Source organism: Streptomyces sp. CB02366 (assembly GCF_001905905.1).
Classification (GTDB): domain Bacteria; phylum Actinomycetota; class Actinomycetes; order Streptomycetales; family Streptomycetaceae; genus Streptomyces.
The window spans coordinates 55,356-113,026 of the sequence record NZ_LIVT01000006.1; the positions used below are offsets into that span (position 1 = coordinate 55,356).

The window sequence follows — 57,671 nt, forward strand, 5'->3', positions numbered from 1 at the left end:
AGACCGCGTACGACATCGTCGAAGAGGGCCTCGCGGAGCTGGACGCCGCCCAGGCGGACCGCGCCCAGGCCCCTCCCGCGCCCCCGGAACCGGCCGGACCCCCCGTCGACTACGCCCGGCTCGACCCGTACGCCTTCGAGGAGGCCGTCGCCGCACTCTGCCGCCGCGACGGCTGCGCCGACGCCGAAGTGGTGGGCGGCGCGGGCGACCTGGGCGCCGATGTGCTGGGCACCACCCCGGACGGCCGCCGCCTCGTCGTCCAGTGCAAGCGCTACGGGGAGGAGAACCGGGCCGGCTCGCAGGACCTCCAGCGCTTCGGCGGCACCTGCTACGCCGTGCACGCGGCGGACGTCGCGCTCGTCGTCTCCACCGGCGGCTTCACCGACCCCGCCCTCGACTACGCGGAGCAGTGCGCCATCCTCTGCTACGGCCCCGAGGAACTCGCCGCCTGGAGCGAGGGCGCCGCACCCCCGCCCTGGGAGGCGGTGGCCCCCGTCGAGCGGCGGGAGGCCAAGGTCAGCGGTCCTTGAGCGCCTGCTGGATGGTCCTCATGACCTCCTCCAGCGGGGCGTCGGTACGCGCCACCGCCACGAGCACCTCGCCGTCCGCGGCCACCGACGCCGCGGGCCGCTCCGGCTCGTTCCCCGCGGTGCGGCCCGCCCCGATGCCGGTGCCGAAGGTGTCGCGGACGATGGCGAAGGCGCGGTCGAGCTGCGCCTCCACATCGCCCTGCCCGCCCGCCCGCAGCCAGCGGCGCAGCACGTGGTTGTGCGCGGTGACCACGGCGGACGCGGCGACCTCCGCGAGCAGCGGGTCGTCGTTGCCCACATGGTGGTCGCGCTCGTCGAAGTGGCCCAGGAGATAGCGGGTGAACAGCCGCTCGTAGCGGGCCACCGACGCGATCTCGGCCTCCCGGAGGGTAGGTACCTCACGGGTCAGTTTGTAGCGGGCCACGGAGACGGCGGGCTTGGCCGCGTACATCTTCATGACTTCCTTGATGCCCCGGCAGACGGTGTCGAGCGGATGCTCGTGCGCGGGGGCGGCGTTGAGGACCGCCTCGGCCCTGACGAGGGTGTCGTCGTGGTCCGGGAAGATGGCCTCTTCCTTGGAGCGGAAGTGCCGGAAGAAGGTCCTGCGGGCGACGCCCGCGGCGCCCGCGATCTCGTCGACGGTGGTCGCCTCGTACCCCTTCGTGGCGAAGAGCTCCATCGCGGCGGCGGCCAGTTCGCGGCGCATCTTGAGCCGTTGGGCGGCCGCCCGCGTCCCCGCGGTGGTCTCCGGGGCGTCGGTCGCGGCGGTGGCACGGGGTGACTTGGCGGGCTGGGACATGGCATGAACGTAACCCATCGGTGCAGGAGAGCGCGCCTGCGGGGGCGGGCCGCCGGAGGGCCCCAGCAACCCGCCCCACCCGGCTCCCGGGTCAGCGACGGGCATATTCGCGGAAGCCGCGCCCCGTCTTGCGGCCGAGGCAGCCCGCCGCGACCAGGTGCTCCAGCAGGGGGGCGGGCGCCAGGCCCGGGTCGCGGAACTCCTGGTGCAGCACCTTCTCGATGGCCAGCGAGACGTCCAGGCCGACCACGTCGAGCAGTTCGAACGGGCCCATCGGGTACCCGCCGCCCAGCTTCATCGCCGCGTCGATGTCGTCCAGCGAGGCGTAGTGCTGCTCCACCATCTTGATCGCGTTGTTGAGGTACGGGAACAGCAGCGCGTTCACGATGAACCCGGCCCGGTCCCCGCAGTCCACCGGGTGCTTGCGGATCGTCGCGCAGACCGCGCGGACCGTGGCGTGCACGTCGTCGGCGGTCAGGACCGTACGGACCACCTCGACCAGCTTCATCGCCGGGGCCGGATTGAAGAAGTGCATCCCGACGACGTCCTCGGGACGTGTCGTGGCCCGCGCGATGGCGACGACCGGCAGCGAGGAGGTGGTGGTGGCGAGCACCGCGCCCGGGCGGCAGACCTTGTCCAGCGCGGCGAACAGCTGCTGCTTGACCTCCAGGTCCTCCGCGACCGCCTCCACGGCGAGATCGACCTCCGCGAACGCGTCCAGCGAACCGGCCGCCGTGATCCGGCCCAGCGTCTCGTCCCGGGCCCCGGCGGTCAGCCGCCCCCTGGCCACCGACCGCTCCAGCGACTTCGCGATCCGCCCCTTGGCGAGATCCGCCTTCTCCTGGCTCCGGGCCGCCAGCACCACGCCGTACCCGGCCTTCGCGAAGACCTCCGCGATGCCCGACGCCATGGTGCCGGAGCCCGCGACGCCCACCGACGCCACCGCGCGCCCCGCGCCCGCCTCCGCGTCGGCCGCCGGGGTCAGCGCGTCCGGCACCACGACCTGGCCGCCCGGCGCGTCGTACGTGTAGAAGCCGCGCCCGGCCTTCCGCCCGGTCAGACCGGCGCCGCTGAGCTGGCCGAGGACGGGGGCCGGCGCGTGCAGCCGGTCGTGGGACTCGGCGTACATGGCCTCCAGGACCGTGCGGGCGGTGTCGATCCCGATCAGGTCGAGCAGGGCGAGGGGGCCCATGGGCAGCCCGCAGCCCAGCTTCATCGCCGCGTCGATGTCCTCACGGGAGGCGTAGTTCGCCTCGTACATCGCGGCGGCCTGGTTGAGGTAGCCGAAGAGCAGCCCGTCCGCGACGAACCCGGGCCGGTCGCCGACCGCGACCGGCTCCTTGCCCAGCTCCCGGGCGAGCGCGGTGACGGCCTCCACGGCGGGCGGGGCGGTCAGCACCGAGGAGACCACCTCGACCAGCTTCATCGCGGGCGCCGGGTTGAAGAAGTGCAGGCCGAGCACGCGCTCGGGGCGCTGCGACTCGGCGGCCAGCCGGGTCACCGACAGGGCGTTGGTGCCGGTGGCCAGGATCGCGGTGGGGGAGACGATCGCGTCGAGCTCCCGGAACACCTGCTGCTTGATCTCGTACGTTTCGGGCACCACCTCGATGACCAGTTCGGCGCCGGCGGCGGCCCGGAGGGTGTCCGACGTACGGAACCGGGCGAGCACGGCGGTCCGCTCCTGCTCGGTGATCCTCCCGCGGCCCACGGCACGCGCGGTGGACGCTTCGAGGGAGGCGACGGCCCCGCGTGCGGCCGTCTCGCTGATGTCGATGCCGATGACCTCGCGGCCCGCGCGGGCCAGGACCTCGGCGATGCCGGCGCCCATGGTGCCGAGGCCGACGACGGCGATGGTGGAGAGAGGGGTGTCCATCACGGGACTCCAGGGTGAGTGACGACTGGGGGAGCACGGCGCGCGCGGCGATGAGGGAGCGGCGCGTGGCGTACGGAGCTGCGTGTCGTGGAGCACGGCGCGCGTGGCGTACGGAAGCTGCGCGTCGCGTGGAGCACGGGGCCGAGGCGTGAAGAGCGCACGCCCGGCCGTGAGGGGTGACGGACTCTGTCCCGGAGTCGCGTCGTACGTGGAGCCGAACCGACGAGCACTCCGGGTGGCTGCGTCACCAGGCCACCGGAGCCCGCGGGGAGTGTGCCCCGCTCAGATGAGATTAACCGGCGGGTAACGAGCGCGCCACCCCTGGATCCGTGTGCCCTGGACCACACCGCCTCCGCCGTCCCGCCCCGTACGGAACGTGTCCGTGGATACGCTGAGCGTCATGGATGAGGAGTTCCGTTCACTCATGGACCGGCTGGAACCCGAGGCTGCGGGGTCTCCGGCGTACCCCCGGCTCGTCGCCGCCGAGGATCCGGAAGAGCTGGCCCGGGTCCTGGTCGAGCCGCGCCAACCCCTGTGGGCGCGCGAGATAGCCGCCTTCCGGCTCGGTTGCGCGGGCGACCGGAGGGCCTTCGAGACGCTGGTGCTCCTGCTCAACCACCGCGACCCCGAACGCTGCGTCTCCGCCGCCCACGCCCTGTACCTCCTGGGCGACCCGCGTACCCCGCGCGCGGCCGCCGCCCTCGCCACCAACACCCTGCGCACCGCCTACGCCCTGCACCCGGTGCGGTTGCTGACCGACCTGCGCGCCCCGGAGTCGGTCCCCGCCCTCGTCGAGACCCTCGGCAGGCTGCTGGCCCCCGGCGAACCCCACTGGCGCGTCGCCCTCGCCTGCGTGGAGGGGCTCGGCCGGCTCGCCGACGAACAGGCCCGCCCGGTCCTCACGGCGGCTCTCCCGCACCCCCGCGTCGGCGCGGCGGCCGCGGCGGCGCTCAGCCGGCTGCCCGGCCCGTGAGCGGGTCCGTCGCGTCCGCGCCCTCCGGCGGAACGCGCTCGCGGCCCTTCCAGGCCGGACCGCCCCCGCACCCGGGGAGGAAGCCGGGTACGGGGGCGGCCGGGCCGGGTCAGCGGCGGAAGCCGAGCAGGCCGTGCAGCCGGCTGCCCTCGCTGTTGTCCACCGACTGGGCCGCCGCCTTCTCGGCCGGCAGCGGCCTCGGCTCCGGGAGGGCTGCGCACACCGCGTCCGCCTCGCCCCGGCCGCGCGGGACGGTGCCGTCGGCCAGATAGGCCGTCAGGTGCCTGTCCAGGCAGTCGTTTCCGCTCAGCGTGATGCCGTGGTTGCCGCCGCCCTCCTCCACGACGAGGCTGGAGCCCTTGAGCTTGCGGTGCATGCTGAGCGCGCCGCCGTACGGGGTCGCCGCGTCGTCGGTGGCCTGAAGGATGAGCGCCGGGGGCAGCTGCCGGTTGTCCACCGGGACCGGGCGCAGCGGAGGCACCGGCCAGTCCGCGCACGGCGCGTTGTACCAGGTGTTGTTCCACGTCATGAACGGCGCTTTCCCGTGGATGCGCCGGCTGTCGTTGCGCCAGGTGCTCCAGTGCTCGGGCCAGGCGGCGTCGCGGCACTGGACGGCGGTGTAGACCGAGTAGCCGTTGTCGCCGCTCGCGTCGACCGCGCCGAAGTTCTCGTACACCTCGACCAGCGCCTCGGCGTCCCGGTTCTTCACGTACGCGGCGAACGCCTCGGCGAGGTAGGGCCAGTAGCCGTTGTAGTACCCGCCGGGCAGGAAGGCGTCCTCCAGCTCGCTCGCGCCGACCGTGCCGCCGGCGGGCTTTCGCGCCACGTCCGCCCGCATCCGGTACCAGGCGGCCTCGACGCGGGCCGGGTCGGCGCCCAGGCCGTACGCCGCGTCGTTCTTCGCGACCCAGGCGGCGAACGCCTTGTGCCGGTCGTCGAAGGCGTAGTCCTGGCCCAGGTTGCCCTCGTACCAGACGTCGTCCGGGTCGACGACCGAGTCCAGGACCAGGCGGCGCACCCGCTCCGGGTACAGCTTGGCGTAGACCGCGCCGAGGTAGGTGCCGTAGGAGTAGCCGAAGTAGTTGATCTGCCGGGAGCCCAGCGCCCGGCGGATCACGTCGAGGTCCTTGGCCGCGCTGACCGTGTCCATGTACGGCAGCACGTCGCCGTGCTTCTCGCCGCAGGCACGGGCGAACGACTCCGCCCGGTCGCGGTTGATCCGCTCCGCGCGGTAGGAGGCGGGCACCGTGTCCGGGCGCACCGGGTCGAAGTGGCCCGGTACGCAGTTCAGCGCGGGGGTGCTCCTGCCGACCCCGCGCGGGTCGAAACCGATCACGTCGTACTGCGCCGCCACCTTCTTCGGCAGCGAGGAGGCCACGAAGCCGGCCATCGACAGACCGCTGCCGCCCGGGCCGCCCGGGTTGACCAGCAGCGGGCCCTGGAAGGTCTTCGCGGTGTGCGGGACGCGGGACAGGGCGAGCGTGATCTGACGGCCCGTGGGGCGGCGGTGGTCCAGCGGGGCGCGCACCTTCGCGCACTGGAGCGTGGGGTAGCTCTCGGTGGGGCAGTCGGTCCACTTCGGCTTCGGGGCGGGCGGCGCGCTCGCGGCGGTGGCGGCGGCCGGCCCGGGCGCGGCGGACAGCAGACCGGCGACGGTCGCGCCGACGGCGACCAGAATTCCTGCACGTTTCGTCATGGGGCCTCCCGGGGTGGCGGGACGCGGCGCCGGATCACCGGTCCCCGCCGCATGCTCCCCGAATCGCGCGGCGGAAGGGCCCCTTCCGTGCGATTCGGCCCGTACGGTCACGCCATCGGCGCACGCGGCGGTCCGGCCCGCGGCCGCCCCGGCGCTCTCCCGCCGCCCTCAGAGCAGGGTCAGCCGGGTCGGGCCGGGCTCCGGGGCGGGCGGGACCGGAGCGGCGGGACGGGACTCGACGCGGCGGCCCGGCCCGATCCCGTACGCGTCCGCCAGCTCGTGCACCTGACGGGTGATCCGGCGCTGGTACCAGGTGGGGGCGTACGCCCCGTCCCCGTACATCCGCTCGTAGCGCTCCACCAGATGCGGATGGCGCCGCCCCAGCCAGTGCAGGTACCACTCCCGCGCGCCGGGGCGCAGATGCAGCACCAGCGGGGTCACCGAGGTCGCCCCCGCGGCCGCGACGGCCGCCACGGTGGCGCGCAACTGCTCGGGGCGGTCGCCGAGGAAGGGGATGACGGGGGCCATCAGGACCGAGCAGCCGATGCCGGCGTCGGTGAGGGCGCGCACCGCGTCCAGCCGGCGATCGGGGGAGGGGGCGCCCGGCTCGACCGCGCGCCACAGCTCCCGGTCGCCGAAGCCCACGGAGACCGAGACGCCGACCTCGGCCACCTCGGCGGCCCGGCGCAGCAACTCCAGGTCCCGCAGGATCAACGTGCCCTTGGTGAGGATCGAGAACGGGTTCGCCCGGTCGCGCAGGGCGGAGATGACGCCCGGCATGAGCCGGTACCGGCCCTCCGCCCGCTGGTAGCAGTCGACGTCGGTCCCGATGGCGACGTGCTCCCCCTGCCAGTGCCGCGCCCCCAGTTCGCGCTGGAGCAGCTCGGCGGCGTTGGTCTTGACGACGATCTGCGAGTCGAACCCGGTGCCGGTGTCCAGGCCCAGACGGCTGTGGGCCTTGCGGGCGAAGCAGTACACGCAGGCGTGTGTGCAGCCCCGGTAGGGGTTCACCGTCCATTCGAACGGCATTCGCGAAGCCCCGGGCACCCGGTTCAGGATCGAACGGGCCCGGATCTCGTGGAAGGTGACGCCCCGGAACCCGGGGGCGTCGAACGTGCGCGTGGTCACCGCGTCCGCGGCGAAGAGCGCGCTGTTCCCGGGCGTCGGGTTCTTCTCGACCGGATGGTCCCAGCGCATGGACGCCTCCTCGGTAGCACTCCTCGCAGAATAGAACACTTGTTCCCTTGATCGTGCGAGGCGGGCCGCGCGGCTCGCGGACCACGTCCTCGCCGACCCCGGGGGAAGCGAATTCCGCGTCCTCGTCACCCGCCGCCCCTGAGCCGGACCCACCCCGATTTTGAGCGGCCGTACCCGAGGTGGTTGGCTCAGCACACCCCCCGAACCACGGAGAGCCGGAGGAACAGCCATGGCGCAGGTCGAGGCGACGACGGAGCGGATCATCGCGGCGGACGCGGACACGGTGTTCGACGCCCTGGCCGACTACAAGGACGTCCGCGGCAAGGTGTTGACCGGGCACTTCAGCGAGTACGAGGTCCGGGAGGGCGGGGACGGCGAGGGCACCCTCGTCCACTGGAAGCTCCAGGCGACCAGCAAGCGGGTCCGCGACTGCCTGCTGGAGGTCAGCGAGCCGACCGACGGGCAGCTCGTCGAGAAGGACCGCAACTCCTCCATGGTCACCACCTGGACCGTCACCCCGGCCGGCGAGGGCCGGTCCAAGGCCGTCGTGACCACGGTCTGGGAGGGCGCCGGCGGCATCGGCGGCTTCTTCGAGCGCACCTTCGCGCCCAAGGGCCTCGGCCGGATCTACGACGAGCTCCTCCAGAACCTCGCCGCCGAGGTCGAGAAGTAACTCCCGCTCCCCGCACCGGAGGCCGGTCGTCGGCGGTCTCCGGTGCGCGGTCGCCCCGGCTCCCGGGCGGGCCGGCCGCACCCTCCGGGCAGGGCTCCGCCTCACCGGAACGGGTGGTTTTCCGCCGCGCCCGGTTGTGCGCCGTAGCGGCTCCCACCGGGGCTTAAGCCCACCGCGTGCTCCTCGTGCGCCCCCTGTCACGTTTGCCCCGCCTCGCCGCGCGATGCGAGAAATGGGCGGCGCAGATGCGACGAGGGGAGCGTTACGTGGTGGGTGGGATCACGCTGGAGAAGGACGAACCGGACGGGCCGGGAGCGGACCGCCCGGCTCCGGGGGTCTCGGCCCCGGACGGCTCGACGGCGACCGTCGACACCCCCGTCGCACCGCCCCCTGTGCCCGGCCCCGGCCCCGAAGCCGCCGAGATCAGCCCCCGCAAGGTCCGCATGGTCTTCCTCGGACTGATGCTCACCCTGCTGCTCGCGGCGCTCGACCAGATGATCGTCGCCACCGCCCTGCCGAAGATCGTCGGTGAGCTGCACGGCCTGGAGAAGATGTCCTGGGCGGTCACCGCCTACCTCCTCGCCTCCACCATCGTCCTGCCGCTCTACGGAAAGCTCGGCGACCTCTTCGGCCGCAAGGGCGTCTTCCAGTTCGCCATCGTCGTCTTCGTCATCGGCTCCGCCCTGGCGGGCTGGTCGCGCACCATGGACGAGCTGATCGCCTTCCGGGCCCTCCAGGGCGTCGGCGGCGGCGGGCTGATGATCGGCGTCCAGGCGATCATCGCGGACATCGTCCCGGCCCGGGAGCGCGGCCGTTACATGGGCCTCATCGGCGCGGTCTTCGGCCTCGCCTCGGTCGCCGGGCCCCTCCTCGGCGGTTTCTTCACCGACCACGCCTCCTGGCGCTGGTGCTTCTACATCAACGTCCCGTTCGGCCTGGTCACCCTCGCCGTCATCGCGGTCGTCCTCAAACTGCCCCGGCCCGCCGCCCGGCCCCGCCTCGACGTCCTGGGTGCGGCGCTCCTCGCCGTCGCCTCCACCTGCCTGGTGCTGGTCACCAGCTGGGGCGGGACCGAGTACGCCTGGGACTCGGGCGCCATCCTGGGCCTCTCGGCGGGCGCGGTCGCCTCCACCGTCCTCTTCGTCGCCGCCGAACGCCGGGCCGCAGAACCGATCATTCCGCTACGGCTGTTCCGCGACTCCGTCTTCAACGTCTCCGGCCTGGTCGGCGCGGTCGTCGGCATCGCCCTCTTCGGGGCCGCCAGCTACCTGCCCACCTACCTCCAGATGGTCGACGGGGTCAGCGCCACCGAGTCCGGGCTCCTGATGCTTCCGATGATGATGGGCATCGTCGGCGGTTCCATCGTCTCGGGCCAGCTCATCACCCGCACCGGCCGCTACCGGATCCACCCGATCGTCGGCAGCGCCGTCTCCGTCGTCGGCATGGGGCTGCTCTCGTTGTTGGAGGCGGACACCTCCGTCCTGGCGTACAGCTTCTACCAGGCGGTTCTCGGCACCGGCATCGGCCTGGTCATGTCCGTCCTGGTGCTCGCCGTCCAGAACTCCGTACGCCCTTCGGACCTCGGCACCGCCACCAGCGCCCACAACTACTTCCGGCAGATCGGCGGCAGCGTCGGTGCGGCCGTCTTCGGCACGCTGTTCGCCGGACGGCTCTCCGACGCGCTCGGCGTACGGCTGCCCACCGGCGCCGAGCTGCCGGACCCCGCGTCGATCACCCCGCAGATCGTCCACGCGATGGAACCCGCGCTGCGCGACGCCTACATCCAGGCGTACGTGGACGCGATGCCGCGCATCTTCCTCTACCTCGTGCCGGTGCTCGTGCTCGGCCTGATCCTCGCCTTCTTCCTCAAGGAGAAACCGCTGGTGTCCCACCACAGCCCCGAAGCCGCCGCCGAGACCACGATGCCGATCCCCGCGGCCCGCGCCGACTCCGCGCGGCCCGCCGCCGACCGCCTCTCCGGGATCCCGGTCCACGGGTGCGTCCAGCACTCCGACGGCACCACCGTCCCCCGGGCCGCCCTCACCCTCATCGACGTCCAGGGGCGGCAGATCGGGCGCGGGGCCGGCGGGGACGACGGGCGGTACGCGCTCAGCGTCCCCGGCGCCGGTTCGTACGTCCTGATCGCCGCCGCCGGGGGCCACCAGCCGCAGGCCGTCAGCGTCACCGTGGGGGAGCGCCCCGTCGAGCTGGACGTGGTCCTCGGCGGCGCCGGACGGCTCGCCGGGTCCGTCCTCACCCCCGACGGGGCCCCGGTCCAGGGCGCGGCCGTCACCCTCACCGACGTGCACGGCGAGGTCGTCGCCTCCACCCGCGCCGGGCGCGAGGGCGGCTACGTCATCGGCGAGCTGGTCGCGGGGGAGTACACCCTGGCCGCCAGCGCCCCCGCCTTCCGCCCCACCGCCCTCCCGGTCAGCGTGCAGGCCGCCCGCGAGACCCGGCAGGACATCGAGCTGGCGGGCGGGGCCGTCCTGCGCGGCGTCGTCCGCGCCACCGGCGGACGGCCCGTCGAGGACGCCCGGGTCACCCTGCTCGACGCGGCGGGCAACGTGGTGGACACCCTCACCACCGGGGCGGACGGATCGTTCCGGTTCGTCGACCTCTCGTCGGGCGAGTACACGGTGATCGCCGCCGGATACCCGCCGGTCGCCACCGTCCTCCAGGTCGCGGGCGGCGGCCGCACCGAACGGGACCTCCAGCTGGGCCACGAGGACTGAGGCGCACGGGGACCGAGACGTACGGAGGGCGGGCGACCGGGACGGGGACGTACGGCGGGCGGGTGCAGGGGGGGCAGAAGCGCGCATGGGGGTGCGGGGCGCCGGGTACGCGCCGCCCCCGGTTGAACCCGCCCCCGCCTCACTCCGCCTCACCCCGCCTCTGCGTTCTCGCGCAGCAGCCGCATCAGCGCCCGCGCCCCCGGGCCCGTGTGCCGGGCCGCCGGCAGCACCGCCACGCTCTCGTACACCGGCCGGGCCCCGCCCGCCAGTTCCACCGTGACCAGCCGGGCCGCCTCCGGCTTGCGGGAGAAGTGGTGCGGCACCACCGCGATCCCCAGCCCCTCCTGGACCAACTCCAGCAGGCTGTGCACGTCGTTGACCTCCAGGCCCACCGTCCGCCGCACCCCCGCCGCCGCGAACGCCTCGTCCGCCGCCCGCCGGGGGCCCCAGCCCGGGTGGAAGTCGATGAACGACGCCCCCGCCAGCTCCTGCCATCCCACCTCGGGCCGCCCGGCGTACGGATGCCCCGCCGCGCACAGCAGCACCAACCGCTCCCGGGCCAGCGGCACCAGCTCCCCGCGCCACTTCGCCGGGTCGACCGCCGCCGCGAACGCCAGGTCCAGCCTGCCGCCCGCCACCCCCTCCAGCAGGCTGCCGGCGCCCTCCTGCCGCAGCCGCAGCTCCATCTGCGGATGGTCCCGGTGGAACGCCGCCAGCAGCCGCGCCGGGTTCACCCCCGCCACGCACTGCTCGACCCCCACCGTCAACGTGCCGCGCAGCAGCCCCCGTACGGCGTCGACCGCCTCCCGCGCGGCCCGCGCGCCCGCCAGCGTGCGCTCCGCCTCCACCAGCAGCGCCCGCCCCGCCTCGGTGAGCCGGACCGTGCGCGTGGTCCGGCTGAACAACGGCGTCCGCAGCTCCTGCTCCAGCGCCCGTACGGAGGCGGAGAGCCCGGACTGCGAGACGGCGAGGCGCTCGGCGGCCCGGGTGAAGTGCTGCTCCTCCGCCACGGCGACGAAGTGCTCCAGCTGACGCAGTTCCATGATTGAGCAATCTAGGCGATGAATCCGAGCGGAATCCCCTGTTGGACTGCTGGATCCATCTGCGGAAGCCTGGAGCCCGCACCCGAACCGCGCCGGCCCCGGCGCGCCACCCCCGTAACCCCTCCCGCGGAGCCCCCATGTACCTGCCGTCCGCCGACCGCTACTCCGCCATGCCCTACCGGCGCACCGGCCGCAGCGGGCTGCTGCTGCCCGCGCTCTCCCTCGGCCTCTGGCACAACTTCGGGGGAGACCGGACCCCCGGGACGCAGGCCGCCATCCTGCGCCGCGCCTTCGACCTCGGCATCACCCACTTCGACCTCGCGAACAACTACGGTCCGCCGCCGGGCTCCGCCGAACTCACCATGGGCCGCGCCCTGGCCACCGACTTCGCCCACCTCCGCGACGAACTGGTCGTCTCCACCAAGGCCGGTTACCACATGGGGGAGGGGCCGTACGGGGAGTGGGGCTCGCGCAAACACCTGCGCTCCTCGCTCGACCAGAGCCTGAAGCGCCTCGGCCTGGAGTACGTGGACGTCTTCTACTCCCACCGGCCCGACCCGGACACCCCGCTCGAAGAGACGATGGGCGCCCTCGACTCCGCCGTACGGCAGGGCAAGGCCCTCTACGTCGGCCTCTCCAACTACTCCGCCGCGCAGACCCGCGAGGCCGCCGCGATCCTGGAGGGCCTCGGCACTCCGCTCCTCATCCACCAGCCCCGCTACTCGATGCTCGACCGCCGCATCGAGGACGACGGGCTGCCGGACGCCCTGGACGCGCTGGGCGTCGGCTCCATCGCGTACTCCCCGCTGGAGCAGGGCATCCTCACCGACCGCTACCTGAACGGCATCCCGGCCGGTTCCCGGGCGGCGGGCGACAGCCCGTTCCTGACCGCCGACGCCGTCACCCCGCAGCTGGTGGAACGGCTGCGCGCGCTGGACGCCCTGGCGAAGGAGCGCGGCCAGTCGCTCGCCCAGCTGGCCCTGGCGTGGGTGCTGCGCGGCGGCCGGCTCACCTCCGCCGTCGTCGGCGCGAGCAGCGTGACCCAGCTGGAGAACAGCGTCGCGGCCGTCGCGAACCTCGACTTCACCGAGGACGAGCTGTCCCGCATCGAGGAGCTGCTGCGGGACGCGAAGGCCGGCTGACGCGGGTCGCGCCCCCGCACGCCGCGCCCGCCGCCGAGCCCTTCCCGTCGGCCGGGCCCCCGCCGGGCAGACCCGGTCCGACCGACCGGCCCCGGTGCGGCGGGAGACCGCGGAACGTCCGATCGGCATCAGACGCCGCCTCCGGGGCACACGCCGAACATGCGGATTCCTCCAGCACCGCCGCTTTCCTCCCGGGCAAGCGGCATGAGCCCCCACCCCGGCCCGGACGGCGTTCGGCGGACCGGGCCAGGGCCCGCCCGCCGGCGCCGCCGCCCCGGGGCCCTCCGGCGCCACTGGGCCCGGACGAGGCGGCGGGCGCGGACGCTCGCCGCCCTGGAGTGGGCCTCGTGCCCCCCGCGAGACGGCGCCGACGAGCACCGACTGCTCCTGGTCCACCACCGCAAGGTCGTCGGGGAGGTCTCCTACCGGTTGTGCACCCGCTGCCCGGCCGGCCAGTGGACGACGACCCGGCTCGCCACGCCGCTGCCGGAGCGGCCCGTGGCCCGCAGGGTCCTGTCGCACCTGCGCTTCCGCCACCCGGACCGGACCTGGCTGCCGCCGACGTCCCCGCCCCGGGCGGGAAGGGGCCGCCGGGCCCGCTCCCTCGGCCGCCCGGCCCTCTGCCCCGACCACGCCGACGCCAGGCCCTCCTTCCCCGGGGAGGGTCCGGCCGCCCCGGCGGACGGACTCCTCGCGGCCCGCCGCTGAGCGGCCGAGCCCGGCGGGCGGCGCGGGGCCCGGCACTTCCCGCCCGTCTTGCCCGTGCGGCGGAAGCCGGTCCGCACGGGCGGCTCAGCCCGCGGCCGACACCGCCGTCCTCACCAGTTCCCCCACCTGGCGCACGATGTCCGAGCGGTCGCGCTCGAAATCCGGGTCGGTGACCGCGCCCGCCTGCGGATCGGTGTTCTCCGCGCCGAACCGCAGGACCGGGGTGTGCAGGTGGCCGCCCGGCAGGTGCGGCAGCCGGAGCCGGTCGCGCAGCAGGGTGGCCCGGTAGGCGATCTCGTTGGAGAGGTAGTCGCCGCCGCCTCCGGCCCGCGCCGACGAGCCGGGGGTGGGGCCTTCCGGCCTGGTCACCGGCCGGTCGCCGCCTGCCGGGACCTCGGTGACCTCCGTGTTGTCGTACACCGGGAAGGGGCCCGTGTCCGCTTCGGCGAGCCGCCGGTACGGGAGGGTGGTGGAGGTCCACTGCGGCTGGGTTCCGGGGTCGGCGACGGGGACGAGCCCGGTGCTCGACGCGTTCTCGTTGTCGGGGAAGCCGCCGCGCCAGGCGGCGTTCGTGCGCTCCACGTCGAAGCGGCCGGGCCTGCCCTGACTGACCGTGGTGAACAGGTCCAGGTGGGGCAGGTGCCGCGCCAGGGCCCGTTCGACGACGCCCTCGGTGAAGTCCGACCAGCGCACCGGGAAGACGGCGGTCTCGATCCGGGCCGGTCCGGCGGCCGTCCGCACCACGACGCCGTCCAGGGCGAGGGCGCTCGCGCCCGAGGGATTGCCGATCCGCACGTCGCGGTCCAGGGTGAACGGGTCGAAACCGGTGACGAGCACCCGCTTCACCCGGGGGTCGGGGAAGCGGATCTCCTGTTGGCCGCGAGAAGCGCTCTCCAGGGCGGTGTGCAGGGCCGCGCGCTGTTCGGCGCCGACCGCGAACGGAGGCGTCCACGCGCGCAGCTCCCGGCTGAGCGCGAGCCGGGCCCAGTACAGCGGCCGGTCGTCGCCCCGGCTCAGGTCGCCCGCGGCGGGATCGCGGCCCTGGGCGCGGTCCACGGCGCGCCGCCAGAGCGCCGAAGCGTGGCGGGTGACCGCCCGCTCGGCCTGCGCGTAACCGCGGGAGCGTTCCAGGGCCCGCGCGAAACGCGGGGCGAGAGCGTCGAATCCGCTGCGCCGGAGGATCTCCCGCGGCGCGGCACGGTCGAGGCGCCGCTCCTCGACGGTCGCCGCCCCCGGCGCGCGGGCGGCGTCCGCCGGGGCGGCGGACGCGGGCAGGGCGGAGCCCGCCAGGACGAGGAGGAGCGCCGTGCCGCCGAGACCGAGCCGGGCCGTGACGGGGAAGGGGTGGGTCACGCGGGTCCTTTCGTTCGAACGGTGGTGCGCAGTATCGCGGCACGGTCCGGCGCGGTGCCAGAGGGCGGGGCAGCCGCGCGCGATCTCCTGAGCCGGGGCCGGTCGGAACACCGGCGCACGTCCCCGGCGAAGGGCGGCGCCCCCTCCACCGCACGGGGCCGGACACGGCCGCCCCGCCGCACCGGCCCTGCGCCCCTCCCTGGCCCGCGCCGCCCACGAGGCGTACGGTGTGGCGGCATGAAGATCCTCATCAGCGCCGACATGGAAGGCGCCACCGGAGTCACCTGGCCGGCCGACGTGCTGCCGGGGACGCCGCAGTGGGAGCGCTGCCGGTCGATGTTCACGTCCGACGTGAACGCGGCGGTCCTCGGCTTCTACGACGGCGGCGCCGACGAGGTCCTGGTGAACGAGGCCCACTGGTCGATGCGCAACCTCCTCCTGGAGCACATGGACGAGCGGGTCCGGATGCTCACCGGCAAGCACAAGTCGCTGTCCATGGTGGAGGGCATCCAGCACGGCGACGTGGACGCGGTGGCCTTCGTCGGCTACCACACCGGGGCCGGCGCGGAGGGCGTCCTCGCCCACACCTACCTGGCCAACTCCATCACCGGCGTCTGGCTCAACGGCGTCCGTGCCAGCGAGGGTCTGCTCAACGCGCACGTCGCCGCCGAGTACGGGGTGCCCGTCGTCCTCGTCACCGGCGACGACCTGACCTGCGTGGACGCCGACGGGTACGCGCCGGACGCCCGGAAGGTCGCCGTCAAGGACTACGTGTCGCGGTACGCGGCCGTCTGCCGCACCCCCGCCCGCACCGCCGCCGACATCCGGGCCGCGGCGAAGAGCGCCACCGCGCTGGCGGGCCGCCGGGCCCCCGTCACCGGCACGGCGTTCACCGTGGAGCTGGAGTTCGACGCCGAACACCTGGCGGCGGCGGCCACCGTCGTCCCCGGGGTCGCGCCGAGCGGCGAGAGGCGCGTGGCGTACACCAGCGCGACGATGTACGAAGGAATCCGCACGTTCAAGGCGGTGACGACGATCGTGTCGGCCGCCGTGGAGGAACAGTATGGCTGAGGCCCCCGACCCGCTCGGACCCGTGGACCGGCAGGCGCTCGACGAAGTGGTGGCGTTCACCTCCGAGTTGATCCGGATCGACACCACCAACCGGGGCGGTGGCGACTGCCGGGAGCGCCCCGCCGCCGAATACGTCGCCGAGCGGCTCGCGGACGCCGGGATCGAGCCGACGCTGCTGGAGCGCACCCCCGGCCGGACCAACGTGGTCGCCCGGATCCCCGGCGGCGACCCCACGGCCGACGCGCTGCTCGTCCACGGCCACCTCGACGTCGTCCCCGCCGAACCCGCCGACTGGAGTGTGCACCCCTTCTCCGGCGAGGTCCGCGACGGGGTCGTGTGGGGGAGGGGCGCCGTCGACATGAAGAACATGGACGCGATGGTCCTCTCCGTCGTACGGGGCTGGGCCCGCGAAGGGTTCCGCCCGGCGCGCGACATCGTCATCGCCTACACCGCCGACGAGGAGGACAGCGCCGCGGACGGCTCCGGCTTCCTCACCGAGGAGCACGCCGACCTCTTCGAGGGCTGCACCGAGGGCATCAGCGAGTCGGGGGCCTTCACCTTCCACGCCGGCGAGGGCCTGTCGCTCTACCCGATCGCGGCGGGCGAGCGCGGCACCGGCTGGCTGAAGCTGACCGCCGAGGGCCGGGCCGGGCACGGCTCCAAGGTCAACCGGGAGAACGCGGTGAGTGCGCTGGCCGCGGCCGTCGCCCGGATCGGCGAGCACGAATGGCCCATCCGCCTCACCCCGACCGTCCGCGCCGCGATCACCGAGATCGCCGCGCTGCACGGCATCAACGCCGACCTCGACGCCCCCGGTTTCGACGTCGCCCAACTCCTCGGCAAGCTCGGCCCGGCCGCCTCCCTCGTCGAGAACACCATCCGCAACAGCAGCAACCCGACGATGCTGGACGCCGGTTACAAGGTCAACGTCATCCCCGGCCACGCCACCGCGTACGTCGACGGGCGGATGGTCCCCGGCGGCGACGACGAGTTCCACGCCACCCTGGACCGGCTGACCGGCCCCTCGGTCTCCTGGGAGTTCTACCACCGCGAGCAGGCCCTCACCGCGCCGGTCGACTCCCCGACGTACGCCAAACTGCGCGCCGCCGTCGAGCGGTTCGACCCGGGCGCGCACACCGTGCCCTACTGCATGTCGGGCGGCACCGACGCCAAGCAGTTCTCCCGCCTCGGCATCACCGGCTACGGCTTCACCCCGCTGAAGCTGCCCGTCGGCTTCGACTACCAGCGGCTCTTCCACGGCGTCGACGAGCGTGTCCCCGTCGACGCCCTCCACTTCGGCGTCCGCGTCCTCGACCACTACCTGCGCACCGCCTGACCTACTCGCCCCGGGGGACCGACCCACGTGAACACCGTGCCCGCAGCAGCCCCGTACGGGGCCTGGCCGTCACCGATCGACGCGGCGCTCGCCGCCTCCCACGACGGCCGCCCCGACCACCTCGGCACCGTCGGGGACGAGGTCTGGTGGACCGAGCCGCGTCCCGCCGAGGGCGGCCGGCGCGCCCTGGTCCGCCGCCGCGCCGACGGCTCCACCGCACCCGTGCTCCCCGCCCCCTGGAACGTCCGCAGCAGGGTCGTCGAATACGGCGGCCAGCCCTGGGCGGCCACCGTGCGCGAGGACGGCGAACCCCTCGTCGTCTTCGTCCACTTCACCGATCAGCGGCTGTACGCCCACACCCCCGGCAGCCCCGGGGCCCCCCGCCCGCTCACCCCCGTCTCCGACGTCGGCGGCGGACTGCGCTGGGTGGACCCGCAGGTGCGCCCCGAACACGGCGCCGAGGGGGAGGTATGGTGCGTCCTGGAGGAGTTCACCGGCCCGGAGCCCACCGACGTACGGCGGGTCCTCGCCGCCGTGCCGCTGGACGGCTCGGCGGCCGAAGACCGCTCGAAGGTCCGCGAACTCTCCGACGGACGCCACCGGTTCGTCACCGGCCCCAAGGTCTCCCACGACGGGCGGCGGGCGGCCTGGATCGCCTGGGACCACCCGGAGATGCCCTGGAACGGGACCGTGGTCATGCTGGCCGACCTCACCGAGGAGGGCCGGTTCACCGGTGCCCGGCCCCTCGTCGGGGACCTCGACGAATCGGTCTGCCAGGTGGAGTGGGACCGCGACGGCAGCCTCCTGTTCGTCTCCGACCTCTCCGGATGGTGGGAGCTCCAGCGCATCCGCCCCGACGCCGTCGCGGGCGGCGCGGTCCCCAGCAGCCGGCTCCTGCCGCCCCGGGGCGAGGAGTTCGGCGGGCCGCTCTGGAAGATCGGGCTGCGCTGGTTCCACCCCCTGGACAACGGCCTGATCGCCGTCCTGCACGGCAAGGGCGACCACCGCCTCGGCATCCTCGACCCCGAGACCGGCGAACTCGCGGACGCCCCGGGCCCCTGGACGGCCTGGTCCGACACGCTCACCGTGCACGGCAGCCGCGTCGTCGGCGTCGCGGCGAGCCCCCGCAGCGCCCCCGAGGTCGTCGAACTGGACACCGCGACCGGACGCGCCCGCCCCATCGGCGCGCCCCACCGGGACGCGGTCGACCCCGCCTACTACCCACGGCCCGAGAACCGGACCTTCACCGGCCCCGACGGCCGGGAGATCCACGCCCACGTCTACCCGCCGCGCCACCCCGAACGCACCGGCCCCGAGGGCGAGAAGCCCCCCTACGTCATCTGGGCGCACGGTGGGCCCACCGGCCGCGCCCCGCTCGTCCTCGACCTGGAGATCGCCTACTTCACCTCGCGCGGCATCGGCGTCGCCGAGGTGAACTACGGCGGCTCCACCGGTTACGGACGCGCCTACCGCGAACGCCTGCGCGGCGAGTGGGGCGTCGTCGACGTGGCGGACTGCGCGGCCGTCGCCTCGGCCCTGGTCGACGAGGGCGCGGCGGACCCGGGCAAGCTGGCGATCCGGGGCGGCAGCGCGGGCGGCTGGACCACCGCCGCCTCGCTGACCAGCACCGACCTGTACGCCTGCGGGACGATGCTCTACCCGGTGCTGGACCTGGAAAGGTGGGCCGCCGGCGGAACCCACGACTTCGAGTCCCAGTACCTGGAGACGCTCGTCGGCCCGCTCGCCGAGGTGCCCGAGCGCTACCGGGAACGCTCCCCGCTCCACCGCGCCGACCGGCTGAACACCCCGTTCCTGCTGCTCCAGGGCCTGGACGACGTGATCTGCCCGCCCGCCCAGAGCGAGCGGTTCCTCGCCGCCGCGGCCGACCGGGGGGTCGCCCACGCCTCCATCGCCTTCGAGGGCGAGAGCCACGGGTTCCGCCGCATGGAGACCCTGGTCCGCGCCCTGGAGGCCGAACTGTCGCTCTACGTCCGCACGTTCGGCATCGACCGGCCCGACGTGCCGCCGCTGGAGCTGACCACGTGAGCGGCCGGAGCCCCGCACGGGCCACCCCGCTCGCCCGGCCGGCACGGTTGCGCCCCGGCTCCCGGGTCGCCGTCGTCGCCCCCAGCGGCCCCGTCCCCGCCGACCGGCTGGAGGAGGGGGTCGCCTTCCTGCGCGACTGGGGCCTCGACCCGGTCGTCGGCCCCCATGTCCTTTCCGTTCACCCGGAGTTGGACCACCTCGCCGGCAGGGACGCGGACCGCGCGGCGGATCTCCAGGCCGCCTGGTGCGATCCCGCTGTCGAGGCCGTCTTCTGCGCCCGCGGCGGATACGGAGCCCACCGTATGGTCGATCTGCTCGACTGGGCGGCGATCCGGGCCGCCGGGCCCAAGGTCTTCGTCGGCTACAGCGACATCACCGTGCTGCACGAGGCGTTCGCCCTGCGCGCCGGTTTCGCGACCCTGCACGGGCCGATGGTCGCCACCGAGACCTTTCTGAAGGACGAGCCCACCCGCGAGCACCTGCGGGCCACCCTCTTCGCGCCCGAGAGCGTGCTCGTCCTGGGGCGGGACACGGCCCGCCCCCTGGTCCCCGGGCGGGCCGAAGGCGTCCTGTACGGCGGCTGCGCCGGCCTGCTCGCCGCCGATGCCTGCGCCCCCGGCGGGCGGACCCACGCCCGGGGCGGGCTGCTGGCGATCGAGGACACCGGGGAGGAGCCCTACCGGCTCGACGGCATCCTCACCCGGCTCCTGCGGTCCGGAGGGCTGGCCGGTGTGGCCGGGGTCGCCTGCGGATCCTGGCAGCTCTGCGGACCGTACGAGAAGATCCGGCCCGTGCTCGCCGACCGGCTCGGCACGCTGGGCATACCCGTGGTCGAGGAGGTGGGGTTCGGACACGGCCCGACATCGCTGACGGTCCCCCTGGGCGTCGCGGCGGTGCTCGACGCACCGGCGGACGGCGGGCGTTGCACGCTGACCGTACGGGCCCCCGCCCTGCGCTGACCTCCTCGGCCCCCGCCGCCCCGTCCGCGCCCGCGCGGACGCCGTTCGCGCCCGCGCGTGGAGAGGCGCTTTCGCGTGCGACGTGAACACCCGTCAAAAGCCGCTGCCCGATGCGCTGACACGCGGTGAGCCGTGTCACGGCATGGGCGCGCCCCAATGCCTACCGGCCGGTAAGGCCCTCGGTGTGGAGGTCTTCGTGTCAGGTGCTGTTTCCCGCGTGCGCGGCCCGCTCGCGGCGGTCGCCGGGGCGGCCCTCGCCGCCCCCCTCGTCCTCGCCGGCCCGGCCCACGCCGAGGCCGGCCCGTACACCGTCACGCCGCTTACGTTCACCGTCGAGGCGGGCGACCGCACCTGCACGGTGGACGCCGATCTCTACCGGCCCGCGGGGGCCGACGCGGACAGCCCCGCCCCCGCCGTCCTCGCCACCAACGGTTTCGGCGGCAGCAAGTCCGACGGCACCACCGACGCGATCGGCAGGACGTTCGCCGAGCGCGGCTATGTCAGCCTCGTCTACTCGGGCCTCGGCTTCGGCAGGTCCGGCTGCCTGATCACCCTCGACGACCCCGCCGTGGACGGGGAGGCGGCGAGCGGGCTCCTCGACTTCCTCGCAGGAGTCCGCGCCGCCGACGACGGCACGAAGGCCGACTACGTCACCCGGGACGCCGAGGGCGATCCGCGCGTCGGCATGATCGGCGGCTCCTACGGCGGCGCGATCCAACTGGCCGCCGCCGCCGTGGACCCGCGCGTCGACGCCCTCGTCCCCCTGATCACCTGGAACGACCTCGGCTACGCACTCGCCCCCAACAACACCGGCGCGCGCACCGGGGTCACCTCCGACACCCCCGGCGTCTTCAAGTGGCAGTGGACCAACGGCTTCTACCTGATCGGCGAAGGCCGGCCGCTGCTCACCCCGAGGCCGGACCCGTCCCGGATCAACCGGGTGGACTGCCTGCACTTCGCCACCCGCGTCTGCGAGACCGTCCGGCTGCTCAACTCCGGCCGCTACCCCGCCGCGCAGACCGAGCGGATGCTCGCGTACGTACGCAGCGTCTCACCGGTCTCCTACCTCGACCGGGTCCAGGCCCCCACTCTCCTCGTCCAGGGCCAGGCCGACAGCCTCTTCAACCTCAACGAGGCGACCGCCACCTACCGGACGCTCAAGGCGCAGGGCACCGAGACCAAGATGATCTGGCAGTCCTGGGGGCACGGCGGCGGCCAGGTCCCCGGTGAACTCGACCTCGACCGGGGCAACCTGGAGACCAGCCACGTCGGACGGCGAGTGCTGGCCTGGTTCGACCGCTACCTCCGCGAGAACACGGCCGCCGACACCGGACCCGCCCTCTCCTACTACCGCCACTGGCAGAGCGGCTACGGTACGGCCGCCGACGTCCCCGCCCTCTCGCGCTCCCTCTACCTCTCCGGCGACGGCAAGCTCGTCGACGACCGCTCCGAGGTCGTGCGCGGCAGCCGCCAGTACACCAACCGGCCCGTGCCCACCAGCCACTCCGAGAGTTCCCTCGCCCCGCTGATCGGGCTGCCCGACATCGAGCCGTACGACACGAAGGGCACCTACCTCGGGTGGCGCAGCGAGCCCCTCACCGCCCCCCTCGACGTCGTCGGCGCGCCGAAGGCCACCCTCCAGGTCGTCTCACCGGAGGCGGAACGGGTCCAGCACAGCGGTGACGCCTCCGAAAAGCTCGTCCTGTTCGCCAAGGTCTACGACGTCGCCCCCGGCGGCGGCCGCACGCTGGTGAACCGGCTCGTCTCCCCGGTCCGGGTTCCCGACGTCACCCGGCCCTTCACGGTCGAACTGCCCGGCATCGTCCACCGGTACGCCCGGGGGCACCGCCTGGAGTTCGTCATCGCCGCCAGCGACACCGCGTACTTCGGCAACCGGGGCATCAAGCCCGTCACCGTCGTGAGCGCTCCCGAGGAGACCGGCGTGCTGGAGCTGCCGGTGGTCCCGGCCGGCTGACGTCCGCGCCTCCCCGCCCGGCCGGGCGGCTCCCTCGTCCGCCGCCCGGCCGACCGCGGCGAAGGAGGCGTGCGGGCGGGGGAGGGTCAGACGGCGGCCTTGCGGTCCACGTACTCGAAGACCGAGCCGTCCGGGTGCAGGGCGATGAGGTTGCGGCCCGCCGGGGTCGGCACCGGGCCCGCGACGACCCGCGCGCCCGCCCGGGTGAGCGCCTCGTGCGCCTCGTCCACGTCCTTGACGGCGATGGTCGCCCCCACCTTGCGCAGCACCTCCAACTCCGACTCCGGCCCGCTCATCAGCAGGAAGCAGCCGATCGCGGCGACCGAGACCCCGCCGCGCTCGAAACGCAGGGCCGAAGTGCCCGTCAGCCCCTCGTAGAAGGCCACCGACGACTCCAGGTCGTCGACGCAGATACGCAGCGTGGTTCCCAGGATCTCCATGGAACGAGGGTAGACGGCGGCCGCCACCGGTGTGATCGGTTCCGGCCGGACCGGGCGGCCGTCCGGTACGCGGGGGCCGCCGACCGTGCGACGGTCACCCCGCGTCCCGGACGCGCCCGGCTCTCACGCCCGGCAGAGCACCTCGCCGTGCGGGACCATGAACCAGCCGTCGTCCTCCGCGCCCCAGGAGCGCCACGCTCCGGCGATCTCCGTGAGCCGCCCGGCGCTCGCGTGGCCGCCCGCCACCGCCAGTCCGGCGTAGACCGAGTCCGTCGTGCGGTCCGCCCACAGGCCGCTCCACCACGCGCGGCTCTCCGGGGTGGCGAAACACCAGGCGGCCGCGGTGGGGACGATGTCGGTGAAGCCGGCCTGCCGCGCCCAGGACAACAGCCTGCGGCCGGCGTCGGGTTCGCCGCCGTTGCCCCGCGCCACGCGTCCGTACACGTCCAGCCAGGTGTCGAGCCCCGGAGCTTCCGGATACCACGTCATCGCCGCGTAGTCGCTGTCGCGGGCCGCGACCACGCCGCCGGGGCGGCAGACCCGCCGCATCTCGCGCAGCGCCCCGACCGGATCGCCCACGTGCTGGAGCACCTGGTGGGCGTGGACCACGTCGAAGGAGTCGTCGGGGAAATCCAGGGCGTGGACGTCGGCCACCGCGAACTCGACGTTCCCGAGACCTCGTTCCTCCGCCACCGCCGCTGCGGACCCGAGGATGTCGCCGCTGGTGTCCACCGCCGTGACCCGGCCCGGAGCGACCAGCGCGGCCAGGTCGGCGGTGATGGTCCCGGGGCCGCAGCCGACATCCAGCACGGCCTGCCCGGGACGGAGTTCGCCGAGGAGGTACGCGGCCGAGTTGGCCGCGGTCCGCCAGCGGTGCGAGCGCAGGACCGACTCGTGGTGCCCGTGCGTGTACACGGCGGTCTCCTTCGGCATGGCGGCGCGTCCTCTCCCGGAAGTCCCGCGCCTGGAGGCGCGGCGGCAGGACCCACCGTACGCCGGGATGCCGCATGCTGAGATGCGTGTCTTGCCATGCGGACGCGAGAGCGGGGCGGAAGAGGGGGGCGGCCCCGGCGGTCAGACCGGCATCGGGCAGTACACCGTCAGGGCCTCCGGCAGCTTGTCGATCGTCAGTTCCGTTCCCGAGCGGCCCACTTCCCCGTCGTACGCGTACGGGGTTCCCGGCGCCAGGCCGCCGATCCGCACCCGGCGCCGTCGCACCGCCGCATGGGCCGGGGAGCGGGTCAGCGGCCCGGCCACCGCCGCGGCCAGCAGCCGCAGCGCGGGCCCGCGCCCCCCGTGCACCACCCGCACGTCCAGCAGCCCGTCCGCCAGGTTGTGGCGGCGGCCCGGAGCGGGGCCCACGCGCTGGAACAGGCCGTTGCCGACGAAGAGGAGCCACAACGGGCGTCGGCGGCCCTGGAGTTCGGCCTCCAGCGGCCGTCGGTCGCGCAACACGCGGAAGGCCGCCAGCACGCCCGCCGGCCAGCCGCCGATCCGGGGCGACCAGTGCTCCCGGGTGCGTACCAGCTCCGGATAGACGCCCAGCGAGAAGGCGTTGAGGAAATAACCGTCCGCCCCGTCCGGGCCGTTCGGCCCCGGTCGGAAACGGCCGAGGTCCACCCGGATGGCATCCCCGGCGTTGAGGGCGGCGGCGGTGTCGTGGACCGTCTCGATGCCCAGGTCGTACGCGAAGTGGTTGAGCGTTCCGCCCGGGAAGACGGCCAGCGGCACCCCGTGCGTCGCCGCGACGGAGGCCGCCAGATTCACCGTGCCGTCGCCCCCGCAGACACCGAGCGCCTTGCCCCGGCCCGCCGCCCCGTCCAACACGGCCGACAGCTCCCGGGGCGGCACCTCCACCACCTCCGCGGCGGGCAGCGCCTCACGCACCAGGGACGCGGTCGAGGCGGCGGAGCCCGACTTCCGGTTCACCACCACGACGAGCCCCTTCCCCGCCGGGAGCGCCGGGGCCTCGCCGGGCGGGCGGCCGGGCGCGGGGAGCTGGCCCCGGGTGGGCACCAGCCCGCGCAGCGCGAACGCGGCCCCCACCCCGAGCGCCGCCCCCGCCAGCACATCGCTCGGATAGTGGACGCCCGTGTAGACCCGGGAGACCGCGACGGCCGCCGCGACCGGGGCCACCGCCGCACCCCAGCCCTTGGACTCCAGGGCCACGCCGGCGGCGAACGCGGCGGCGGACGCCGCGTGCCCGGAGGGGAACGACGTGGTGACCGGCTGCCGCTTGAGCTGCCGCACGGACGGCACCAGATCCAGTATCGGGCGCTTCCGGCGCACCGCGCCCTTGCCCACGGTGTTGATCGCCACCGACGCCACGGCGAGCGAGGCCACCCCGCGCAGCGCGGCACGCCGCGACCGCGCGCTGCTGCCGAGGGCCGCGATCCCGGCCGCCGTCCCGAACCAGAGCAGCCCGTGGTTGGCGCTCCGGCTCAGCTTGGGCAGCAGCGGGTCCGCCCCCGGCCAGTGCCGGTCCGCGACACTCCGGAAGACGGCCAGGTCCCGGCTCTGCAACCAGTCCCGCCAACGGGCGGTGGCGGTCGAGGCGACGGCGGGCGTGGTTCTCGGTGTGGACATGCACCAGCGAATACCCGGCAGCGCCCCGCTGAACCAGGAGGCGCGCTGGGACGCCGGCCTCGTACCGTTCCGGGCGGTGGCGGCGCGTGCGCGCGGGAGCCGGCCCGGCCCGGGCGGCCCGGCCGGACGGGCGGGCCGCCCGGAACCTCCGTATAAAGAAATGCACAGGGCGCCGCGTGCGCGCGTCCGGCGGCCGGCCGGCCGTGGCGGGCGGGCCCGGGACGCGGCGCCGAGCGGGCGACGAGCGGCGGAGGAGGGCCGGATGCACGGGAACGAGGACCACGGGCCCGTCCGCTACGGGCCGCTCGCCCCCGACCCGGGGCTTCCGGTCCTCCCCGAGCTGGCCGCCGTACTCGCCGCCGCCTCCGGCAGAACCCGGCCGGAGCCTCCCGGCGGGGGACCGGCGCTGCGTGAGGCGGCCCGCGGGTACTGGGAGCGCCGAGGGCTGCACGGCACGGCCGCGGGGGTCGCCGCCGCTCCCGGCGCCCAGCCGCTCCTCCTGGCCCTGCTCGGCGCGCACGGCGGGGACGTCCTCGTGCCCCGCCCCTGTCCGGCCGCCTGGATGCCGCAGGCCCGGCTGCTGGGCCGTCCCGCCTACCACGTGCCGAGCCCGGCCGAATGCGGCGGCGTCCCCGACCCGTACGCCCTGCTGGAGACCGTGCGCCGGGTCCGGGCGGAGGGCGGCCGGCCGACCCTGCTGCTCCTGTCCGTCGCCGACGACCCCACGGCCACCGTCGCCCCGCCCGAACTGGTCCGCGAGGCGTGCGAGGCGGCGGTCGGGGAAGGGCTGCACATCATCAGCGACGAGACCTGGCGCGACACCGTGCACCGCTCCCGGGACGCCGTCCTGATCAGCCCCGCCGAGATGTGCCCGGACGACGTCACGGTCCTGGCCGACCTCTCCGGGGCCCTCACGCCCGCCGCCTGGCCGGCCGCCGTCGCCCGCTTCCCCGACACGGCCCCGGCCGCCGCCCGGCACGCCCGCGCCCTGGACATCCTCACCGCGCTCGGGGCCCTCGTCGCCGGTCCGGTCGCCCACGCCGCCGCGCACGCCCTGGAGGAGCCGCAGGCCGTACGCGACCGGACCGCGCGGGCCGCCGCGCTCCACGCCGAGGTCGCCGCCGCCGCCCACCGCGCGGTCCTCGGCGCCGGTGCGCTGGCCCGGCCGCCCCAGGCGGGCCGCCACCTCTACGCCGACCTGGGCCCGCTGCGCTCCCGGCTGGCGGAGGTGGGCGTCACGGACTCGCTGGAGTTGGAGGAGTACCTCACCGACCGGCTCGGCGCGCCCGCCCCGGGGGGCCACCGCTTCGGGGACGAGCTGGGCGCGCTGCGCGTACGCCTGGGCACCGGACCGCTGCTGGGGACCACGGCGCGGCAGCGCACGGAGTCCCTCGCCGCCGCCGAGCCCCTGAAGCTCCCCCATGTGGCGCGGGCCCTGGACGGCTTCGCGGCGGTCCTCGGCGCACTGCGCTGAGAGGGCCGGGGGGCTTGGGCGCCGATCGCCGAACCGTGCCGCTGCTCACCGCCGGGGCCCGCCGCCCGGGGCGCCGGGGCCGTGCGGGACCGCCCGGGCGGTCACCCCGCCGCGTCGCCCGTCCCCGGGCCGAACCGGGTCCGCAGCCTGCGCCACACCGCCGGAGCCCCGCTGACCAGCAGGGTCAGGGCGATCGCCGCGACCACCCCCTGCCACGGCTCCGGGAACAGCGAGCCGCCCAGGATGCCGATCAACTGGTACGTCGCCGCCCAGGCCAGACACGCCGGAACGTCCCCCCGCGCGAACCGCCGCAGCGGCATCCGGCTCAGCAGGCACGCCAGCATGACCGGAATCCGCCCCGCCGGTATCAGCCGGGACAGCACCAGCACCGTCCCGCCGTGGTCCGTCAGCTTCTCCTGCGCCTGGGCCAGCCGCTCCGGCGCGGCCCGGCGGGTGATCGCCGAGAGCCACTTCGAGCCGTTCTTCGAACGCACCCCGCGCTGTCCCAGCCAGTACAGGCAGACGTCCCCGACGAACGCCGCCGCCGACGCCGCCAGGAAGACGAAGAGCAGGGAGAGCGGCGCCGTCCGGTGGAAGGCCACCACCGCCGCCGAACTCACCAGCGCCCCCGTCGGCACCACCGGTACCAGCGATCCCAGCGCCACCAGCGTGAACAGCGTCGGATAGCCGACCGCCTGCTGGGTCGACTCGGTCGGCAGGTCCCGCACCAGCTGCTGGATCTCCTGGATCACCGGCCGGCCACCGGCGCGACCCGTTCGCCGTGCCCCAGCAGGTGCACTCTCACCCCGGGGGCCCGCTTCGCCGCCTGCCGGACGAACTCGTCTCCCGGCGCGTGGAACTCGTGCGGGCGCACCCCGTCGAGCCCGATCGGCCAGTACGTGCCGTAGTGCACGGGGATCGCGGACGCCGGTGCGAGGCGGGTCAGCGCCTCGGCGGCGCGGACCGGGTCCAGGTGGCCGTGGCCCAGGTAGGGGCCCCACCCGCCCACCGGCAGCAGCGCCGTGTCCACCGGCCCCACCGCGTCCGCCATCCCCTCGAAGAGGCCGGTGTCCCCGGCGAAGTACGTCCGGACCTCGCCCTCGACGACATAGCCGAGGGCGGGGACGCGGTGCGGTCCGACCGGCAGCCGCCGCCCGTCGTGCAGCGCGGGGACCGCCCGCACCCGCACCTCGCCGACCCGCACCGTGTCGCCCGGCCGCACCTCGCTGATGTGCAGCCCGAGCCTCCGCCGCAGCGTCCGCAGACCCGGCACCGCCGCCACCGCGCCCCACGGCACGACCAGCCGGCTGCCCGGAGCCAGCCGGGCCAGCGACGGCGGATGCAGATGGTCGGAGTGCAGATGGGAGACCAGCACCACATCGGCGACCGCCGCCCCCGGCGGCGGGAGCTCGCCCCGACGGCGGCGCAGATGCGCGAAGCGCCGTACGAACAGGGGATCGGTCAGCACCCGGACCCCTGAATCCTCGATCGTGCAGGTGGCATGACCCCACCAGGTGACCTCCACCGGCGCCCCGCCTCCTCGCTCGCTCATCGACCCACCCTGACCCCTGCCCCGCCGCGGCCCCGGTACCCCGCCGGCCGTGACCGGTGACCTCCGACACGTCGCGTCGGTCCCCGGGGCGACCGGTCCGCGCCGCCCGGACACGGGTGCGCCGCCGGTACGAGAGCCTATGCGCCCCCGTACCGGCGCGTCGGTCCCCGGGGCGCCCGCCGCGGAGCCGCCGGACCGGGACGGGCGCTGTGCCAAGCTGAGGGGCGGGCCCCGACGACCGGGTCCGAGGACGAGAGGGCGCGGGTGGAACGGCGTGGCCGACAGGAGATGGCGCAGGGCGGGCGGCGCCGTGATACGCGTGATCGCGGTCTGGGCCGTGTCCACCCTCACCATGCTCGCCCTCGCCGGAATCCTGCCCGACTTCCGGCTCCAGTCCGAGGACGGTGACACCACCACCAGGACGGCCTTCACCGCCGCCTGGGGCGCGGGCGCCTTCGGTCTGCTCTCCGCCCTGGTCTGGCCCGTCCTCGTGCGGGCCCTGCTCATCGTGCCCGCCCTCGTCCTGGGCGCGCTGGTCTTCTTCCTCAACGGCTCCCTGCTGCTGATAGCGCTGAGCCTCATCCCGGACGGGCGCGGCGACGCCGCGCCCGAGACGGCGGTCGTCGTCGCCGCCGTGATGTCCGCCGTCGCCTCCGCCACCTCGACCGCCTTCGCCGTCCGCGACGACGAGGCGTACCGCCGCCGGCTGTCCCGGCTCGCCTACCGGCGCAGGCGCGGCGGATCGGCGGCCCCGGGCGGACCCGGCCGCGAGGGGCCGCCCGGCATCGTCTTCCTCCAGCTCGACGGCGTCGGCCACGACGTGCTGGTCGAGGCGGCCGCCGCCGGGCTCATGCCGACCGTCGCCGACCGGCTCGCGGACTCCGCCGGCCACCGGCTCACCCCGTGGCGCACCGACTGGTCCAGCCAGACCGGCGCCAGCCAGCTCGCCATCCTGCACGGCAGCAACCACGACGTGCCCGCGTTCCGCTGGTACGAGAAGGAGACCCGCACCGTCATGGTCTCCAGCCGCCCGGCGAGCGCCCTCGAAATGCAGCGCCGCGCCATCGAGCGCACCCGCGACGGCGGCCTGCTCACCGTCGACGGCGCGAGCCGCGGCAACCTCTTCAGCGGCGGGGCCGGTGAGCTGGCCCTGGTGCTCTCCATGGCCGCCCGGCGCGGCAGGGGCCGCCGCTCCCGCGCCGGATACTTCGCCTACTTCTCCGACCCGGCCAACGCCACCCGTACCGCCCTCTCCTTCGTGGCCGAGGTGGCCCGCGAGATCGGCCAGTCCACCCGGGCCCGCGCCCGCAGGACCGCACCGCGGATCAAGCGCGGCGGTCTCTACCCCTTCATCCGCGCCTTCGCCACCGTCGTGGAGCGCGACGTGGTCGTCGCCGCCGTCCTCGGCGACATGTTCGCCGGACGCACCGCCGTCTACGCCGACCTCGTCGCCTACGACGAGGTCGCCCACCACTCCGGGCCGCACAGCCGCGACGCGGAGAAGGTCCTCGAACGCCTCGACCGCTCCCTCGCCCTGATCGCCAGGATCGCCGACCACACCCCGCGCGCCTACCGGATCGTGCTCCTCTCCGACCACGGCCAGAGCCCCGGGGAGACCTTCGCGGGGGCGTACGGGCTGACCCTGGAGGACCTGGTCCGGGCGGGCTGCGGGCTGCCCGTGCCCCGCCGGGCCCAGCGCACCCGCAGCGCCTCCGAGGCCCGCGACGCGGTACGGATCGCGCTGCACCGGCCGGTCGAGGAGCAGGAGGGCGAGCACGCCGCGAAGCCCTCCGACCCGATCGTCCTGGCCTCGGGGAACCTCGGGCTGATCTCCTTCCCCGACATCGAGGGCCGCGCCTCCCGGGAGCAGATCGACCGCCGCCACCCGGCGCTGCTCTCCACGCTCGCCAACCACCCGGGGATCGGCTTCCTCCTCGTCCGCAGCGAGGAGCACGGCTCCGTGGTGCTCGGACCGGGCGGGGCCGAGGTCCCCGTCGCGGAGCTGACGGACGGGGAGGGGCCGCTCGCCGTGTTCGGCGCCGGCGCGGCCGGCGCCGTACGCCGCACCGACACCTTCCCGCACGTCGCGGACGTGATGGTCAACTCCATGTACGACCCCGGCACCGGCGCCGTGCACGCCTTCGAGGAGCAGATCGGCTCGCACGGCGGCCTCGGCGGCGAACAGTCCCGGCCCTTCCTGCTCTGGCCGCGCGGGCTGTCGGATCCGCTCGACATCATGGCCGCGGAGGCCGCGGAAAAGGGCGGGACCGAGGGCGCGCCCGCCCCGGCGGGCGGCGGGCTGGTCGGCGCGGAGGCCGTGCACCGGGTGCTGACCCGCTGGCTCCAGGAGTCCTCCGGCCCCCAGGTGCCGGTAGGCGCCGAGGACTTCGCGGGGACCGACCCGGTGGACGAGCCCTTCCCGCCGCGCCCTCCCACCGAAAGCCTTCCGGTCGCGGACGCCTCGGACGCGACCGGGACGCCGCCTCCCGGAAGGCCGCGGGCCCCGGCGCCGGACGCCACGGAAACGACGGCCTGACCCGACGTCCCGCACGTCCGCACGGGCCGCCCGCCGGAGTACGGGCGCCGGCGGGGCCGGAGCGTTGTCAGTGGCGGGCGGAAGAATGACGGCCATGACGAACTCAGTTGCCGTTCTCGCCGACGCCTCCGCCTACGCCGCCGCGGTGGAGGAGGCGTCCCTCGCCGCCGCCGCGTACTACGCCACGGGCGAGAGCGCGCTGGACGACGACGCCTACGACCGGTTGGCGCGCGGGATAGCCGCGTACGAGGCGGACCACCCCGACGAGGTGCTCGCCGCCTCGCCGACGGGCAAGGTCGCGGGCGGGGCGGCGATCGGGGACGTGCCGCACACGGCGCCCATGCTGTCGCTGGACAACGTGTTCTCGGCCGAGCAGTTCACGACCTGGACCGCGTCGCTGGAGCGGCGCATCGGCAGACCGGTGGCCGCGTGGAGCGTCGAGCCGAAGCTCGACGGCCTGGCCGTCGCCGCGCGCTACCGCGACGGCCGGTTCGAACGCCTCGTCACCCGCGGCGACGGCCAGGCGGGCGAGGACGTCTCGCACGCGGCCGCCGCCGTCGTCGGACTGCCCGAGCGGCTGTCCGCCCCGGTCAGCATCGAGGTGCGCGGCGAGATCCTGATGACGAACGAGCAGTTCGAGCGGGGCAACGCGATCCGCACGGAGCACGGCGGCGCCCCTTTCGCCAACCCGCGCAGCGGGGCGGCCGGCACCCTGCGCGCCAAGGACCGCGCCTACCGGGTGGAGACGACCTTCTTCGCCTACGGCGCGCTGCCGCTCCCCGATTCCGGCGCGTTGGCGCGGACGCTCCCCGAACTGCCCCACAGCGAGGTCCTGTCGTACGTCGCGGAGCTCGGCGTGCACACGGCGGCGGGCACCGACGTGGCTCCGGTCCTGGCCACCACCGTGGAAGAGGTCCAGGCGCGGGTGGACGCGATAGCCTCCCTGCGCGCGGCGCTGCCCTTCGGCATCGACGGGATCGTGGTCAAGGCCGACCTGGCGGCCGACCAGCGGGAGGCCGGCTCCGGCAGCCGCGCCCCACGCTGGGCCATCGCCTACAAGCTGCCCGCCGTGGAGAAGATCACCCGGTTGCTGGCCGTCGAGTGGAACGTCGGGCGCACGGGCGTCATCGCGCCGCGCGCCGTCCTGGAGCCCGTGGAGATCGACGGCTCCACCGTCGGCTACGCCACCCTGCACAACCCCGCCGACATCACCCGCCGCGACCTGCGGCTCGGGGACCGGGTCATGGTCCACAAGGCCGGCGACGTCATCCCGCGCATCGAGGCCCCCGTCGTGCATCTGCGCACCGGGGAGGAGACGCCCGTCGAGTTCCCCGCGAGCTGCCCGCAGTGCGGTTCCGACATCGACGCGAGCGAGCAGCGCTGGCGCTGCGTCCGGGGCCGCGGCTGCCGACTGGTCGCCTCCGTCTCGTACGCGGCGGGGCGTGATCAGCTCGACATCGAGGGCCTCGGCTCCACCCGGGTCGTCCAGCTCGTCGAGGCCGGTCTCGTCGCGGACTTCGCGGACCTGTTCACCCTGGAGCGCGCGCAGTTGCTCGCCCTGGACCGGATGGGCGAGACCTCCACGGACAACCTCCTGGCGGCCATCGAAACGGCCCGCACCCGGCCGCTCTCGCGGGTGTTCTGCGCCCTGGGCGTACGGGGCACGGGGCGGTCCATGTCGCGTCGTGTGGCGCGGTACTTCGCCACCATGGACCGGATCGTCGCCGCCGACGTCGAAACCCTCCAGCGGGTCGAGGGCATCGGCAAGGAGAAGGCCGCCATGGTGGTCGCCGAGCTGGCGGAGCTTGCCCCGCTGATCGACAAGCTCGTCGCCGCCGGTGTGAACATGACCGAGCCGGGCGCCACCCCGCCCCCGGAGCCCGGAACGGAGACCGGCACGGAGACCCGCACGGACGCCGAGGCCGGAGCGGAAGCCGCCGCGACCGGCGCGTCCGGCGCCGAGCTGCCCCTGGCGGGCATGACCGTGGTGGTCACGGGCGCGATGTCCGGAGCGCTGGAGAAGCTGACGCGCAACCAGATGAACGAGCTGATCGAGCGGGCGGGCGGCCGGTCCTCCTCCAGCGTCTCCCGCCGCACCAGCCTGCTGGTCGCCGGGGAGAAGGCGGGGTCCAAGCGCACCAAGGCGGAGGAGCTGGGCGTGCGGATCGCGGTGCCGGAGGAGTTCGCGGAGCTGGTGGGCGCCTTCCTGACGGCGGACGGGGAGGGCTGAGCCGCGTCTGCCGCGCACGCGGCGCGGGTGTGCCTGTGAATCACCCGGGAAGTGGCGTTCCACCACCCCGTATTGCATAGTGAGGGCTCGGTCGTGCCTCACTATCTGTGGCCCGACGGATGCGTGGGCGGCCAGGACGGGCCGACCGGGGGTGAGGGACGATGCGTTCTGTGCACGACGGACGGCGACCTGGTCGCGCCGTCTCCTCGTCGTCCTCCGGTACCGCCGCGGACCGGAGTGCTCCCGTCGCCGCCGTTCTCCCGGCCCTTCGCGTCCCGACGACCTCCGTGCCCGGCGAGCGGCGAGGGCCGCTCCGCCCGGGTGCGGGCCCCTGGGGGAAGAGCCCCGGGCCGCTTCGTGACGGAAGCGGCGCCGGGGTGTTCGGGGCGGGCCGCACGCCCGGCGGTCTGCGGGCGCGCCATCAGCGCCAGGGCACGTGGAGCGACGCTCCGGCCGCCCGGGGCCTGGCCCTCGACCTCGGCAGCTCCCGCACCCGGGCCTGGGTGCCCGGGCGGGGGCTGGTGCTCGACCCGTACGCCGGGACGGGCGCCCACGGGGGCGGCGAACGGCCGGTCCGGCGCGGGCGCATCGTCGACCCCGAGTCCTGCGGCCGGCTGCTCGGCCGGATCGCCGACGCGGCCCTGGGCCCCGACCGCAGCGACAGCGTCATCGTCCTCAGCCACCCGGTGCTCGCCGGGGCCGAACACCGCTCCGCCGCGCGCGCCCTGCTCGCCGGGCTGGGGACGACGCGGGTCGTGGTCCTCAGCAGCGCCCGGGCCGCCGCCGCGTACGCCGGACCGAGGGAGGCGGGCCCCCTCCTCGTCATCGACATGGGCGCCCAGCTGACCGAGGTCACGCTCCTCGTCAACGGCCTGGTCGCCGACGCCCGGCAGGCCGAGAGCGGCCTCGACGACCTCGACGGCCTGGACCCGGCGGCGCTGCCCGCCGCCCTCGTCCGTACCGTGCTCGACATGATCACGTCCATGTGGCGGCACGACCGGCACGGTGCGATCCGCGGCGCCCTGCGCAAGGGCCCGGTGCTCGCGGGCGGCGGCGCGTTGAGCCCCGAGGTCACCGAGTGCATCGCCCGTCGCCTCGGCACCCGGGTGCGGCTGGCCGACGACCCCTCGACCACGGTCGTGCGGGGCGCCGGGCAGATCCTCAGTTCCGTGCTGCGCCGTCGGACGGCACCGCCCGAGCACACCGGCCGACCGAGGTGACGCCGCACCCGGGGCCGCCCCGGGCCGACGCGTCCCGGCTGCGGTGCCTGCTGGCCGCGCTGCTCCTCACCGTCCTCACCCTGCTCGGCGGCGCCGCCACGGCGAGCGGCGCGCCCCCCGCAGCCCTGACCGCCGGGCCCGGCGCCGCCGCGGCGGACCCGGTCCCGTCCGCACCGCCGACCGGCCGCCCCGGGCACCCCTTCCGGCACCGCGCCGGAGCCGAGAGGGGCCCCGACGCCGGGCACCGCACCGGACCCGGCAGGAACGCCGGCCCCCGGGCCGCCGCCGGGCAGGGCCCGCGGAAGCCGGACCACGCGCACGCCGCCGCGGCCGGACCGGACGCGGCGGCGCGGGCCGAGCACGAGCACCCCCGGGCGGCCGCCGATCCGGTGCAGACCCCCCGGGCGGGCTCCGGCCGGGCGTATCTGCTGCTGCACGCCCCGCCGCCCCCGCACGAAGCGCTGCCGCCCGCCGCGCCGGGGCCGACCGTGCCGCGCGGCGGCGTGCGGCTGCGTGCCGCGGACACCTTCTCCGTACCCGGCTGCCACCGGGGCGCCCTCCCCGGCGTAAGGGGCCCTCCGGGCAGGACCGCCGGTCCCACGACCGGCCACCCGTCCTGTACTGCCGATCCGGCGTCGCGTCCTCACTGAGGTGAGGGCGCTCGACGCCCCACCGGAGGATTTCCATGACTCGCGCCACCGCGGTGCGAGCGGTTCTGGCCGTCGCCGTCCTGCTCGCGTCCGTATGCGTCACCCTGACCATGTCGCCCAGACTCGGCCTCGACCTCCAGGGCGGCACCCGTATCGTGCTCCAGGCCCGGGACACCGCCACGGTGAAGGCGGACCGGGAGACCACCGACCGCACCCTGGAGGTGCTGCGCCAGCGCATCGACTCGCTCGGCGTCTCCGAACCGACCCTGGCCCGCTCCGGCGAGGACCGGATCATCGTCGAACTGCCCGACGTCCAGGACCCGCGCCAGGCGGCCGAGGTCATCGGCCGGACGGCGCAGCTCTCCTTCCACGCGGTGGAGGGCCCCGGGGCCGAGGACCCGGGGGCCGAAGGCCCGGACGGGAAGAAGAAGACCCCCGGACCCGACGAGCTGACCCTCCCCGACGAGCAGGGCCGTTCGCTGGCGCTCGGCCCGCCCCGGCTCTCCGGCGCGGGCGTCGACGACGCCACCGCCGCCTTCGACGCGCAGGGGGGAGCGGGCTGGACCGTGTCGCTGGAGTTCCGCAAGGACGCCGGCCAGGACTGGAAGAAACTGACCGGCGAGGCCGCCTGCCACCCCGCGGGGGACGACCGGCGCAGGGTCGCCATCGTCCTCGACGAGAAGGTCATCTCCTCGCCGCAGGTCGACCCCTCCGTGGGCTGCCGGGTCGGTCTGCCGTCCGGGGCCACCCAGATCACCGGTTCGTTCAGCGCGGACGAGGCGCGTGACCTGGCGCTGCTCATCAAGGGCGGGGCGCTGCCCGTGCCCGTCGAGATCGTCGAGCAGCGGACCGTCGGCCCCACGCTCGGTGCGGCGGCCATCGAGGCGAGCGCGCAGGCGGCCCTCATCGGGGCGGCCGCCACCGCTCTCTTCATCACCCTCGTCTACCGCCTCTTCGGCGCGCTGGCCGCCGTGGCGCTGGGCGCGTACGGGCTGATCTCCTACGCGGCGCTCGTCGCCCTCGGCGTCACGCTGACCCTTCCCGGGCTGGCCGGTTTCGTCCTGGCGATCGGGATGGCGGTCGACGCGAACGTCCTGGTCTTCGAACGGACCAGGGAGGAGTGCGCAGAGCGGCCCAAACGCTCCCTGCGCTCCGCGCTGACCACCGGCTTCCAGAAGGCGTGGAGTGCGGTGGCCGACTCCAACGCGACCACGCTCATCGCCGCCGGACTGCTTTTCTTCCTGGGCTCGGGCCCGGTCAAGGGCTTCGGCGTGACGCTCGCCATCGGGGTGGTCGCCTCGATGTTCTCCGCCCTGGTCATCGCCCGCGCGCTCACCGAGCTCGCCGCGAAATCCCGCTTCGTCAGCGACTACCGGGGCGTCAACGGCATCGGGCGCCCCGGGGCCGTACGGACGTGGCTGGTCCGCAAGGACCCGCGGCTGTTCCGCAGGCCGATGCGCTGGCTCGTCGTCTCGGCGGCGCTGGTCGCCGTCGCGGTGGCCGGGATCGTGGTGCGCGGCGTCGATCTGGGCGTCGAGTTCACCGGTGGCCGGCTGGTCGAGTACTCCACCAGCCGCCCGGTCGACGTCGAGACGGCCCGGGACACGCTCGCCGCCGCCGGGTTCAAGGACGCCGAGGTCACCACCGCGGGCGACGGCGACCTGTCCGTACGCACCGGGAAGCTCGACAACGACGGCGAACACGCCCTGCGGGCCGCGCTCGCAGAGAAGGGGGGCGAGACGACGAAGGTGCGCGACGAGCTGATCGGCCCCAGTCTCGGCGACGAACTGCGGCGCAACGCGCTGATCGCCCTGGGGCTCGCGGTGGCGGTGCAGCTGGCCTACCTCGCGGTCCGGTTCCGCTGGACGTTCGCGGTGGCGTGCGTCGTGGCGATGGTGCACGACGTGATCCTCGTGGTGGGGGCGTTCGCCTGGCTGGGGCGGCCGGTGGACGGCATCTTCCTGGCGGCCCTCCTCACCGTCATCGGCTACTCGGTCAACGACTCGGTGGTGGTCTTCGACCGGGTACGGGAACTGTGGGGCGCCAACCGGCGGACACCGCTGGACACCATCGCCCGCCGGGCGGTCCTCCAGACCGTCCCGCGTACGGTGAACACCGGCATGGGGGCCCTCTTCATCCTGGCCGCCCTCGCCGTGCTGGGCGGCGATTCGCTGGCCGACTTCGCCATCGCCCTGCTCATCGGCATCGTGGTCGGCACCTGGTCCTCGGTGTTCACCGCCGTACCCGGGGCCCTCGCCCTGGAGCGGAGCACCACGGCCCCGCCGCCCGCACCGGGGAAGGGGAAGGGAGTCTCCCGCGGAAAGGCCCCCACGGCCCGCCGCGACCCGCTCGACAACGGGGCGCGCGTCTGAGGCGCGCCGTCCCCGTCGCCCGGCGGGGGCCCTCGACGACCGAGGCGGTCGTGAGGGCCCCCGTCCCGGCTCCGGGCCGCGTCCGCCACCGGGCCGGCGTCAGACCTCACGAGCCACGTGGGCGTGGAGATGGGCGGCGGTCTCCCGGTCGGCGGGGAGGAACGTCTCGATGGCCAGTTCGGCCACCGTCACGTCCATCGGCGTGTTGAACGTCGCGATCGACGACACGAACGACAGGACCCGGCCACCGTGTTCGAACAGCATCGGCAACGCGAACGGGGTGGCGGCCCGCTCCCGGCCCGCCCGCCCGGCGGTCCGCTCGGTTCCGCGGGCGCCGCCGGCCGGGCGGGCCCCCTCGGCGGCCCGCCCGGGGGCCGGATAGGCGGCCACCTCTTCGTACAGTTCGCGCAGGGCGGGTGAGCGCACGAGGGCGATCTGGCGCTCCATCTGCGCCAGCAGGTCCGCCCGCCACTCCGGGAGGTTCACGATGCGCGGGGCGAGCCCTTCCGGGTGGAGCGTGAGCCGCATGGCGTTCACGGGCGGCGCCAGCAGGTCCTCCGACACCCCTTCCAGCAGCAGGGCGACCCCCCGGTTGGCCGCCACGACCCCGTAGACGCCGTCCACCACCAGCGCCGGGTACGGCTCGTACGCCGTGAGCAGCCGGTCGAGGCTCTCGCGCAGGGAGGACAGGGCGGGGTCGTCGAGCGGCGTCTGCGCGTAGCGGGGCGCGTAACCGGCCACTACGAGAAGGGCGTTGCGTTCACGGACCGGGACGTCCAGCACCTCGGCCAGCCGCAGGACCATGTCCTCGCTGGGCCGGGAGCGGCCCGTCTCGACGAACGAGATGTGACGGGCCGAGGAATCCGCGCGCAGGGCCAGCTCCAACTGGCTGATGCGCCGCTGTTCCCGCCATTCCCGCAGCAGTGGGCCTACTCCCGTGTCGGGCAAGACAGTCGTCATGCCCCGACCGTAACGTCACCACCTGAGTACCCACCCCCACGACCCCCACGGGAGCCGTCCATGGCCGCCGAACCGCTGTCGCCCGCCGAGATCGACCGTCGCCTGGAGAGCCTGCCGGGCTGGACGCTGGAAGGAGGCGACCGGATCACCCGGACCTTCCGGCTGCCCTCCCACATCGCCGCCGCCGCGCTGACGGTCCACATCGCGGCGATCCAGGACGAGTTGAACCATCATTCCGACCTGGCCCTCGGCTACGACACGGTGGCTCTCTCCGTCCGTACGCACGACGCGGGGGGCGCGGTCACCGAGAAGGACTTCGCGCTCGCCGCCCGGGTGACGGCCGCCGCCCCAGCCCACGGCGCCGAGTAGCCCGACGCGGACTCGCCCGTCTGCGGGCCGCTCGGACGGCCACCGCGCCGCAGCGCTCGACGGGCCCCCGCGCCGGGGCGCCCGCCCGGACGCCGTCCGGCTCAGGCCACCGTGCCGAACCTCGGATGCGCGCCGAGCCACTGCGCGTAGCCCGGGCTGCGGGACACCGCCTCCGTGTACGCCGCCCGGGCCGCCCCGGTCACCGCCCCGGCCGCCGCGTCGGCGGCGGGGGAGTGCGGGTGCCAGCCCACCAGATGGCGCCAGCTGAGCGGCGCCCCGGCCAGCGGCCGGGTCACCACGCCGGGCGTGGGCGGAAAGGTCGCCCGGCACAGCCCGATCGCCCGCCCCACCTGCACCAGGTGGACGACGGAGGCGGTGTCCGTCTCGAACACCGACACCGGGGTGAAGCCCGACCGGGCGCAGGCCGCGGTGAAGCAGTCGGCGAAGCAGCCCTCGCCCGGCACGTCGGCCCAGCCCTCGTCCGCGAGCGCGGCCAGCTCCAGTTCCGTTTCACCGGCCAGGGGGTGCTGCTCCGGCAGCATCACGAAGACCGGGTCCACCCCCACGACCTCCCACACCAGCCGGTCCGGCAGCGGCGGCGGGCTCTCGCCGCACGTCCCGATCAACGCGAAGTCCAGCCGCCCGTCGATCACCAGGGAGGCGATCTCGCCCACCGACCACGAGGTGTGCGTCGACACCTGCGCCGACGGGTGTGCGGCGGCCATCCGGTCCACCAGGCCGCCGAGCAGCGGGCCGTGCGTGCCGCCCAGCCGGAACCGGTCCAGCGACCCCGTGGCGTTGGCGAACCGCACTGCTTCCGCCTGGAGTTCGCTGACCGCGGGCAGGACCACCCGGGCCCGGTCCAGCACCAGTTCTCCGAGCGGGGTGGCGCGCGCACCGGTGTGGTCGCGGTCGAAGAGAGCGCCGCCCAGGGCTTTCTCGATCCGCCTCAACTGGGCGCTGAGAGCGGGCTGGGCGAGCCCCAGTGCGGCGGCGGCCTTGGTGAGGCTGCCGGTGTCGGCTATGGCACGGACCGTTCTCAGATGGCGCAACTCCAGCTCCATAAAGGCAAGTTATGGCCCCGGAGGCACCCCGGCAATATGTGTGCTCCGCCTACCGTTCGGTCGGTGTACACGCGGTGTACCCCGGCCGGGGCGGAGAGCGGCGGGCGGATTCCGCTTCAGCCGTGCCGGGCCCCGTCCCCGGCGGCCTCGCGGGCGAAGACGGCGAAGTCCTCCGGCTCCCGCCCGGCCCTGGCGTCGAGAGGCCGACGGCCGTGGGCCCTCTCGCCGGGCAGGGTGCTCGACGTACGGAACAGGGAACGCGGCGGCGGGCCGGGCGTCGAGGCGCGCGATTTGCCGGACCGGCAACGAAGCTTGCCGTGGGCCCGTCCGTTGGCGACCCTGGCCCCATGAGCAGCCACGCCGCCCACGGCCACCACGACGCGCCCGCCTCCGCCGCCCCCGTACACGCGCACGGGCACGCGCACGGGCCGGGGGGAGACCCCGCGACGGACATCGACTGGGACGTCCTCGGTCCCCTGCTGGAGCAGGAGGCCGAACTCAACGCCGCGCAGTACGAGGAGGCGGCCCGCTGGATCGCCGCCCTGCCCACCGCGCCCGAGGTCCGCCGGATCCTCGACGTCGGCAGCGGTCCCGGCGTCGTCTCCTGCCTGCTGGCGGAGGCTTTCCCCGAGGCCGAGGTGGTCGCCGTGGACGCGACGCCCGCTCTCCTGCGGCGCGCCTCGGAGCGGGCGCGACGCCTCGGCCTGGGCGACCGCCTCCGGACCCTGAGCGCCGGACTGCCCGAGGACATCGACACCTTGGGCGAGGCCGATCTGATCTGGGCGGGCAACTCCCTGCACCACCTGGGCGATCAGCGCGCCGCCCTGGCCGGATTCGCCGCCCTGCTGCGACCGGGCGGCACGGTCGCGCTCGTCGAGGGCGGGCTCCCGGCCCGACGGCTGCCCCGCGACATCGGCATCGGGGAGCCCGGCCTGGAGGCCCGGATGGGCGCGGCCTCCGCCACCCGCTTCGAGCGCATGCGCTCCGAACTCCCGGGAGCCAAGCGGGAGACCGAGGACTGGAGGGCCCTGTTCAGCGCGGTCGGACTCACCCCGCAGGGCACCCGCAGCTTCCTCCTCGACCTGCCCGCCCCGCTCGACCGCCCCGCCCGCGAACACGTCATCGCGAGCATCGCCCGCGAGCGGGAGGTACTGGGCGACCTGCTGTCGGCCGAGGACAGCGCCGTGCTGGAGCGGCTGCTGGACCCCGAGGACCCCGAGGGCCTCCACCACCGCCCCGACGTCCACCTGCTCTCCGCCCGCACGGTGCACCTGGGCCGCCGCGCCTGAGCCCGCGGGGCCCGCCCGGCGCTCCGCGGGCCCCTCCTAAGCCACCGGCTCCAACCGCCACCACTGGAAGGGGGAGTCGGTGTCCTCCCACTGCTGAACCGCGCCCCCGGCCTCCGTGGAGGCGTCGGCGACCTCCAGGACGAGGCCGCTGATGAAACTCACCAGCGTCACCGTCCCGGGCGCCTCCGCGTGCTGCTCGATCAACCACTCCTGGGCGCCGAAGTTGTTGGCCTTCCACTGCTGGACGCGGGTGCCGTTCGCCGTGCCGGCGCCCGCCACGTCCAGCCGCTTCCCGCTGTGCTCGTTGACCAGGTGGAAGAGGGCCGCCCCCTCGTGCACGGGGGACAGCCGCCACACCTGGGCGGCCGTTCCGTCGTCCGCGCCCTGCTGGACCCGGGCCCCACTGCCTCTGGCCGCGCCGTACACCTCCAGCAGCAACCCGCTGCCGACGTTGCGCAGGCGGTACGGGCCCGCCTCGACGACCGGTGCGCGTTCCCCGCTCATGTTCCTTCGTCTCCCCGTTCGATGCGGACCTCCCTCGCGCCGGCCGACGACGGCGCCCCCACCGTGTTCACGGTGAGGGCGCCGGGCGGCCGGACGCGCTCAGGCGCCGGCGTTGAACTCGGCGGGGTCCGGGCCGAGCCGCTTGCCCTCGTCCAGGGCCGAGAAGGCGGCGAGGTCGTCGGCGTCCAGCTCGAAACCGAACACGTCGAGGTTCTCCTTGATCCGCGAGGGCGTCACGGACTTCGGGATCACGATGTTCCCGGTCTGCAGGTGCCAGCGCAGCACCGCCTGGGCGGGGGTGCGGCCGTGCTTCCGGGCGATGGCGACGACGGTCGGCACCTCCAGCAGGCCCTTGCCCTGGCCCAGCGGCGACCACGCCTCGGTGGCGATGCCGTGGTCGGCGTGGAAGGCGCGGGACTCGGCCTGCTGGAGCTGCGGGTGCAGCTCGATCTGGTTGACGGCGGGGACCACGGAGGTCTCGGCCAGCAGCCGCTTCAGGTGCTCGGGCCGGAAGTTCGACACGCCGATGGCCTTCGCGCGGCCGTCGGCGAGGATCTTCTCGAACGCCTTGTACGTGTCGGTGTACGCGTCCTTCGCTGGGACCGGCCAGTGGATCAGGTAGAGATCGACGTAGTCCAGACCGAGCCGGTCCAGCGAGGCGTCGAAGGCGCGCAGGGTGCTGTCGTGGCCCTGCTCGCTGTTCCACAGCTTCGTGGTGACGAACAGCTCGTCGCGGGCGACTCCGGAGGCGGCGACGGCCTTGCCGGTGCCCCTCTCGTTCTCGTAGATCGCGGCGGTGTCGATGCTCCGGTACCCGGCCTCGATGGCGGTGGCGACCGCCTTCTCCGCCTCGTCGTCCGGCACCTGCCAGACGCCGAAACCGAGCTGCGGCATGTCGAGGCCGTTGTTGAGGGTGATGGAGGGGACCTGGCTCACGTGCGGTCGATCCTAACGTCGTCGATGGGTGACTCCTCGACGACAACGACCGGGCGGGTCCGGACATTCCCGCCGCCTCCGGATGATCAGGCGTGGGCGCCGCCCACGCCCCCGCCGGGCGGCCCGCGGCCTGGAGCGGGTCAGTGGTACAGCGCGTCGACCTCGACCGCGTACGCCGTCTCGATCGCCTTCCGCTTCAGCTTCAGCGAGGGGGTCAGCAGCCCCAGTTCCTCGGTGAAGGGGTGCGCCAGGATCCGGAACGTACGGATCGACTCGGCCTGCGACACGGCCGTGTTGGCGGCCACCACCGCCCGGCGGACCTCCATCTCCAGCTCCGGGTCGCGCACCAGATCGGCCGGGTTCAGCGGGGCGCGGCCCTGCATCGCCAGCCAGTGGTCCACGGACTCCTGGTCCACGGTGACGAGCGCCGCGATGTACGGCCGGTCGTTGCCGACGACGATGCACTGCGCCACCAGCGGATGCGCCCGGACGCGCTCCTCCAGGCCGGCCGGGGAGACGCTCTTTCCCCCGGACGTCACCAGGATCTCCTTCTTCCGCCCGGTGATCGTCAGGTAGCCGTCGTCGTCCAGCGAGCCGAGGTCCCCGGTCGCCAGCCAGCCCTCGCGCAGCACCGCCCGGGTGGCCGCCGGGTCGCCCAGGTAGCCGGAGAACACGTTCGGCCCGCTCACCCACACCTCGCCGTCGTCCGCGATGTGCACCGACGTGCCGGGGACCGGCCGGCCGACCGTCCCGTACCGGGTGCGCTCGGGAGGGTTAGCCGTCGCCGCCGCGCTCGTCTCGGTCAGCCCGTACCCCTCGAACACGACCACCCCGGCGCCCGCGAAGAACAGCCCGAGCCGGCGGTCCATGCCCGACCCGCCCGACATCGCGTGCCGCATCCGGCCGCCCAGCGCGTCGCGGACCTTCCTGTAGACGACCTTGTCGAAGAACTGGTGCTGCACGCGCAGTCCGGCCGAGGGGCCCGGACCGAGGCCGAACGCCTTCTGCTCCAGGGCCTCCGCGTACTTCACCGCGACCTCGACGGCCCTGTCGAACGCCCCGGCCCGACCCTCCGCCTCGGCCGTGCGCCGGGCCCCGTGGAACACCTTCTCGAAGATGTACGGCACCGCCAGGAGGAACGTCGGCCGGAACGTCAGCAGGTCCGGCATCAGCGCGCTCGCCGACAGCTCCGGCTGGTGGCCGAGCTTGACCCGGCCCCGGACCGCCGCGATCCCCACCATCCGCCCGAAGACGTGGGCCAGCGGCAGGAAGAGGAGGGTGGCCGCCTCGTCGTCCGGCTTGGAGTGGAACACCGGCTCCCAGCGCGTCACCATCGTGTCGCTCTCGAACATGAGGCTCGCGTGGGTGATCACGCACCCCTTGGGGCGGCCGGTCGTGCCCGAGGTATAGACGACGGTCGCCACGGAGTCGGGCGTCACCGCGCGCCGGTGCCGCTGCACCACCTCGTCCTCGATGTGCGCGCCCGCCGCGACCAGTTCGTCCAGCGCTCCGGCGTCCAGCTGCCACAGCCGCTTCAGCCGGGGCAGCCGGTCGATCACCGACCCCACGGTCATCGCGTGGTCCTCGTGCTCGACCATCACCGCCACCACCTCGGCGTCGTGCAGCATCCACAGGACCTGCTCGGCGGAGGAGGTCGGGTAGACCGGTACCGACTGGGCCCCGACGGCCCACAGCGCGAAGTCGAAGAGCGTCCACTCGTAGCGCGTGCGGGACATCAGCGCGACCCGGTCGCCGAACCGCACACCGTGGGCGATCAGGCCCCGGGCCAGGGCCAGCACCTGGTCGCGGAACTCCCCGGAGGTCACCTCCCGCCACCGCCCCCCGGCGTCCTTGCGGGCGAGCGCGACGCGGTCCGGGTCGTCCTCCGCGTAGTCGAAGACCACGTCGGCCAGGCCGCCGACCTGTGGCGCCGCCGGCACGGGCGGGACAGTGAAATCGCGCAATGACATGCTCCTCGTGGCGCTCCGCACAGCGCCGCGACGCTACCCCACGCGGAAGCCCGGCGGGAGGGGCCGGGGGCCCTCGCACCCCGGTCCGCCCGGACGGGTCGGCCGTCGAAAACCGGCCAGATGGGCAAGGCTCGGGCGCACGGCCGGGCCGGTTTCGGGGGAGGGGTAAGCGGCCCGCGCCCGAATCTCCACCGAATCCGCCCACCGTCCTCCCTTCCCTCCCCCCCCGCGCGTCCACCGTCCTCCGCCCGGCCCCCGCCCTCGTGCCGGCTCCCGCGGCGGGCCGTGCCTCAGACCCTGCCGGTCTCCGTCTCCAGCGCGATCCGGTGCTCACCGGCGTACACGTTCATCGAGGGGCCGCGCAGGAACCCGACCAGCGTCAGTCCGGCCTCCGCCGCCAGGTCCACCGCGAGCGACGACGGCGCCGAGACCGCCGCGAGCACCGGGATCCCCGCCATCACGGCCTTCTGCGCCAACTCGAACGAGGCCCGCCCGGAGACCAGCAGCACCGTCCGCGACAGGGGCAGCCGGTGGTCGGTCAGCGCCCGGCCCACCAGCTTGTCCACCGCGTTGTGCCGGCCGACGTCCTCGCGTACGTCCAGCAGCTCGCCCTCCTCGGAGAACAGTGCGGCGGCGTGCAGGCCACCCGTCCGGTCGAACACCCGCTGTGCGGCCCGCAGCCGGTCCGGGAGGGCGGACAGCACCTCCGGGGAGACCCGCACCGGGGGCGTGTCGGCCACGGGATGCCGGGTCGTGGTGCGGACCGCGTCCAGGCTGGCCTTGCCGCACAGGCCGCACGAGGAGGTGGTGTAGACGTTGCGCTCCAGCGTGATGTCGGGGACGCGGACGCCGGGGGCGAGCTTCACGTCCACTACGTTGTAGCTGTTCCCGCCCTCCGCCGTCGCCCCGGCGCAGTAGACGATCGACTGGACCTCGTCGCCCTCGGCGACCACCCCCTCGCTCACCAGGAAGCCCGCCGCCAGCGCGAAGTCGTCGCCCGGCGTGCGCATCGTGATGGCCAGCGGCCGGCCGTTCAGCCGGATCTCCAGGGGCTCCTCCGCCACGAGGGTGTCCGCACGGGTGGAGACCGCCCCGTCCCGGATGCGGAGGGTGCGGCGGCGTTCGGTGGCCCGTCCCATAGGTGTGAATCCGATCCTGTCCGTGTGCGATGGCGTCCTGCGCGCCGGTCCCGCGGGCGGTGGATCCGTCCGCGAAGGCCCGGCCCCCGCGCCGGCGGCTCCCCGGACCGGGGAGCCGGAACCCGGCTCCGCCATTGTCCGGCACCCGCCCCGGCGTGTCGCGATCGTCCGCGCACCACGCCGACCAGCGTGTTGTCAAGGCTCCAACGAGTGAGCCGGATTCCTGTGGGATCACGTGCACGCGTACCCGGCGGTAGCGACCAAGACTGGAGGTTCCCTGCCCTACCCGACGATGGGAACCCGTATGACCGGCTCGCGAGTCGTGGCGCTCGGCCACTACCAGCCCGCCAAGGTGCTCACCAACCACGACCTGGCGGCCATGGTCGACACGAGCGACGAGTGGATCACCAGTCGGGTCGGCATCAAGACCCGCCACGTGGGCGGCCCCGACGAGCCGGTGGACGAGATGGCCGCGCACGCCGCGGCCAAGGCGCTGGCCGGGGCCGGGCTCGGGCCCTCGGACATCGACCTGGTCCTCGTCGCCACCTCCACCGCGATCGACCGGTCCCCGAGCATGTCCGCCCGGGTCGCCGCCCGGCTCGGCATGGGCTCGCCGGCCGTCATGGACGTCAACGTGGTGTGCTCCGGCTTCACACACGCCCTGGCCACCGCCGACCACGCGATCCGGGCGGGCGCGGCGACCCGGGCGCTGGTCATCGGCGCCGACAAGATGGCCGACATCGGGGACTGGACCGACCGGAGCACCTGCGTCCTGCTCGGCGACGGAGCGGGCGCCGCGGTCGTCACCGCCGACCCGGCCGGCGCCGACGCCCCGGGCGGGCCCGGCATCGGACCGGTGCTGTGGGGCTCCGTGCCGGAGATGGGCAACGCCGTCCGGATCGAGGGGACGCCGCCGCGCTTCGCGCAGGAGGGCCAGTCCGTCTACCGCTGGGCCACCACCCAGCTTCCGCCGATCGCCCGCCGGGTCTGCGAGAAGGCGGGCATCGCGCCGGAGGAGCTGGGCGCGGTCGTCCTGCACCAGGCCAACCTGCGGATCATCGAGCCGGTCGCCCGGAAGATCGGCGCGGTCAACGCCGTCATCGCCAAGGACGTGGTGGACTCCGGCAACACCTCCGCCGCCTCCATCCCGATGGCCCTGTCCAAGCTCGTCGAACGCGGCGAGGTCGTTTCCGGCGCGCCCGTCCTCCTCTTCGGGTTCGGCGGGAACCTCTCGTACGCGGGCCAGGTCATCCGCTGCCCCTGACGCGCCCGCGCCGCGGGGGCGACCCGAGAGCCCCCGGGCATCTTTGTCCTGAGTGTGGAGAAAGTTGGGGCCGATTCCTGCCCAACTTCTTCCCCCTCCGGGAAAGCGCTGCTACGTTCCCCCTCGAAAGCCCGACGGACTGGCCGATGTGGCGGGGAGGGACGCGTGAGACGCATGACGGCACGACCCGCGAACGCGCACCAGGCGCGGCTGCTCCGGCTGTTGCGTGACGGGGGCCCCAACTCCCGCGCGCAACTGGGCGATCAGGTCGAGCTCTCCCGCTCGAAGCTCGCCGTCGAGGTGGACCGGCTGCTGGAGACCGGCCTGGTGGTGGCCGACGGACTCGCCGCATCGCGCGGCGGGCGCCGCTCGCACAACATCCGGCTCGCTCCCGAACTGCGCTTCCTCGGCGTCGACATCGGCGCCACCTCGATAGACGTGGCCGTCACCAACGCGGAGCTGGAGGTCCTGGGGCACCTCAACCACCCGATGGACGTGCGCGAGGGCCCGGTCGCCGTCTTCGAGCAGGTGCTGTCGCTGGCCGCCAAGCTGCGGGCCTCCGGCCTCGCGGAGGGCTTCGACGGCGCGGGCATCGGGGTTCCCGGCCCCGTCCGCTTCCCCGAGGGTGTGCCGGTCGCGCCGCCGATCATGCCCGGCTGGGACGGCTTCCCGGTCCGCGAGGCGCTCAGCCAGGAGCTGGGCTGCCCGGTCATGGTCGACAACGACGTGAACCTCATGGCGATGGGGGAGCAGCACGCGGGCGTGGCCCGCTCCGTGGGCGACTACCTCTGCGTCAAGATCGGTACGGGTATCGGCTGCGGCATCGTCGTGGGCGGCGAGGTCTACCGGGGGACGACCGGGAGCGCCGGGGACATCGGGCACATCCGGGTGGATCCGGACGGCCGGGCCTGCGCCTGCGGCAACAGGGGCTGCCTGGAAGCCCACTTCAGCGGCGCGGCCCTCGCCCGGGACGCGGAGGACGCCGCCCGGGAGGGCCGCTCACCCGAACTTGCCGCCCGGCTGGAGGCGGCGGGGCGTCTCACCGCCGCCGACGTGGCCGCCGCCGCGGCCGCGGGCGACGCCGCCGCACTCGACCTGATCCGCGAGGGCGGCAACCGGCTCGGCCAGGTGATCGCGAGCCTGGTCAGCTTCTTCAACCCCGGTCTGGTGGTGATCGGCGGCGGGGTCACCGGCCTCGGTCACAACCTCCTCGCCAGTGTCCGCACGCAGGTGTACAAGCAGTCCCTGCCTCTGGCCACCGGCAACCTCCCTATCGTGCTGGGCGAGTTGGGGCCCGCCGCCGGAGTGATCGGCGCGGCCCGGCTCATCAGCGACCACCTCTTCTCACCGGCCTGATCCCGGGCCGCACGCACCGCCGCACCACCCAGCGCGACCCGCTCAGCCCGTCAGGCCCCGTCCTCATTGGTCAGGTACCCGTCAGTCCGGCCCCCGGTTCGTCGGGTACCAGTCAGCAGCCGTTCGCGGTGCCGCCGGCTCCACGGCACCTCCAGCCCTGCGCCCTGTCCGCTCACCGGCCCTCCCCGGCCCCACGGCACCGCCCGAGCAGGGGAGACCCCATTCGCCGAGGGGATTCGTCATGGCACCAGAACCACCCCTGCTCACCATGTCCGGCATCACCAAGCTCTTCCCGGGCGTCCGCGCCCTGGACGGCGTCGACCTGGAGGTCCAGGCCGGCGAGGTCCACTGCCTCCTCGGCCAGAACGGCGCCGGCAAGTCCACCCTCATCAAGGTGCTCGCCGGAGCCCACCAGCCCGACGGCGGCGAGATCGCCTGGCGCGGCGGGAAGGTCCGGCTCACGTCCCCGATCGCCGCCATGCGCCTGGGCATCGCGACCATCTACCAGGAACTCGACCTGGTCGAAGACCTCTCGGTCGCCGAGAACGTCTTCCTCGGCCACGAGCCCACCAGCGCCGGCTTCATCGTCCGTCCCCGGGAGGGGCGCGCCGCCGCGAAAGCGCTGCTGGCCCGCCTCGGGCACCCGGAGATCGACCCCGCCCGGCGCGTCGGAGACCTCTCCGCCGCCCAGCAGCAGATCGTCTCCATGGCGCGGGCGCTCTCCCACGACGTCCGGCTCATCGTGATGGACGAACCCTCCGCCGCCCTCGACCCCGACGAGGTCGGCAACCTCTTCCGCATCGTGGAGGGCCTGACCGCCGACGGGGTGGCCGTCGTCTACATCTCGCACCGGCTGGAGGAGATCCGCCGGATCGGCGACCGGGTCACCGTCATCAAGGACGGCCGGACCGTCGCCGTGGGACTGCCCGCCACCGGCACCCCCACCCGCGACATCGTTGCCATGATGACCGGCCGGGACGTGGCCCACGTCTTCCCGCCGCGCCCCGACGAACCGGCCGCCGCCACCGCCGAGCCGGTGCTCCGGGTCCAAGGGCTCTCCCGCAAGGGCGAGTTCGCCCCCGTAGACCTGGAACTGCGGCCGGGTGAGATCGTCGGCCTGGCGGGGCTCGTCGGCTCGGGCCGTTCGGAGATCCTGGAGACGATCTACGGGGCCCGCAAAGCGACCACCGGGACCGTCACCGTCGCCGGCGAACGGCTCCGCCCCGGCAGCGTCCGGGCAGCCGTCGCCGCGGGCATCGGCCTGGCGCCCGAGGAGCGCAAGGCCCAGGCCCTGCTGTCGACCGAGTCCGTCACCCGCAACGTCTCCGTCTCCTCCCTCTCCCGCTTCTCCCGGCTCGGCTGGATCGACCGCGCAGGGGAGCGGAAGTCGGCGCGGAGCGCCACCCGTGAGCTGCAGATGCGGCCCGACAACCCGGACGCCGCCGTCCGCACCCTCTCCGGCGGCAACCAGCAGAAGGCCGTCCTCGCCCGCTGGCTGCTGCGCGGCTGCCGGGTCCTGCTGCTGGACGAACCCACCCGCGGCGTCGACGTCGGCGCCCGCGCCGAGCTCTACACCGTGATCCGCCGGCTGGCCGACGAAGGGCTCGCCGTCCTGCTCGTCTCCAGCGAAGTGCCCGAAGTCCTGGGCCTCGCCGACCGGGTGCTGGTCCTCCGGGAGGGCGAAGTGATCCACACGGCCCCCGCCCGGGAGCTCGACGAGCACCGCGTACTCGACCTCGTGATGGAAGGGAGCCCGACGCCATGACACAGCCCGCCCCGTCGGCCCAGCACAACGGGCCGGACAAGGGGGCCGTCGCCGCCCCCTCCGACACCCCGCCCGCGAAGCCGGGCGGCGGCGCGCCGCCCCTCGGTCTGCGGCTCGACGTCCGGATCCTGTCCCTGCTCGGCGTCCTCGCCGTACTGGTCCTGGTCGGCGGCGTCACCAAGCCCGACGCCTTCCTGGACACCGGCAACCTCCAGCTGATCCTGACCCAGGCGTCCGTCATCGGCGTCGTCACCGTCGGCATGACCTTCGTCATCATCAGCGGCGGCATCGACCTCTCCGTCGGCGCGATGGTCGCCCTCGCCTCGGTATGGGCGACGACCCTGGCCACCCAGGAGTACGGCTTCGCGGGCATCGCGTTCACCGCGGTGATCGTCGGCCTCGCGGCGGGACTCGTCAACGGCGTCCTCATCGCGTACGGCCGCCTCGTCCCGTTCATCGCGACGCTGGCCATGCTGGCGTCGGCCCGCGGGCTCGCCCTCCAGATCACCGACGGCAAGACCCAGATCGTCACCGTCGACTCCGTGCTGGACCTCGGCCTGCCCGACTCCTACATCCTCGGCATACCGCCGCTGGTCGTCATGTTCGCCGTGGTCACCGTCGTCGGCTGGCTGCTCCTGAACCGGACCACCTTCGGCCGCCGCACCGTCGCCGTCGGCGGCAACGCGGAGGCCGCCCGGCTCGCCGGGATCGACGTCCGCCGCCAGCGGCTGTACCTGTACCTGCTGTCCGGGCTGTGCTGCGGCATCGCCGCCTTCATGCTGATCGTGCTCGCCGGCTCCGGCCAGAACACCAACGGCAACCTGTACGAGCTGGACGCCATCGCCGCCGCGATCATCGGCGGCACCCTGCTCAGCGGCGGCCGGGGCACCATCGTCGGCTCCGTCCTCGGCGTCCTCATCTTCACCACCATCACCAACATCTTCGCCCTCAACAACCTGCAGACCGACGTCCAGCAGATCGCCAAGGGCGCCATCATCGTCGCCGCCGTCCTCGTCCAGGGCCGCACCATGCGCGGCCGGGAGACCTGACGCCCCCGCGCCACCCGTACGCACCCGCACCTCCTACGCACCCACCGGATGAAGGGCCCCACCGCCATGCCAGAAACCAGCCGCAGAGGACTGCTGTTCGGAACCGCCGCCGTCTCCGCGGGCGCGCTCCTCACCGCCTGCACCAGCAACGAGCCCAAGAAGACCGAGTCCGCCGCCCACAGCGCCCCCGCCGACGACAAGCCCGGCAAGGCCGTCACCATCGGCTTCGCCGGACCGCAGGCCGACCACGGCTGGCTCAACGCGATCAACGTGAACGCCAAGTCCCGGGCGGAGAGGTACTCCGACGTCACCCTGGAGACCACCGAGGGCTCCAACGACACCGCCGCCCAGATCGGCCAGGTCAAGACCCTCATCAACAAGAAGGTCGACGTCCTCGTCGTCCTCCCCGCCGACGGCAAGGCGCTCACCCAGGTCGGTCTGGAGGCCATGCGGGCGGGCATCCCCGTCGTCAACCTGGACCGCATCTTCGCCTCCCCCCAGGCGTACCGCTGCTGGGTCGGCGGAGACAACTACGGCATGGGCCTCAACGCCGGGCACTACATCGGCGAGCAGCTCAAGGACAAGCCGAACGCCAAGGTCGTCGAACTCGCCGGGATCGACAACCTGGAGCTCACCAAGCAGCGCAGCCAGGGCTTCGCCGACGCCCTCAAGAACTACTCCAACATCAAGCTGGTGGCCCGTCAGGCCGCCGACTTCACCGTCGAGTCCGGCCAGGCGAAGATGGCCCAACTCCTCCAGGCCCAGAAGCAGTTCGACGCCCTGTGGAACCACGACGACGACCAGGGCGTCGGCGCGCTGCGCGCCATCGAGCAGGCGGGCCGCGACGAGTTCATCATGGTCGGCGGCGCCGGCGCCAAGTCCGCCATGGACGCCATCAAGGCGGACGACTCCGTCCTCAAGGCGACCGTCCTCTACCCGCCGACGATGGCCGCCTCCGCCATCGACCTGGCCCGCGCGCTCGGCCAGTCCAAGGGCGTCAGCGGACTCTCCGAGATGGAGATCCCGACCTCCCTGACCCTGTACTCCGCGGTCGTCACCAAGGACAACATCGACCAGTACCTGCCGACGGGCTTCAACTGACCGGGACTCCGGGGGAGGCGGCGAGCGCGTCCCCCGGCCCGTCACCGCACACCCACGAGGAGGAAGTCCGCATGGCCCGTAGTCAAGAGACGGAAGCGCACGCCCCGACAACGCCGCCCCCGCGACAGGCGCCGGGAACGCTCGGGGTCGGCATGGTCGGTTACGCGTTCATGGGCGCCGCCCACTCCCAGGGGTGGCGCACCGCCGGACACGTCTTCGACCTGCCCCTGCGCCCCGCTCTCGCCGCGATCTGCGGACGCGACCGGGCGGCGGTCGACGCCGCCGCCGCCCGGCACGGCTGGGCGGCGGCCGAGACCGACTGGCGGGCCCTGATCGCCCGGGACGACGTCCACCTGGTCGACATCTGCACCCCCGGGGACAGCCACGCGGAGATCGCCATCGCCGCCCTGGAGGCGGGCAAGCACGTCCTGTGCGAGAAGCCGCTCGCCAACACCGTCGCCGAGGCGGAGGCCATGGTCCGCGCCGCCGAAGCGGCCGCCGCGCGCGGACAGACGGCGATCGTCGGGTTCAACTACCGCAAGGTGCCCGCGATCTCCTACGCGCGTCGGCTCATCGCCCAGGGCCGGCTCGGCCCGTTGCGCCATGTGCGGGCCGCCTACCTCCAGGACTGGCTGGTGGACCCGGCCTCCCCGCTCACCTGGCGGCTCAAGCGCGAGCACGCGGGCTCCGGTGCGCTCGGGGACCTCGGAGCGCACATCGTCGACCTCGCCCAGTACCTCTCGGGCGAACTGCTCACCGGCGTCTCCGCGGTGGCCGAGACCTTCGTACGGGAACGGCCCCTGCTCGCCGGGGCGTCGGCCGGGCTCTCCGGCGGCGCGGACGCGGTGGAGCGGGGCGAGGTGACCGTGGACGACGCGGCGATCTTCACCGGCCGCCTCGCCTCCGGCGCGCTCGCCTCCTTCGAGGCGACCCGGATGGCCGCCGGACGCAAGAACGCCCTGCGCCTGGAGATCAACGGGGAGCTGGGTTCGCTCGCCTTCGACCTGGAGCGGCTCAACGAACTGTCCTTCCACGACCACACCGAGCCCGCCGCCACCGCGGGTTTCCGCCGCATCCTCGTCACCGAGCCCGAGCACCCCTACCTGGAGGCGTGGTGGCCGCCGGGCCACGGCCTCGGCTACGAGCACACCTTCGTCCACCAGGCCCGCGACGTGGTCCGCACGATCGCCGAAGGGGCCCCGCCCGTACCGTCGTTCGCGGACGGCCTCCAGGTGCAGCGGGTGCTCGCCGCCGTCGAGGAGAGCGCCGCCAAGAACTCCGTCCACACTCCGGTCCCGTCCTCGTCCTAGGAGGCTGCCGCCCATGCCCCGCCCCTTCACCCTCTTCACCGGCCAGTGGGCCGACCTCCCGCTGGAGGAGGTCTGCCGGCACGCCCGGGACTTCGGCTACGACGGACTCGAACTCGCCTGCTGGGGAGACCACTTCGAGGTCGACAAGGCGCTGGCCGATCCCGGGTACCTGGACTCCCGGCGCCGGCTGCTCGACGCGTACGGGCTGAAGTGCTTCGCGATCTCCAACCACCTGGTCGGCCAGGCCGTCTGCGACCACCCGATCGACGAACGCCACCGGGGCATCGTCCCCGCCCGCATCTGGGGCGACGGCGAGCCCGAGGGCGTACGGCGGCGCGCGGCGGCCGGGATCGCGGACACCGCCCGGGCCGCCGCCGCCTTCGGGGTGGACACCGTCATCGGGTTCACCGGCTCCTCGATCTGGCACCTGGTCGCGATGTTCCCGCCCGTCCCGCCGCACATGATCGAGCGCGGCTACGAGGACTTCGCCGAGCGCTGGAACCCGATCCTGGACGTCTTCGACGCCGAGGGGGTGCGCTTCGCCCACGAGGTGCACCCGAGCGAGATCGCGTACGACTACTGGACCACCAAGCGCGCGCTGGAAGCGGTGGACCACCGGCCCGCGTTCGGGCTGAACTTCGACCCGAGCCACTTCGTCTGGCAGGACCTGGACCCGGTGGGGTTCCTCTACGACTTCCGCGACCGGATCTACCACGTGGACTGCAAGGAGGCCCGCAAACGCCTGGACGGCCGCAACGGCCGCCTCGGCTCGCACCTGCCCTGGGGCGACCCCCGGCGCGGCTGGGACTTCGTCTCCGCCGGCCACGGCGACGTGCCGTGGGAGGACGTCTTCCGGATGCTCCGGTCCATCGGCTACGAGGGCCCGGTCTCGGTGGAGTGGGAGGACGCCGGGATGGACCGGCTGACCGGCGCCCCGGAAGCGCTTGCCAGCCTCAAACGGTTCGACTTCGAGCCGCCCTCGGCCTCTTTCGACGCGGCCTTCGGCGGCGGCGAGTAAAGGCTCCGCGCACGTCCCGGGGGGTCGGCCGACAGCAGACCCCGCCGCCCCCGGGGCTGCTCCGCCCTGCCCGGAAAACGCTTTGTCCTGACGGAAGAAGAAGTTCGGCCCAGGTGTCGCACAAGGGCTTTCCGTCGAGGACGAACAGGTCTACCGTCCACCACGTGTACACGACATGACTCGCGTCGCCGGGGCCGCTCCCGTCCCCGGCGTCGCACGCGCGGCAGTCCCCGCGCGGCACGGCACGGCTGCACCCGCCCGTACAACCGGCACTCTCCGGAGGACCTACGTGCACAGAACAAGAAAGCGGCTCCCGGCCCGGACCCGCCTCCGCAAGACGCTCGCGCTGTTCACCGGCGGCCTGCTCGCCGCCGCGACGCTCACCCTCGGCTCCGCCCCCGGAGCCACCGCCCAGCCGACGCCGGACGAATCCGCGGCGGAGGACTTCCAGCAGGTCACCCTCGCCAAGGGCGCGGAGGAGACCGGCGAGCCCATGTCGCTCGCCGTGCTCCCCGACCGCAGCGTGCTGCACACCTCACGCGGCGGCGAGCTGCGGATCACCGACAGCGCCGGCAACACCCGGATCTCCGGCACGATCCCCGTGTACACGCACGACGAGGAGGGCCTCCAAGGCGTCGGCGTCGACCCGGACTTCGAGAAGAACCGGGCCATCTACCTCTTCTACGCACCCCCGCTCGACACCCCCGCCGGCGACGCACCCGAGACCGGGACCGCCGCCGACTTCGCGAAGTTCGAGGGGGTCAACCGGCTCTCCCGCTTCGTCCTCAAGGAGGACGGCACCCTCGACACCGCCAGTGAGAAGAAGGTCCTGGACGTCGCCACCTCGCGCGGCACCTGCTGCCACGTGGGCGGCGACATCGACTTCGACGCCGAGGGCAACCTCTACCTCTCCACCGGCGACGACACCAACCCCTTCGCCTCCGACGGCTTCACCCCGATCGACGAACGCCCGGGCCGCAACCCGGCGTTCGACGCCCGTCGCACCTCGGGCAACACCAACGACCTCCGCGGCAAGATCCTGCGCATCAAGGTCGCCGAGGACGGCTCGTACACCATCCCCGAGGGCAACCTCTTCAAGCCGGGCACGGACAGGACGCGCCCCGAGATCTACGCGATGGGCTTCCGCAACCCCTTCCGCTTCTCCGTGGACAAGACCACCGGCACCCTGTACGTCGGTGACTACGGACCCGACGCGGGCGCGGCCGACCCCAAGCGGGGACCGGCCGGAAAGGTCGAGTTCGCCCGCGTGACGAAGGCCGCCAACTTCGGCTGGCCCTTCTGCGTCGGTGACAACGAGCCGTACATCGACTACGACTTCGCCACCAAGACCTCCGGCGCCGCCTTCGACTGCGCCGCCCCCAGGAACGAGTCCCCGCACAACACCGGACTCGTCGACCTGCCGCCGGCCCAGGCCGCGTGGATCCCCTACGACGGCGGATCGGTCCCCGAGTTCGGCAGCGGTTCGGAGTCCCCGATGGGCGGACCCGTCTACCGCTACGACGCGGCCCTCGACTCCCCGGTCAAGTTCCCCGAGGCGTACGACGGCGACTTCTTCGCCGGGGAGTTCGGCCGCAAGTGGATCAAGCGCATCGAGCAGGACGCCGACGGCGCCGTCCAGTCCATCAACGACGTGCCGTGGTCCGGCACCCAGATCATGGACATGGCCTTCGGCCCGGACGGCGCGCTGTACGTCCTCGACTACGGCCTCGCCTGGTTCGGCGGCGACGAGAACTCCGCCCTGTACCGCATCGAGAACGCCACCGGAGGCCGCTCGCCCATCGCCGAGGCGTCGGCGAACAAGACGTCGGGCGCCGCGCCGCTGAAGGTGAAGTTCTCCTCCGCCGGCACGGCGGACGGCGACGGCGACCCGCTGACCTACTCCTGGGACTTCGGCGACGGCGGCACATCCACCGCCGCCAACCCCACGTACACGTACAAGAAGAACGGCACCTACACCGCCACCGTCACCGCCAAGGACCCGACCGGCCGCACCGGCTCCGCCAGCGTCCACGTCACCGTCGGCAACACCGCCCCGACCGTGGACCTGGTACTCCCCGAGGACGGGCAGCTCTTCGCCTTCGGCGACGCCGTGCCGTTCAAGGTGAACGTCACCGACCCGGAGGACGGCGCCATCGACTGCACCAAGGTCGAGGTCAAGTTCACCCTGGGCCACGACAGCCACGGCCACGACATCACCACCGAACACGGCTGCGAGGGCACCATCAAGACCGCCATGGAAGGCGGCCACGACCCCAACGCCAACATCTACGGCGGCATCTCGGCCTCCTACACCGACAACGGCGGCGGCGGCCAGGCCAAGCTGACCGGCAAGGACGCCTCCCGGCTCCAGCCCCGGCACCGCCAGGCCGAGCACTACGACGCCTCCTTCGGCGTCACCACGCCGAGCAAGTCCAGCGCCCACGGCGGCAAGACCGTCGGCGACATCCACAACGACGACTGGATCTCCTTCAAGACCTACGTCCTGGGCGGCACCACCAAACTCACCGCCCGCGTCTCCTCGGCGGGCTCCGGCGGCTTCCTCGAAGTACGCACCGGGTCGCCCACCGGCAAGATCCTCGGCTCCGGGCCCGTCCCGGTGACCGGCAGCTGGGACACCTTCCAGGACGTCGACATCCCGCTGCGCGGCGCCCCCAAGAAGCAGACCGAACTCTTCCTCGTCTTCAAGGGCGGCGACGGCGCGCTCTACGACGTCGACGACTTCGAACTCTCCAACTCGCCGGTCGACCGGACCGCCAAGCGCGTCCTGGTCTTCTCCAAGACCGCCGGCTTCCGCCACGACTCGATCCCCGCGGGCATCGCGGCCCTGAAGGAGATCGGCAAGGAAACCGGCATCACGATCGACTCCACCGAGTCCGCCGCCCAGTTCACCACCAGCAACCTGGCCCGTTACGACGCCGTCGCCTTCCTCTCCACCACCGGTGACGTCCTCGACGCCCAGCAGCAGAAGGCGTTCGAGAACTACGTGGCCACCGGCGGCGGTTACGTCGGCATCCACGCCGCGGCCGACACCGAGTACGACTGGGAGTTCTACGGCGGCCTCGTCGGCGCCTACTTCGACTCCCACCCGCACATCCAGCCCGCCACCGTCCGCGTCGAGGACCACGACCACCCCGCCACCGCCCACCTCGACGACGAGTGGCAGCGCACCGACGAGTGGTACAACTACCGCACCAACCCCCGGGACAAGGCCAAGGTCCTCGCCACCCTGGACGAGACCACCTACACCGGCGGGAACATGAAGGGCGACCACCCGATCTCCTGGTGCCAGACCTACCAGGGAGGCCGCTCCTTCTACACCGGACTCGGCCACACCAAGGAGTCCTACGCCGAACCGGCCTTCCGCAGCCACGTCCTGGGCGGCCTGCG

General features: G+C 74.1%; 45 protein-coding genes (2 of these 45 cut by a window edge). 27 read left to right on the top strand and 18 right to left on the bottom strand.

What is annotated here, in order from left to right:
* A protein-coding gene (locus AMK24_RS19300; protein WP_073770039.1) for a restriction endonuclease crosses the window boundary here: on the top strand, positions 1 to 530 show its 3' portion. Its footprint begins 253 nt before the window's first position; only the last 530 of its 783 coding nucleotides appear in the window; its start codon lies beyond the left edge, outside the window; the stop codon is at positions 528 to 530.
* On the opposite strand, the gene AMK24_RS19305 is transcribed toward AMK24_RS19300, so the two are convergent.
* Both AMK24_RS19305 and AMK24_RS19310 read right to left on the bottom strand, forming a co-directional pair.
* Positions 517 to 1,329 (bottom strand): TetR family transcriptional regulator, encoded by an 813-nt coding sequence (locus tag AMK24_RS19305; protein WP_073770040.1) that lies wholly within the window; start codon positions 1,327 to 1,329, stop codon positions 517 to 519. The two genes, AMK24_RS19300 and AMK24_RS19305, sit on opposite strands and share 14 nt — an antisense overlap.
* A gap of 91 nt (positions 1,330 to 1,420) precedes the next feature.
* Positions 1,421 to 3,202: a 3-hydroxyacyl-CoA dehydrogenase family protein gene (locus AMK24_RS19310; protein WP_073770041.1), complete on the bottom strand. Its 1,782-nt coding sequence runs from the start codon at positions 3,200 to 3,202 to the stop codon at positions 1,421 to 1,423.
* A 400-nt stretch (positions 3,203 to 3,602) separates the two neighbouring features.
* On the opposite strand from AMK24_RS19310, the gene AMK24_RS19315 reads away from it, so the two are divergent.
* On the top strand, positions 3,603 to 4,175 hold the full coding sequence (locus tag AMK24_RS19315) for an adenylosuccinate lyase (RefSeq protein WP_384578613.1): 573 nt from the start codon (positions 3,603 to 3,605) through the stop codon (positions 4,173 to 4,175).
* A 109-nt stretch (positions 4,176 to 4,284) separates the two neighbouring features.
* Here the strand turns inward: AMK24_RS19315 and AMK24_RS19320 are convergent, their stop codons facing one another.
* Positions 4,285 to 5,871, bottom strand: coding sequence for an alpha/beta hydrolase (locus AMK24_RS19320; RefSeq protein ID WP_073770043.1), 1,587 nt, complete (start codon positions 5,869 to 5,871; stop codon positions 4,285 to 4,287).
* A gap of 168 nt (positions 5,872 to 6,039) precedes the next feature.
* The gene (locus AMK24_RS19325) at positions 6,040 to 7,068 is read right to left on the bottom strand and encodes an Rv2578c family radical SAM protein (protein WP_073770044.1); all 1,029 of its coding nucleotides are present in this window, start codon (positions 7,066 to 7,068) and stop codon (positions 6,040 to 6,042) included.
* A 229-nt stretch (positions 7,069 to 7,297) separates the two neighbouring features.
* Between AMK24_RS19325 and AMK24_RS19330 the strand changes: the two genes are divergently transcribed.
* Both AMK24_RS19330 and AMK24_RS19335 read left to right on the top strand, forming a co-directional pair.
* A complete protein-coding gene (locus AMK24_RS19330) occupies positions 7,298 to 7,741 on the top strand; it encodes an SRPBCC family protein (protein WP_073770045.1) in 444 nt (147 codons plus the stop codon).
* A 266-nt stretch (positions 7,742 to 8,007) separates the two neighbouring features.
* The gene (locus AMK24_RS19335) at positions 8,008 to 10,476 is read left to right on the top strand and encodes an MFS transporter (RefSeq protein ID WP_073770046.1); all 2,469 of its coding nucleotides are present in this window, start codon (positions 8,008 to 8,010) and stop codon (positions 10,474 to 10,476) included.
* Positions 10,477 to 10,625: 149 nt separating this feature from the next.
* Here the strand turns inward: AMK24_RS19335 and AMK24_RS19340 are convergent, their stop codons facing one another.
* Positions 10,626 to 11,519 carry a LysR family transcriptional regulator gene (locus AMK24_RS19340; RefSeq protein WP_073770047.1) on the bottom strand — a complete coding sequence of 298 codons (894 nt, stop codon included), beginning with the start codon at positions 11,517 to 11,519 and terminating at the stop codon, positions 10,626 to 10,628.
* 137 nt (positions 11,520 to 11,656) lie between these two features.
* Here AMK24_RS19340 and AMK24_RS19345 point away from each other — a divergent pair, with 137 nt between their 5' ends.
* Together AMK24_RS19345 and AMK24_RS34250 are read left to right on the top strand one after the other, a co-directional pair.
* Complete coding sequence (locus tag AMK24_RS19345; protein WP_073770048.1) at positions 11,657 to 12,661, top strand: aldo/keto reductase; 1,005 nt, start codon at positions 11,657 to 11,659, stop codon at positions 12,659 to 12,661.
* A 204-nt stretch (positions 12,662 to 12,865) separates the two neighbouring features.
* Positions 12,866 to 13,369 carry a hypothetical protein gene (locus AMK24_RS34250; protein ID WP_079190555.1) on the top strand — a complete coding sequence of 168 codons (504 nt, stop codon included), beginning with the start codon at positions 12,866 to 12,868 and terminating at the stop codon, positions 13,367 to 13,369.
* A gap of 84 nt (positions 13,370 to 13,453) precedes the next feature.
* Here the strand turns inward: AMK24_RS34250 and AMK24_RS19355 are convergent, their stop codons facing one another.
* Positions 13,454 to 14,722: a pyroglutamyl peptidase gene (locus tag AMK24_RS19355; protein ID WP_073770049.1), complete on the bottom strand. Its 1,269-nt coding sequence runs from the start codon at positions 14,720 to 14,722 to the stop codon at positions 13,454 to 13,456.
* Between the two features lie 237 nt (positions 14,723 to 14,959).
* On the opposite strand from AMK24_RS19355, the gene AMK24_RS19360 reads away from it, so the two are divergent.
* From AMK24_RS19360 to AMK24_RS19380, 5 genes are all read left to right on the top strand, one after another.
* Positions 14,960 to 15,793, top strand: a complete 834-nt coding sequence (locus tag AMK24_RS19360; RefSeq protein ID WP_073770050.1) for a M55 family metallopeptidase — start codon at positions 14,960 to 14,962, stop codon at positions 15,791 to 15,793.
* Positions 15,786 to 17,129 (top strand): M20/M25/M40 family metallo-hydrolase, encoded by a 1,344-nt coding sequence (locus AMK24_RS19365; RefSeq protein WP_073770051.1) that lies wholly within the window; start codon positions 15,786 to 15,788, stop codon positions 17,127 to 17,129. Before AMK24_RS19360 ends, AMK24_RS19365 begins: the two co-directional genes overlap by 8 nt.
* 27 nt (positions 17,130 to 17,156) lie before the next feature.
* Positions 17,157 to 19,175 carry a S9 family peptidase gene (locus AMK24_RS19370; protein ID WP_073770052.1) on the top strand — a complete coding sequence of 673 codons (2,019 nt, stop codon included), beginning with the start codon at positions 17,157 to 17,159 and terminating at the stop codon, positions 19,173 to 19,175.
* Positions 19,172 to 20,134, top strand: a complete 963-nt coding sequence (locus AMK24_RS19375) for a S66 peptidase family protein (protein WP_073770053.1) — start codon at positions 19,172 to 19,174, stop codon at positions 20,132 to 20,134. Before AMK24_RS19370 ends, AMK24_RS19375 begins: the two co-directional genes overlap by 4 nt.
* Positions 20,135 to 20,351: 217 nt before the next feature.
* On the top strand, positions 20,352 to 22,109 hold the full coding sequence (locus tag AMK24_RS19380; protein WP_073770054.1) for a CocE/NonD family hydrolase: 1,758 nt from the start codon (positions 20,352 to 20,354) through the stop codon (positions 22,107 to 22,109).
* A gap of 86 nt (positions 22,110 to 22,195) precedes the next feature.
* Here the strand turns inward: AMK24_RS19380 and AMK24_RS19385 are convergent, their stop codons facing one another.
* The 3 genes from AMK24_RS19385 to AMK24_RS19395 all read right to left on the bottom strand — a co-directional run bounded on the left by AMK24_RS19385 (position 22,196) and on the right by AMK24_RS19395 (position 25,135).
* Complete coding sequence (locus AMK24_RS19385; RefSeq protein ID WP_073770327.1) at positions 22,196 to 22,549, bottom strand: VOC family protein; 354 nt, start codon at positions 22,547 to 22,549, stop codon at positions 22,196 to 22,198.
* Positions 22,550 to 22,672: 123 nt separating this feature from the next.
* Positions 22,673 to 23,482: a methyltransferase domain-containing protein gene (locus tag AMK24_RS19390; protein ID WP_073770055.1), complete on the bottom strand. Its 810-nt coding sequence runs from the start codon at positions 23,480 to 23,482 to the stop codon at positions 22,673 to 22,675.
* 141 nt (positions 23,483 to 23,623) lie between these two features.
* Positions 23,624 to 25,135 carry a bifunctional phosphatase PAP2/diacylglycerol kinase family protein gene (locus AMK24_RS19395; RefSeq protein ID WP_073770056.1) on the bottom strand — a complete coding sequence of 504 codons (1,512 nt, stop codon included), beginning with the start codon at positions 25,133 to 25,135 and terminating at the stop codon, positions 23,624 to 23,626.
* A gap of 262 nt (positions 25,136 to 25,397) precedes the next feature.
* Between AMK24_RS19395 and AMK24_RS19400 the strand changes: the two genes are divergently transcribed.
* On the top strand, positions 25,398 to 26,609 hold the full coding sequence (locus AMK24_RS19400; RefSeq protein ID WP_073770057.1) for an aminotransferase class I/II-fold pyridoxal phosphate-dependent enzyme: 1,212 nt from the start codon (positions 25,398 to 25,400) through the stop codon (positions 26,607 to 26,609).
* Positions 26,610 to 26,710: 101 nt separating this feature from the next.
* On the opposite strand, the gene AMK24_RS19405 is transcribed toward AMK24_RS19400, so the two are convergent.
* Positions 26,711 to 27,361: a DedA family protein gene (locus AMK24_RS19405; RefSeq protein ID WP_073770058.1), complete on the bottom strand. Its 651-nt coding sequence runs from the start codon at positions 27,359 to 27,361 to the stop codon at positions 26,711 to 26,713.
* Positions 27,358 to 28,134, bottom strand: coding sequence for an MBL fold metallo-hydrolase (locus AMK24_RS19410; protein WP_073770059.1), 777 nt, complete (start codon positions 28,132 to 28,134; stop codon positions 27,358 to 27,360). The genes AMK24_RS19405 and AMK24_RS19410 overlap by 4 nt, the downstream gene beginning before the upstream one ends.
* A 301-nt stretch (positions 28,135 to 28,435) precedes the next feature.
* Here AMK24_RS19410 and AMK24_RS19415 point away from each other — a divergent pair, with 301 nt between their 5' ends.
* The 5 genes from AMK24_RS19415 (at position 28,436) to secD (ending at position 37,169) form a co-directional block, all read left to right on the top strand.
* A complete protein-coding gene (locus tag AMK24_RS19415; RefSeq protein ID WP_073770060.1) occupies positions 28,436 to 30,697 on the top strand; it encodes a phage holin family protein in 2,262 nt (753 codons plus the stop codon).
* 94 nt (positions 30,698 to 30,791) lie between these two features.
* Positions 30,792 to 32,927, top strand: coding sequence for an NAD-dependent DNA ligase LigA (gene ligA, locus AMK24_RS19420; protein WP_242435191.1), 2,136 nt, complete (start codon positions 30,792 to 30,794; stop codon positions 32,925 to 32,927).
* A gap of 503 nt (positions 32,928 to 33,430) precedes the next feature.
* Positions 33,431 to 34,147 (top strand): rod shape-determining protein, encoded by a 717-nt coding sequence (locus tag AMK24_RS19425; RefSeq protein WP_073770328.1) that lies wholly within the window; start codon positions 33,431 to 33,433, stop codon positions 34,145 to 34,147.
* Positions 34,144 to 34,797 carry a hypothetical protein gene (locus tag AMK24_RS19430; RefSeq protein WP_073770062.1) on the top strand — a complete coding sequence of 218 codons (654 nt, stop codon included), beginning with the start codon at positions 34,144 to 34,146 and terminating at the stop codon, positions 34,795 to 34,797. The genes AMK24_RS19425 and AMK24_RS19430 overlap by 4 nt, the downstream gene beginning before the upstream one ends.
* A gap of 35 nt (positions 34,798 to 34,832) precedes the next feature.
* Positions 34,833 to 37,169 carry a protein translocase subunit SecD gene (gene secD, locus AMK24_RS19435; RefSeq protein ID WP_073770063.1) on the top strand — a complete coding sequence of 779 codons (2,337 nt, stop codon included), beginning with the start codon at positions 34,833 to 34,835 and terminating at the stop codon, positions 37,167 to 37,169.
* 99 nt (positions 37,170 to 37,268) lie between these two features.
* On the opposite strand, the gene AMK24_RS19440 is transcribed toward secD, so the two are convergent.
* Complete coding sequence (locus tag AMK24_RS19440; RefSeq protein WP_073770064.1) at positions 37,269 to 38,129, bottom strand: helix-turn-helix domain-containing protein; 861 nt, start codon at positions 38,127 to 38,129, stop codon at positions 37,269 to 37,271.
* Between the two features lie 60 nt (positions 38,130 to 38,189).
* Between AMK24_RS19440 and AMK24_RS19445 the strand changes: the two genes are divergently transcribed.
* Positions 38,190 to 38,498 (top strand): 4a-hydroxytetrahydrobiopterin dehydratase, encoded by a 309-nt coding sequence (locus AMK24_RS19445; RefSeq protein WP_073770065.1) that lies wholly within the window; start codon positions 38,190 to 38,192, stop codon positions 38,496 to 38,498.
* A gap of 101 nt (positions 38,499 to 38,599) precedes the next feature.
* Here the strand turns inward: AMK24_RS19445 and AMK24_RS19450 are convergent, their stop codons facing one another.
* Positions 38,600 to 39,562 (bottom strand): LysR family transcriptional regulator, encoded by a 963-nt coding sequence (locus tag AMK24_RS19450; RefSeq protein WP_073770066.1) that lies wholly within the window; start codon positions 39,560 to 39,562, stop codon positions 38,600 to 38,602.
* Positions 39,563 to 39,678: 116 nt separating this feature from the next.
* On the bottom strand, positions 39,679 to 39,921 hold the full coding sequence (locus AMK24_RS33725) for a hypothetical protein (RefSeq protein ID WP_143203718.1): 243 nt from the start codon (positions 39,919 to 39,921) through the stop codon (positions 39,679 to 39,681).
* Between AMK24_RS33725 and AMK24_RS19455 the strand changes: the two genes are divergently transcribed.
* The gene (locus AMK24_RS19455) at positions 39,910 to 40,851 is read left to right on the top strand and encodes a class I SAM-dependent methyltransferase (protein WP_073770067.1); all 942 of its coding nucleotides are present in this window, start codon (positions 39,910 to 39,912) and stop codon (positions 40,849 to 40,851) included. The genes AMK24_RS33725 and AMK24_RS19455 overlap by 12 nt on opposite strands.
* A 36-nt stretch (positions 40,852 to 40,887) precedes the next feature.
* Here AMK24_RS19455 and AMK24_RS19460 read toward each other — a convergent pair whose 3' ends face one another.
* From AMK24_RS19460 to fdhD, 4 genes are all read right to left on the bottom strand, one after another.
* Positions 40,888 to 41,355: an RICIN domain-containing protein gene (locus AMK24_RS19460; RefSeq protein WP_073770068.1), complete on the bottom strand. Its 468-nt coding sequence runs from the start codon at positions 41,353 to 41,355 to the stop codon at positions 40,888 to 40,890.
* A 99-nt stretch (positions 41,356 to 41,454) separates the two neighbouring features.
* Positions 41,455 to 42,291: an aldo/keto reductase gene (locus AMK24_RS19465; protein WP_073770069.1), complete on the bottom strand. Its 837-nt coding sequence runs from the start codon at positions 42,289 to 42,291 to the stop codon at positions 41,455 to 41,457.
* A gap of 140 nt (positions 42,292 to 42,431) precedes the next feature.
* Positions 42,432 to 44,231, bottom strand: a complete 1,800-nt coding sequence (locus AMK24_RS19470) for an AMP-dependent synthetase/ligase (protein WP_073770070.1) — start codon at positions 44,229 to 44,231, stop codon at positions 42,432 to 42,434.
* Positions 44,232 to 44,551: 320 nt separating this feature from the next.
* Positions 44,552 to 45,400, bottom strand: coding sequence for a formate dehydrogenase accessory sulfurtransferase FdhD (fdhD, locus tag AMK24_RS19475; RefSeq protein ID WP_073770071.1), 849 nt, complete (start codon positions 45,398 to 45,400; stop codon positions 44,552 to 44,554).
* Positions 45,401 to 45,704: 304 nt separating this feature from the next.
* Here fdhD and AMK24_RS19480 point away from each other — a divergent pair, with 304 nt between their 5' ends.
* From AMK24_RS19480 to AMK24_RS19515, 8 genes are all read left to right on the top strand, one after another.
* Positions 45,705 to 46,664 (top strand): beta-ketoacyl-ACP synthase III, encoded by a 960-nt coding sequence (locus tag AMK24_RS19480; RefSeq protein ID WP_073770072.1) that lies wholly within the window; start codon positions 45,705 to 45,707, stop codon positions 46,662 to 46,664.
* Positions 46,665 to 46,838: 174 nt separating this feature from the next.
* The gene (locus AMK24_RS19485) at positions 46,839 to 48,020 is read left to right on the top strand and encodes an ROK family transcriptional regulator (protein ID WP_073770073.1); all 1,182 of its coding nucleotides are present in this window, start codon (positions 46,839 to 46,841) and stop codon (positions 48,018 to 48,020) included.
* A 241-nt stretch (positions 48,021 to 48,261) separates the two neighbouring features.
* Complete coding sequence (locus AMK24_RS19490; protein WP_073770074.1) at positions 48,262 to 49,785, top strand: sugar ABC transporter ATP-binding protein; 1,524 nt, start codon at positions 48,262 to 48,264, stop codon at positions 49,783 to 49,785.
* A complete protein-coding gene (locus tag AMK24_RS19495; RefSeq protein ID WP_073770075.1) occupies positions 49,782 to 50,834 on the top strand; it encodes an ABC transporter permease in 1,053 nt (350 codons plus the stop codon). The genes AMK24_RS19490 and AMK24_RS19495 overlap by 4 nt, the downstream gene beginning before the upstream one ends.
* A 66-nt stretch (positions 50,835 to 50,900) precedes the next feature.
* A complete protein-coding gene (locus AMK24_RS19500; RefSeq protein WP_073770076.1) occupies positions 50,901 to 51,935 on the top strand; it encodes a substrate-binding domain-containing protein in 1,035 nt (344 codons plus the stop codon).
* 71 nt (positions 51,936 to 52,006) lie between these two features.
* Positions 52,007 to 53,245 (top strand): Gfo/Idh/MocA family protein, encoded by a 1,239-nt coding sequence (locus AMK24_RS19505; protein ID WP_073770077.1) that lies wholly within the window; start codon positions 52,007 to 52,009, stop codon positions 53,243 to 53,245.
* 13 nt (positions 53,246 to 53,258) lie between these two features.
* A complete protein-coding gene (locus AMK24_RS19510) occupies positions 53,259 to 54,263 on the top strand; it encodes a sugar phosphate isomerase/epimerase family protein (RefSeq protein ID WP_073770078.1) in 1,005 nt (334 codons plus the stop codon).
* A 289-nt stretch (positions 54,264 to 54,552) separates the two neighbouring features.
* Positions 54,553 to 57,671 carry the 5' portion of a ThuA domain-containing protein gene (locus tag AMK24_RS19515; RefSeq protein ID WP_073770079.1) on the top strand. It continues 592 nt past the right edge of the window, so 3,119 of the gene's 3,711 nt are visible here — the first part of the coding sequence; its start codon is at positions 54,553 to 54,555; its stop codon lies off the right edge, out of view.

What these genes read in the sequence shown, in the direction of transcription:
- AMK24_RS19305 (WP_073770040.1), bottom strand. Translation starts at nt 1,329, where the DNA reads ATGTCCCAGCCCGCCAAGTCACCCCGTGCCACCGCCGCGACCGACGCC.
- AMK24_RS19310 (WP_073770041.1), bottom strand. Translation starts at nt 3,202, where the DNA reads ATGGACACCCCTCTCTCCACCATCGCCGTCGTCGGCCTCGGCACCATG.
- AMK24_RS19315 (WP_384578613.1), top strand. Translation starts at nt 3,603, where the DNA reads ATGGATGAGGAGTTCCGTTCACTCATGGACCGGCTGGAACCCGAGGCT.
- AMK24_RS19320 (WP_073770043.1), bottom strand. Translation starts at nt 5,871, where the DNA reads ATGACGAAACGTGCAGGAATTCTGGTCGCCGTCGGCGCGACCGTCGCC.
- AMK24_RS19325 (WP_073770044.1), bottom strand. Translation starts at nt 7,068, where the DNA reads ATGCGCTGGGACCATCCGGTCGAGAAGAACCCGACGCCCGGGAACAGC.
- AMK24_RS19330 (WP_073770045.1), top strand. Translation starts at nt 7,298, where the DNA reads ATGGCGCAGGTCGAGGCGACGACGGAGCGGATCATCGCGGCGGACGCG.
- AMK24_RS19340 (WP_073770047.1), bottom strand. Translation starts at nt 11,519, where the DNA reads ATGGAACTGCGTCAGCTGGAGCACTTCGTCGCCGTGGCGGAGGAGCAG.
- AMK24_RS19345 (WP_073770048.1), top strand. Translation starts at nt 11,657, where the DNA reads ATGTACCTGCCGTCCGCCGACCGCTACTCCGCCATGCCCTACCGGCGC.
- AMK24_RS34250 (WP_079190555.1), top strand. Translation starts at nt 12,866, where the DNA reads ATGAGCCCCCACCCCGGCCCGGACGGCGTTCGGCGGACCGGGCCAGGG.
- AMK24_RS19360 (WP_073770050.1), top strand. Translation starts at nt 14,960, where the DNA reads ATGAAGATCCTCATCAGCGCCGACATGGAAGGCGCCACCGGAGTCACC.
- AMK24_RS19365 (WP_073770051.1), top strand. Translation starts at nt 15,786, where the DNA reads ATGGCTGAGGCCCCCGACCCGCTCGGACCCGTGGACCGGCAGGCGCTC.
- AMK24_RS19385 (WP_073770327.1), bottom strand. Translation starts at nt 22,549, where the DNA reads ATGGAGATCCTGGGAACCACGCTGCGTATCTGCGTCGACGACCTGGAG.
- AMK24_RS19390 (WP_073770055.1), bottom strand. Translation starts at nt 23,482, where the DNA reads ATGCCGAAGGAGACCGCCGTGTACACGCACGGGCACCACGAGTCGGTC.
- AMK24_RS19395 (WP_073770056.1), bottom strand. Translation starts at nt 25,135, where the DNA reads ATGTCCACACCGAGAACCACGCCCGCCGTCGCCTCGACCGCCACCGCC.
- AMK24_RS19400 (WP_073770057.1), top strand. Translation starts at nt 25,398, where the DNA reads ATGCACGGGAACGAGGACCACGGGCCCGTCCGCTACGGGCCGCTCGCC.
- ligA (WP_242435191.1), top strand. Translation starts at nt 30,792, where the DNA reads ATGACGAACTCAGTTGCCGTTCTCGCCGACGCCTCCGCCTACGCCGCC.
- secD (WP_073770063.1), top strand. Translation starts at nt 34,833, where the DNA reads ATGACTCGCGCCACCGCGGTGCGAGCGGTTCTGGCCGTCGCCGTCCTG.
- AMK24_RS19440 (WP_073770064.1), bottom strand. Translation starts at nt 38,129, where the DNA reads ATGACGACTGTCTTGCCCGACACGGGAGTAGGCCCACTGCTGCGGGAA.
- AMK24_RS19445 (WP_073770065.1), top strand. Translation starts at nt 38,190, where the DNA reads ATGGCCGCCGAACCGCTGTCGCCCGCCGAGATCGACCGTCGCCTGGAG.
- AMK24_RS19450 (WP_073770066.1), bottom strand. Translation starts at nt 39,562, where the DNA reads ATGGAGCTGGAGTTGCGCCATCTGAGAACGGTCCGTGCCATAGCCGAC.
- AMK24_RS19455 (WP_073770067.1), top strand. Translation starts at nt 39,910, where the DNA reads ATGAGCAGCCACGCCGCCCACGGCCACCACGACGCGCCCGCCTCCGCC.
- AMK24_RS19460 (WP_073770068.1), bottom strand. Translation starts at nt 41,355, where the DNA reads ATGAGCGGGGAACGCGCACCGGTCGTCGAGGCGGGCCCGTACCGCCTG.
- fdhD (WP_073770071.1), bottom strand. Translation starts at nt 45,400, where the DNA reads ATGGGACGGGCCACCGAACGCCGCCGCACCCTCCGCATCCGGGACGGG.
- AMK24_RS19480 (WP_073770072.1), top strand. Translation starts at nt 45,705, where the DNA reads ATGACCGGCTCGCGAGTCGTGGCGCTCGGCCACTACCAGCCCGCCAAG.
- AMK24_RS19485 (WP_073770073.1), top strand. Translation starts at nt 46,839, where the DNA reads ATGACGGCACGACCCGCGAACGCGCACCAGGCGCGGCTGCTCCGGCTG.
- AMK24_RS19490 (WP_073770074.1), top strand. Translation starts at nt 48,262, where the DNA reads ATGGCACCAGAACCACCCCTGCTCACCATGTCCGGCATCACCAAGCTC.
- AMK24_RS19495 (WP_073770075.1), top strand. Translation starts at nt 49,782, where the DNA reads ATGACACAGCCCGCCCCGTCGGCCCAGCACAACGGGCCGGACAAGGGG.
- AMK24_RS19500 (WP_073770076.1), top strand. Translation starts at nt 50,901, where the DNA reads ATGCCAGAAACCAGCCGCAGAGGACTGCTGTTCGGAACCGCCGCCGTC.
- AMK24_RS19505 (WP_073770077.1), top strand. Translation starts at nt 52,007, where the DNA reads ATGGCCCGTAGTCAAGAGACGGAAGCGCACGCCCCGACAACGCCGCCC.
- AMK24_RS19510 (WP_073770078.1), top strand. Translation starts at nt 53,259, where the DNA reads ATGCCCCGCCCCTTCACCCTCTTCACCGGCCAGTGGGCCGACCTCCCG.